This window comes from Leifsonia sp. NCR5, from assembly GCF_002105485.1.
Classification (GTDB): domain Bacteria; phylum Actinomycetota; class Actinomycetes; order Actinomycetales; family Microbacteriaceae; genus Leifsonia.
Genome location: NZ_NCSR01000028.1, coordinates 1 through 43,644, shown reverse-complemented (window position 1 = coordinate 43,644; position 43,644 = coordinate 1). Strand labels below are relative to the sequence as shown.

Below are 43,644 nucleotides of genomic sequence, written 5' to 3'. Positions count from 1 at the left end.
GAGGGAGCCGGCGCTGCGGGAGCAGGATCGGCGGCGAGCGGCGCCGCCGGGGCGGGGACGGGCGGCGCGGTCGCTGCGCCGGTGTCCGGCTGCTGCTGGCTGGCCGTGACCGACGCGGGCCGCTGCGGGAACAGCTGGGGGCCGAAGACGAACCCGGCGGCGACAGCCGCGGCGACGAGCAGGCCGCCGATGGTCAGGCCGATGCCGACGGTGCTTCCGGTGCCGGCCGCCGCGGTGGCGGTTGCGGGAGCCGCAGTCGCGGCGCCCGAGCCCGAGCCGCCCGCGCTTCCAGCGCCCGCCCCGCCAGAGCCTGCGCCGCCAGCACCGGGCGCCGCAGAGCCCGGCATCACCGCGCCCGACTCTCCGATGGCGTAGCTGACCGCGTTCGCCCCCGACTGCATCCACGCCGCGTACGCGGAGGCGCCGCCGATGCCGAGTGTGAGCGGCAGCAGCACCAGGGAGAGGCGCGACCCGACCTCGGACGCCTCGGAGGCGACGATGCTGCAGCGCGCGCACTCGGCGAGGTGCGCATCCACTGCTGCCGTGTCGCGCTTACCGAGGCCGTGGCGGGCGTATGCGCCGAGGCGTTCGGTGGTCCAGCGGCACTCGGAGCCCTCGGCCGTCGAGGCGAGGTGCGCCTGCACCCAGGCCTGACGCAGCCCCTCGCGTGCGCGGTAAGCGAGGGCGGCGACCGCGTTGGGCGTCATCCCGAACAGCGGCGCGACCTGCTGCGGCGTCATGCTCTCGACCTCGCAGTACCAGAGCACCTCCTGCCAGCGGCTCGGCAGCGTGTGGAACGCCTTCGCGGTGAGGGACCGGTCGAGTGCCTCCATCGTCGCAGCCTCGCTGAAGGCGGGGTCTTCGACGGACTCCATCTCGTCGATGGCCGTCTCGTGCTTGGCCCGCCCCCACGACGCGGCGATGTTGCGGACGGTGCTGAAGAGGTACGCGCGGAACGCCGTGGTGGGGCCGCCGCCCGCCGCGATGGCGCGGTAGATCTTGGCATACGCTTCCGAGACCAGGTCGTCGGCGTCGAAGGTGGACGTCTGAGAGCGTGCGACCGTCATGGCCGCGCGGGCGTGCCGTCTCCACAGTTCGGCGAATGCTTCCCGGTTGCCGCCCCTGGTCAGCTCGACGAGGTCGGAGTCCGACTGTTCGGTGACGGGGGGCATCCCGCCATTCTGGCGGAAACAGCTGAAAAAAGTCTGATATTTCGGTCCTGTTACCGCTCGCTGAACCGGCGGAAAAAAGTTGCCGGAAGTGGCGTCATAACCGCGACAGCGGTGCGTCTCTCCCACTGAAGCCGTCGGCGATGGACGGCGATCCGGCGCGGAGTGCTCTTATTCGGCCCACTCCGCCGTGCGTTTGATGGACGACCCGAACGTCCGTCAAACGAGGGGGATCCGCGCGAGCGGACCGTCGGCGGGTCGGGCGCGAGCCCGACCCGCCGCCACAGTCAGCGCGGCAGCACGCCCGCACGCGCTCAGCGCGGCAGCGGCGCTCCCGCCGTGAACACCTGCAGCACGCGGAAGTCGTCGTCGAGGAGCACGGCGTCCGCCGCGTATCCGGCCGCGAGCCTGCCGAGATCGCCACCGCGACCGACGGCGGCCGCAGGGGTCTCCGTGAGCGCGAGCACCGCATCCTCGACCGGGATGCCCACCTCCGTGACCGCCCGGCGCAGCGCGTCGTCGAGGGTGAGGGTCGACCCGGCGATCGAGCCGCCCTCGGCCAGGCGGGCGACGCCGTCGCGCACCTGCACGGCCAGCGAGCCGAGGATGTAGTCACCGTCGCTCGATCCGGCCGCCGCCATCGCGTCGGTGATCAGCGCCATGCGTCCGGGAGCGGAGGCGAACGTCATCCGCACGACCTCCGGGTGGATGTGCACCCCGTCGTTCACGATCTCCAGCGTCACCCCTGCGGTGTGCGTCGCCGCTGCCACGGGACCCGGCGCGCGGTGGTGGATGCCGTCCATCCCGTTGAACGCGTGCGTCAGGATGCTCGCCCCTGCGTCGAACGCCGCGAGCGTCTGCGCATAGTCCGCCGCGGTGTGCCCGACTGCGACGGCGACACCGGCGTCGGAGAAGGCGCGAACAGCATCCAGTCCGCCCGGCTGTTCCGGGGCCAGGGTGATCTGCCGCAGGGTCCCGGTCGCCGCCCCGAGGAGGAGCTCGATGTCGGACGGCGTCGCCTGGCGGAGGAGGGAGGGATCGTGGGCGCCCTTGTGCCCGACGTCGAGGAACGGTCCTTCGAGGTGCGAGCCCAGGATGCGCCGGTCGTCCTGCATCATCGCCGCGATGCCCGCCACCCGCACAGCGAGGTCGTCGACGGGCGCTGTGACGAGGGAGAGGACGAAGCGGGTGGTCCCGTGCTTCTGGTGCAGCGCCATCCCGGTGCGGATCGCGTCCTCGCCGTCGTCGAACGACGCTCCGCCTCCACCGTGGGTGTGGATGTCCACGAACCCGGGGGTGACCCAGGCGCCGTCGGCGTCCGTCACAGCATCCGGCTGGTCGCCGGCGACGGAGATGCGCCAGTCGTCGCCGGTGCCGACCTCTGCGATGGTCTCGTCCTCGAAACGGACCCAGCCGTTGTGCAGGATGCGGCCCTCGCTGACGAGGCGGGCGGAGTGGATGACGTGAGCGGTCATTTGATCGACCATAACCTAAGCACCGATGGCCTACGCGACGATGACCTCGAACCCGGCGTCGGCGAAGGCGGCACGCTGCTCCGCCGTGATGCCGTCGTCGGTGATGAGCGTGTTCAGCACCTTCGGTCCTCCGAGCGTCGCGAACGCCTTGCGCCCGATCTTGCTGGAGTCCGCGACCACCACGGCGCGGGTGGCGCGCCTGGCCATGAGGGAGTTCACGCTCGCCTCGCCTTCGTCGTGCACGGTCGCGCCGATGGCGGGGTCGATGCCGTTGACGCCGATGAACGCGATGTCCATCGTGATCTTCTCCAGCACGACATCGCTGTACGGTCCGACCAGTTCGTAGGAGCGGGCGTGCACGACGCCTCCGGTGACGACGGTCTTGATCTGGGGCCGCATCACCAGCTGAGCGGCGATGTTGATGGCGTTGGTGACCACGGTGAGGTTGGGGTGAGGCGACGGCTCCATCAGGTCGGGCCGGGAGCCGAGCACGGTCGCGACGGCGGTGCTCGTCGTTCCCCCGCAGAGCCCGACGACGGCGCCGCGCGGGACGAGAGCGCTCGCCGCCTGCGCGATCCGCAGCTTCTCCGGAGCGTGCTGCTCGCGCTTGTACCGGATGGGGAGGTCGTATGCCACGGACTGGCCGACAGCTCCTCCGCGGGTGCGGGTGAGCAGCTGCTGGGAGGCGAGCGCGTCGAGGTCGCGACGGGCCGTCGCCGCGGAGATGTCGAGACGCGTCACGAGGTCGTCGACCTCGAGCTGTCCCGTCTCCGCGAGCAGGTCGAGCACGGTGTTCAGCCGCTCAGCTCTGTTCATCGCCGTTGTGTCTCCGTTCGGGTTGACGCCTGCTCCACAGCGAACAGCGCGAGAAGGCGCGCCGCCTCGCCAGCCACCGCGGTGCGTCCTTCGCGCAGGTATTTGCGCGAGTCCACCACCTCGGGATGCGCGGACAGGTAGCCGCGCACCGCCTCCGTGAAGAAGCGGTTGAGGTGGGTGGAGACGTTGACCTTGGTGATGCCGGAGCGGATCGCTGAGACGATCGTCTCATCCGACACGCCGGACGAGCCGTGCAACACGAGGGGAACGGGCACGGCGGCGTGCAGCCGTCCGATCAGGTCGAGGTCGAGCGAGGCCGTCCGCTCCGTCATCGCGTGCGAGCTTCCGACCGCAACGGCGAGGGCGTCGACGCCCGTCTCAGAGACGAACCGGCGTGCTTCTTCCGGGTCGGTGCGCACACCGGGGGCGTGTGCGCCGTCTTTGCCACCGATCTCGCCGAGCTCGGCCTCCACGAAGACGTCGTTGGCGTGTGCGTAGTCGACCACCCGGATGGTCGCCTCCACGTTGCGGTCGTAGTCGAGCTTCGCACCGTCGAACATCACCGAGCCGAAGCCGAGGTCGATCGCCTGGCGGGTCAGCTCCTCGTCCTCCGCGTGGTCGAGGTGGACGGCGACGTGGGCCTGTGACGCCGCCGCGACGGCGATGGTCGCGCGGGCGATCGGCTCGAGGCCGCCGTGGTAGGTGACGCAGTTCTGCGAGATCTGCAGGATGACGGGCAGCTGCGTCTCCTCTGCGGCGGCGACGAGGGCTTCCGCCGTCTCCAGATGGATGACGTTGAAGGCGCCGATCCCGGTCTGCCGGGAGGCGGCGGAGTGCATCAGGTCGGCGGTGGAGACGAGCGGCATGGCTTCCTTACTGGGACGGATGGTGCGGGATGGACGGTGTCAGGGACCGGCGGCGGTTCAGCCGGTGACGATCAGGCGGGTCTCGATCTCGGGGTACGACGGGTCGAGCTCCCCGGCCAGCGGGGCGAGCACGGCGGCGGCCGACCAGGCCGTCGCCCTGCGCAGGATGCGCTCGGGATCGGTGACGCCCGCCGCCAGGCAGGCGGCGACCGCTGCGACCCCGGCGTCCCCTGCCCCGGTGGCGTTGCCGTGCAGCGGCTCGGCCAGCCGGGCGCGGACGGGGGAGGAGGACGGGCCGATCGCGAGCATCCCGTCGGCCCCGAGCGAGACGAGCAGCAGACCGGCGCCGCGGTCGAGGAGGATGCGCGCACCGGCGACGGGGTCGCTCTCTCCCGTGCTCTCCGCCAGCTCTCTGCGGTTCGGTTTGAGGACGGAGGCGCCGGCTTCCGCGGCGCGCAGGAGGCCCGGACCCGTCGCATCCACGATGCTCGGGATGCCCCTGGCCGCCGCGAGCGCGACCAGCTCCGCGTAGAAGTCCTCCGGCGCTCCGGGCGGGAGACTGCCCGAGCCGACGATGCAGGTGGCCGGCACGGACAGCCGGGTGACCGCATCCCACAGCGCGGACCATTCCGCGGAGGAGAGCTGGTCGCCGGTCTCGTTGAAGATGGTGGTGAGCCCGCTGCCTCTGTCGACGATGGCGACGCTGCTGCGGGTCTGCGCGGCGACCGGGACGACCTCGTGCGGAACCCCGCTCGCGCCGAGGTCGTCGGCCAGGCGCAGCCCGGCGACCCCACCGGCGGTGGTCAGCGCGAACGCGCTCCCGCCGGTCTGCGCGATCACGCGGGCCACGTTGATGCCCTTGCCTCCCGCGCGCGCCGCAGGGGCGGCGACGCGATGGCTCTCGCCCACGTCGAGCTCGTCGACCGCGTATGTGAGGTCGACGGCCGGGTTGGGGGTGACGGTCAGGATCATGCTGTCTGCTCCTCAGCTTGCTGCTCGGCGGGCGTCGCGGCGTCGAGCAGGTCGCGGGCGCGCAGGGCGGCTCCGATCACCCCGGCGTTCTCGCCGATGCTCGCCGGGAGCAGCACGGGACGTCGCTGGAAGGTGAGGATCGCATCCAGCCGCGCGGCCAGCGGCTCGAACAGGGCGGGGCCGGCCTGGGCGAGACCCCCGCCGATGACGATGGCCTCCGGCGCGAGCAGCGCGACGGTGTGCGAGAGGTCGAGGGCGAGCGCATCCAGTGCAGAGTCCCAGACGGACTGCGCCACGGCGTCGCCGGCCGCAGCGAACTCGAGCACCTCCTTGGCGCCGGGGACGGCGACGCCGGAGAGCGCGGTGTACCGGCGGGCGATGGCCGCCGCGGAGGCGATGGCCTCCAGGCAGCCGCGACCGCCGCAGGCGCACTCCGGACCGTCAGCGACGCGGGAGTGGCCCATCTCGCCCGCCATGCCGCCGCCCGTGTGCAGGCGGCCGTCCACGAAGATCGCGCCGGCGATCCCTGTGCCGATGGCCATCACGACCACGTCGCGGTACGGCGCAGCGGCTCCGATCCTGTGCTCGGCCTCTCCCGCTCCTCGCACGTCGTGGCTGAACGTGACCGGCAGTCCGACGGTCTCCTCGACGCGGGCGCGGAACGGGAAGTCGTGCCAACGCAGATTCTCCGAGAAGACGCCGATGCCGGCCTCGTCGTCGACGTGGCCGGGCACGAGCAGCCCGATGGCGAGCGGACGGACCTCCGGATGCTCGGCCCTGAACCGCGAGGACAGCTCGGCGACGGCGGAGACGACGGCCTCGGCCGTCTGGTCGCCGTCGTGCGGTGTCGCCCGGCGTTCGAGCGCGACGATCCTGCCGTCCGCGTCGATCAGCGCGGCCTTCATGTCCGTGCCCCCGACGTCGAAGGCGAGCACGGCGTGGCCGGCGCCGAGCGGAGCCGACCGGGACGGGGAAGTGGCGTGCTCTGTCACGGCGCGAGGATGACGGAGCGGGTCAGGTTGCGGGGGTGGTCGGGATCGAGCTCGAAGCGGCGAGCGCGGGCGAGCGCGACCCGCTGGGCGCGGATCAGGTCGGCCATGCCGTCGAGGTCGCTGTTCTCGAAGTGCGCGCCCGTCACCGCGACATCGGCGGCGAGCCCGGACGGCGCAGAGCCGAACATCCAGGTGACGCGGCCGGGAGCAGCGATGGCGATCGGTCCGTGGCGGTACTCCTTGGCCGGGTACGACTCCGTCCAGGACTGCGAGGCCTCGCGCATCTTCAGCGCGGCCTCGTGGGCGAGGCCCACGGTCCAGTAGGCGCCGAGGAAGGAGTACTGGTCGGCGGAGACCAAGGTGTCGTCGAGCTCCTCGTCGACCGCGGTCTGCGCATCCCGGATCGCGGTGTCGATGTTCTCTCCGAGCGACGCACGGATCAGCGCGAGGGAGGTGGTGGCGAAGCGCGTCTGCACCACGGACTTCTCGTCGGCGAACGGCAGAGCGACGACGTCGTCGACCAGGTCGACGAGCGGGGTGTTCGGGTCGCCGACGACGCCGACGGTCCTGGCCGTGCTCCCGGATGCGCGGAGCTGTTCGAGCAGTTCGAGCACCTCGGTCGTCGTCCCCGACCTCGTGAGCGCGACGACCGCGTCGTACTCACGGTCGACGAACGCCTCGGAGGCGGCGAACGCGTCGGTGACGCCCAGCCCGGCGGTCTCCCGGAGGGTGGCGTACGACTGCGCCATGAACCAGGAGGTGCCGCAGCCGACGACGGCGATGCGCTGTCCGGTCGACGGCAGGAGCGACTGCTCTGCACGCAGATCGGCCGCGCGCGCCCAGGTCTCCGGCTGCGAACGGAGTTCGGCCTCCATGTCGGCACCGAGCGTGGATGCTTGCGTCACTACTACGTCTCCTGTCTGTCGCCAACCACTTCCAGGACAATGATCGCTTATGAGCGATAAGTCTGTCTAGTGATCATCTTCAATCGCTCATTGGCGCCTTTTGCCGGATCTGTTGCGACGGAATTAACGCCGTGTAACGATCTGGGCGGAATTCCTTGACGAGCGCCCCAGTAGGCGCAATGATTCGAGCATCCAGTGAATACATGTGATTGTTTCGTGCAGGAACAAATCACAAAGGATCAATACTGACGCACCGTCGCGCAGCACTTCGTACCTTGCACCTGACGGTTCGTTCCCTTCGAGAGTGAGGAAGTCCATGAAGAAATCCCTGCGGTGGGGCGCAGCCGTCGCGATGGCGACAGCGGCGACCATGACACTCGCATCCTGTGGATTCGGCGGCGGCTCCGGCGGCGGATCGTCCAGCGGTGCGCAAAGCCTGGACCTCATGGTCGCGAGCTATTCGGACAACACCAAGGCCGAGTGGCAGTAGATCATCAAAGACTTCGAGGCGAAGAACAGCGGCATCACCGTCAACCTCGACGTCGAGTCGTGGACGGACATCAACAACGTCATCAAGACGCGCATCCAGGCCGGCAAGCAGCCGGACATCCTGAACATCGACGCCTTCGCCGGTTTCGCGGCGGACGACCTGCTCTACCCGGCCAAGGACATCGTCTCGTCGAAGACGCTCGACGACTTCCAGTCGGCGTTCGCCAAGAACGCGTCGATCGACGGCACCCAGTACGGCCTGCCGTTCATCGCCTCCGCCCGCGCGCTGTTCTACAACAAGGACCTGTTTGCCAAGGCGGGCATCACCGACCCGCCCAAGACCTGGGCGGAGTTCGAGACGGACGCCGGCAAGCTCAAGGCGGCGGGCGTCACCGGATACGGGATGCCCCTCGGCAGCGAGGAAGCCCAGGCCGAGACCGCCATCTGGTTCTACGGAGCAGGCGGAGGGTACGGCGACGCGAAGAAGCTGACCATCGACAGCTCGGAGAACGTCGACGGCGCCACCGAGATGCAGAAGATCATCAACTCCGGCGTGACGGAGGCGAACCCTGGTTCGACCAACCGCACCCCGCTGATGAACGTCTTCATCCAGGGCCAGATCGGGATGCAGATCGGCCTCCCGCCGATCGTCGGCCAGATCAAGGACAAGAACCCGAGTCTCAAGTACGGCATCGCGCCCATCCCCACCAAGGACGGCTCAGCGTTCACGCTCGGCGTCGCTGACCACCTGATGGCCTTCAAGGGCAAGACGGACAAGACGGCCTCGATCAAGAAGTTCCTCGACTACTTCTACTCGGCGGACGTCTACACCAAGTGGGTCGGCGCGGAGGGCTTCCTGCCCACCACCAAGTCCGGCGCGGACGCGATGGCCTCCGACGAGACCATCAAGCCGTTCCTCGACCTGCTGCCGAACGCCAAGTTCTACCCGTCCACCAACCCCAACTGGGCAGCAGCGCAGGGGGCGATCCAGAGCCAGATCGGTCAGCTCGGTCAGGGTGCCAACCCGGCAGACCTGCTGAAGTCGATCCAGGCGAAGGCCGACGGGCAGTAGTCAGCGCGGCATGAGTCACACCATCGAAACGACCGAGACGGGGACGGCCACCGGCCGTCCCCGTCGCGGGGCGTCGCAGAAACCGCAGGGCACGGGCGCCCGTGACCTGGCGAACGCGGTCCCCTGGACGCTGCCCGCCCTCATCCTGATCTTCGGCGTGGTGCTGTTCCCCGCCGGCTACATGATCTTCAACTCCACCAGGAAGATCTCGGTCGCCGGAGTCGACCACGGCTCCGTCGGTTTCCAGAACTACCTCACGGTGCTCAACCGGCCCGAGCTGCCTGGCATCCTGTTCAACACGCTGCTCTGGGTCGCGTCCGTGGTGGTGCTGACCGTCGTGATCTCGCTCGCGCTCTCGCAGTTCCTGAACAAGAACTTCCCCGGCAGGCAGTGGGTGCGGATGGCCATCCTCATCCCGTGGGCGGCCAGCGTGGTGATGACCACGACCGTCTTCGTCTACGGCCTCGACCCGTTCTACGGCATCATCAACAAGTTCCTGGTGGATGTGCACCTGCTCGCCGAGCCGTTCGGCTTCACCAAGGAGCCGGTGCCGGCGTTCCTCTCTTCCATCGCGATCGCGGTGTTCGTCTCCCTGCCGTTCACCACGTACACGCTGCTCGCGGGTCTCGCGGGCATCCCGGGCGACATGCTCGAGGCGGCGAAGATGGACGGCGCCGGCGCTGCTCGCACGTACTTCGGCGTCACGCTCCCGAACCTCCGCAACGCCATCGCCCTCGCCAGCCTCATCAACATCATCAACGTCTTCAACAACCTGCCCATCCTGAAACTGATGACAGGGGCGATCCCCGGCTACAAGGCGGACACGACGACGACATACATGTTCAAACTGCTGCAGAACGAGCAGAGGATCGACCTGTCGAGCGCGCTCAGCGTGATCAACTTCCTGATCGTGCTCGTGGTCGTGGCGCTCTACCTGTGGATCGTCAAACCCATGAAGGAGGTCTCGTGAGCGTCCAGGCCCCCAGCATCGCCGCCCCGGTGACGCCGCCGCGCCGTCGCCGTCCCGCCGAGAACCGGTTCACCGGCAGGGTCGCAGGCCGGATGGTCGCCGGTCTCGTGATCGCGCTGATCTTCATCGCGCCGTACCTGATCATGCTGGTCGGCTCGTTCAAGAGCCGCAACAACATCCTGACGGTGCCTCCGACCTACCTGCCGACTACCTGGCATCCGGAGAACTACCTCACGATGTGGTCGACGCCGGAGACGCCGCTGCCCGAGAACCTCATCTCGACCATCGTGATCTCGGTGTTCGCGACGGCGCTCGTGCTGCTGGTCTGCGTGCCGGCGGCCTATTACACGGCGCGGTTCCGGTTCCCGGGGCGCGGGGTGTTCCTCTTCCTCGTGATCGTCACCCAGATGCTGCAGCCGACGGTGCTCGCGACCGGCCTCTTCAAAGAGATGGTCGCCCTCGGCATCAACGACACCTGGCTGGCGATGATCCTCGTCAACGCGGCCTTCAACCTGGCGTTCGCGATCTGGATCATGCACAACTTCTTCGCGGGAGTGCCCAAAGAAGTGGACGAGGCCGCCCAGCTCGACGGCGCAGGCAAATGGACCGTGCTCTTCCGGGTGCAGCTGCCCCTGGTCTGGCCGGGAATCGTGACGGCGATCATCTACACGTTCGTCGCATCCTGGAACGAGTTCGCGGCGAGCCTGGTCATCCTGTCGACGGACGCCAACCAGCCGCTCTCTGTGGCCCTCACCAAATTCGTCGGCCAGTACGACGCCGCCTGGCAGTACGTCTTCGCGGTGTCGATCGTGGCGGTCATCCCGGTGGTGGTGCTGTTCATGCTCATCGAGAAACGACTCGTGGGCGGACTCACGCAGGGCAGCGTGAAGTAGACCGGTGGGGGTGCCCGCGCGTGTGGCGCGATGCGGGCGCCTCCCACCTGGGGTGTGAGGGTGGTTCGGAGCCGGCCATGCTATTTCTGGGTGCTATGGCAGCTGTGGATGATGGGCTCCGTCGCATCCGGATGTGGAACGAGGGGGGACACCCGTGGCCGCTCTGGGAGGACGGACCGGTCTCGCCGGACGACCTCGATATTGGCAAACCGCTTGCCGCGCGACTTCATGCGTGGCGCGCTCGATGGGAACACCTGCAGGATCCCGCCATCGGATGGACTGAGCCCACCGCGCAGGACGAGTGGGAGGCGCAGGGGGACGCATTGTTCGACGAACTCCAGCGCGAGACGCGGGGCGTGGCCGTGATCGTGCCCTGCTACCTGGCAGCGGAGGGGTGGTAAGCCAGCACGAGCTCGCCACCCCTCCTCCGGAGCGGCTTGCTGGTTAGCAGCTGGCCTTCGGGGTGGGGTAAGCGGTGATGAGCCGGTCGCTGTTGGTGGCCCAGACCGCGGCAACCCGAATGATCATCAGAACCACCTGTGGTCGGTCCCGATCCACGAGATAGAGGTCGGTGACCCCGCACTTGGTCTGCGAAGTCGGATTACCGCCGACGTACTCCGGCCAGCTGACCACCGAACCTACAGCCCCGGCCATGAGGTCATCCCAGGAATCGACGCCCTGCCACGCCGGATTCCATCCCTTGGCACGAGCTTGATCCAGCTTGGACTGCCAATCTTCCTTGTGTCGGTCTTCGATATGGCGATACCCCCAACCGCTTGTACCCCCGTCACCGCACTTCAATCGCACATCGTGACCGAAGCCGTCCCAGAAATGGGTGTATTCGGCGAAGACCTCATCTTTGATGCTGAACGTATAGCAGCTCACCCATTGGCTCAGATTGATGAGCCGAGCCTTCCGGTCGCCCTCGGAGGCCGGGGTGCTGTGAAGGTCGATCTCGTGCGTGCGGATGGTGTCTTCGAGGTCGACGAGATTGTCACCGACTTTGACGTACATACGCGCGCCGTCCGCCGACGGAGCATCGGAAGCGCGGGCAGGCGCCCCGGAGATCGCAGTCATCGCGAGAGCGACGACGGCTACGCCTGCACCGAATCGTGCGCGCCTGGCCGGGGTTTTCATCTGGACGATCGATTTCCACTGCATTGAAGCCTCCATTGTCTTTCGTTACAGTCTGAACATGTTCACATAAAAATCCAGTCGACATAAACCCACAACGTTAAATATCTATTGAAGACCAACCTGACCCCACGTGCGCACTCGCCCCGCGGAGAGTACGATCGCGGCGAACACACAGACCGGGGTCGGCAGACTGGGACTATGAGCGTGAGAGAGCGGCTCGGCGTGCTCGCCGAGAGGGGTACCGCATCGCCGTCGCGGATTCGCGTGGCCGGGCGCGAGTATCGCTGGTGGGTGGTCGTCCTGGCCGTGTTCGTCGCATCCCGGGTGTTCACCACGACGCTGATGGTGACCCTGTACGTTGCGGCGACCGTCGGTGAGTGGCATTTCGCCAGCTCGCGCACCGAGCCCAGCTTCTGGACGTTCTCCGGGTCGTGGGATGCGTCCTATTACCGGAAGATCGCCGAAGGCGGGTACCCGACGACGCTCCCGACCGACGGCAGTGGGCATGTGCAGCAGAACTCGTGGGCGTTCCTGCCGCTGTTCCCCGCCATCGCGCGCGGGCTCATGTTCGTCACCGGGCTCGGGTTCTATCCGGCCGCTGTCATCGTCGCCACGGTGTTCGGCGCTGCGGCGACGCTCGTGCTGTACCGGCTGGTCGCATCCAGGGTCGGCGCGTCGAACGCGCTGTGGGCGGCCGTGCTGTTCTGTTTCGGGCCGCTCTCGTTCGTGCTGCAGATCGCGTACGCGGAGAGCCTGTTCTTCTTCCTGATGTTCGCGGCGCTGTGGGCGATGATGGCGAGGCGGTACTGGCTGATCATCCCCTTCGGGGTGGCGGCCGCGTTCACCAAACCGGGGGAGCTGGCGCTGCCGCTCGCGCTCGGGATCGTGTTCCTGGTGCGCCTGGTCGTCGCCCGGCGCGGACAGGATGCGTTCGGCTGGCGGGAGCGGATCGCGATGATCGTGGCCGGGGGAGTGACGGCGGTGGCCGGGCTCGCGTGGCCGCTGATCGCATCCGTCGTCACCGGATACGCGGACGCGTACGTCGAGACCGAGCTGTCGTGGTGGACCGGGTTCATCGGGCGGGTCGCCTTCGTGCCGCTGACGCCGTGGTTCCTGTTCACCTGGAAGTACGCGAACGTGATCGGGGCACTCCTGGTGGTGGCCGCGATCGGCGGGTTCGCCTGGCTGCTCAGCAGGCCGAGCGTCCGCGCGCTCGGCACGGAGATGGTGGCGTTCGCGGCGAGCTACGGGCTCTACCTGTTCGCGGTGTTCCTGCCGCAGCAGAGCCTGTTCCGGCTGCTGATGCCGCTGGCGCCGCTCGCAGGTGCGCCGGCGCTCGCCGCCAACAGACGGGTCAGGATGATCGTGCTGATCTGCGGGATCGCCCTGCAGCCGGTCGCGCTGCTGCTGCTCTGGTTCCTCGGCTACCCCTGATCGAGGTCAGGAACTGACGCGTTCCCGCCAGCGCACCTCCGGCACACGGCGGAAGTTGGTCCCCGCCGCCTCCCAGTGCTCCGCGAGGTCGGCGACGCGCTCGGCGAAGTCGTCGAAGTCGCGGGCCGTCTCCACCGCATCCGTGTCGGACGGTGCAGGCGACCAGCCGATCTCCGCCACCGCGGCGAGGCGGGGGAACACCATCTCCTCGATGTCGGACACGGTCTCCACCGTCTCCGTCCAGAGCGGAGCCTCCACGCCCAGGATGTGCGCCTCGGTGAGCCCGGGGACCACCCGCGCCGGATCCCACTCGTACGACTGTCGCAGCGTGGTCGGGCCGTCCGCCCAGTCCTGGCCGAGGCGGTCGCCCTCCTCGTAGACGATGTCGAGGTATGCGACGTCGGCCGGGGACATGATCACCGAGCCGCCCTGGCGCACGAACGACAGGGTCTCGTCGGCGGCGCTGCCGCGCGGGGTGAGGAAGTCCCAGTACTGGCCGACCGTGCCATCCGGCAGGTCGCCGCTCTTCCCCATCTCGTGCCAGCCGGCCGGGATCTTGCCGTGGCGGGCGACCGTCGCCGCTGCGTCCGCGATGAAGGCGAGGAAGTCGGCCGGGTCCGTGCTCTGGCACTCGTCTCCGCCGATGTGCAGGTACGGCCCCGGCGTGAGCGCGGCGACCTCGCGCACGACGTCGTCGACGAAGCGCGCCGTCGTCTCGTCGCCGGAGAGGAGGGTGCTGAAGCCGACCTTCGACCCGGTGTAGAGGGCGGGGGAGACGCCGTCGGCGTTCAGCTCCGGATACGAGGCGAGTGCCGCGTTGGTGTGGCCGGGCATGTCCAGTTCGGGGACCACCGTGACGTGCCGCTCCGCCGCGTACGCCACCAGATCGCGGAACTCGTCCTGCGTGTAGAAGCCGCCGTCGCTGCCGTCGCTCCCGGTCGACCCGCCGTGCGCTGTGAGGTTCGGCCAGCTGTCGATGTGGATGCGCCACCCCTGGTCGTCGGTCAGGTGCAGGTGCAGGTGGTTGACCTTGAGGAGCACGATCGCGTCGATGAAGCGCTTGACCGCATCCGGGGTGAAGAAGTGCCTCGCGACGTCGAGCATCGCTCCGCGGTACGCGTAGCGGGGGTGGTCGACGATCCGGACGGCGTCGATGGTGAGCGGATCGGACCCGCACTCGGCGGGGACCAGCTGCCGCAGGGTCTGGACGCCCCAGAACGCGCCGGCGGTGGTCGCCGCTCCGATGCGCACGCCCTCCGCCGCGACCTCGAGCGCGTAGCCCTCCGCTTCGTGGCCGTCCGGAGCCTCGTCGTCCGCGATGACGATGGCGATGTCGCCGAACGCCGGAGGCTCGTGCACGACGGTGAGGCTGCGGCTGCAGTCGGAGGCGAGCTCAGCGCGGAGCAACTCGGCGACGGAGGAGGCTCCCGGGCCTGCGACGCTGATCCGCGCATCCGGTGCGAGGGTGAACGGCGCGGAATCGATGGACTCGAGCATCGCCGGGCGGGGGATGACCACGCGTTCTCCTTCAACTGAGTATGCGTTGGGTGCTTGGTGTGCTGACGGCCGTCGTTGCCCGCCCCTCCGGTCGGCCACCTGCGAGTATTGCAGCCCTCCTAACAAACGGCAAGGGTTCGCCTCCCAGCCGCCCTTTGCTATGCTTGCTCGCGTCGCGACTGGCGCTCAAATGGTCACCATTGGGGAGCGACGAATGCCCAGCGAAACGGGCGGATCGGCCGCGCGCCTGGGTCGATACGGGAACCATCCCACCCGTCTGCGTTCACTGCTGAGTTGCATTTATAAGGAGCCGGTTTTGACTGACACACTCCCATCCACGTTCACGGCCCCGCTCGCGGAGGTCGACCCGGAGATCGCAGAGGTCCTGGCGCTCGAGCTCGGCCGCCAGCGCGACTACCTCGAGATGATCGCGTCCGAGAACTTCGTGCCGCGCGCGGTGCTCGAATCCGTCGGCTCCGTGCTCACCAACAAGTACGCCGAGGGCTACCCCGGCCGTCGGTACTACGGCGGCTGCGAGTACGTCGACATCGCCGAGCAGCTCGCGATCGACCGCGCGAAGAGCCTGTTCAAGGCCGAGTACGCCAACGTCCAGCCGCACTCCGGCGCGAGTGCCAACGCGGCCGTGCTGTCCGCCATCGCGACGCCGGGCGACACCATCCTCGGTCTGGAGCTCGCCCACGGCGGTCACCTGACCCACGGCATGAAGCTCAACTTCTCCGGCAAGCTCTACAACGCCGTCTCCTACGGCGTCGACCCGGAGACCTTCCTCGTCGACATGAACGTCGTGCGCGACAAGGCGCTCGAGCACAAGCCGCAGGTCATCATCGCCGGCTGGTCCGCATACCCGCGTCACCTCGACTTCGCCGCGTTCCGCGCGATCGCCGACGAGGTCGGCGCGAAGCTCTGGGTGGACATGGCGCACTTCGCCGGTCTCGTCGCCGCGGGCATCCACCCGTCGCCCGTCCCGTTCGCCGATGTCGTGTCGTCGACCGTGCACAAGACCATCGGCGGCCCGCGCTCGGGCTTCATCGTCTCCCGCGACATGGAGCTCGCCAAGAAGCTCAACTCCAACGTCTTCCCCGGCCAGCAGGGCGGCCCGCTGATGCACGTGATCGCCGCCAAGGCGACCGCGTTCAAGCTCGCGGCGACCGACGAGTTCCGCGACCGGCAGGAGCGCACCGTCCGCGGCGCGCAGATCCTGGCCGACCGCCTGACGGCGGAGGACTCCCGTGCCGGTGGCGTGGATGTGCTCACCGGAGGCACCGACGTGCACCTCGTGCTCGCCGACCTGCGCAATTCGCAGCTCGACGGCCAGCAGGCGGAGGACGTGCTGCACGAGGTCGGCATCACGGTCAACCGCAACGCCGTCCCGTTCGACCCGCGCCCGCCGATGGTGACCTCCGGTCTCCGCATCGGCACCCCGGCGCTCGCGACCCGCGGCTTCGGCGACGTGCAGTTCACCGAGGTGGCCGAGATCATCGCAGCAGCGCTGCAGCCCGGCGCGGACACCGCATCCCTCCGCAGCCGTGTCGACGCGCTCACCGCCGCGTTCCCGCTCTACCCCGGCCTGACCCCGTCCGGCCAGGACGCGTTCCCGGTCGAGCTCCCCTCCTCCATCTAGCCCGGCCCCCTCACCTCCCGCAGCAATCGAGTCGGGACTTCTGTACGCGGCACGCCGTCGGCGGGCGTGCACAGGTCCCGGCTCGACGGCGTCACAACGTTAGGAGCGCGGATGAGCGCACAGATTCTGGACGGCAAGAAGACAGCGGCCGCGATCAAGGCGGAGCTGAAGGAGCGCGTCAGCGTGCTGCGCGAGCAGGGCGTCGTGCCCGGGCTCGGCACGATCCTGGTCGGCGACGACCCCGGATCGCAGTGGTACGTCGCCGGCAAGCACCGCGACTGCGCGGAGGTGGGCATCTCGTCCATCCGCCGCGATCTGCCCGCCGACATCTCGCAGGCCGAGCTCGAGGCCGTGATCGAGGACCTCAATAGCGACCCGGACTGCACCGGCTTCATCGTGCAGCTCCCTCTGCCGCCGCACATCGACACCGACGCGATCCTCGAACTGGTCGACCCGGCGAAGGACGCCGACGGGCTGCACCCGACCAACCTCGGCAGGCTCGTCCTCAACGTCAACCGCCCGATCACCACGCCTCTGCCGTGCACGCCCCGCGGCGTCATCGAGCTGATGCTGCGTCACGGCATCGAGCTCGCGGGCAAGGACGTGGTCGTCGTCGGTCGCGGCGTGACCGTCGGCCGTGCGATCGGCTCGCTGCTGACCCGCCGCGAGATCAACGCCACCGTCACGCTCACCCACACCGGAACGGTCGACCTGGATGCGCACCTCAAGCGCGCAGACGTGATCGTCGCCGCCGCAGGCGTGGCCGGCCTGGTCACCGCGGACAACGTGAAGCCGGGCGCGATCGTCCTGGATGTCGGCGTGAGCCGCATCGACGACCCGGAGACCGGCAAGAGCCGCGTGGCCGGGGACGTGGCCCCCGAGGTGGCGGAGGTCGCCGCCTGGGTGTCCCCGAACCCTGGAGGCGTCGGCCCGATGACGCGCGCTCTGTTGCTGCAGAACGTGGTGGAGTCGGCGGAGCGCTCCCTGCGATGAGCGACAGGACGCATCCGGCTGTCGAAGCGGTCGAGGCTGCCCTGCTCGCGGCGGGTGTCGAGCCGCGCGTGCGCTGGTTCGAGTCCGCGACGCCGACGGCGGTCTCCGCCGCGTCCGAGCTGGGCGTCGAGGTCGGCGCCATCGCCAACTCGCTCGTCTTCACCATCGACGACGAGCCGCTGCTCGTGATGACCTCGGGCGCGCACCGGGTCGACACCGCGTTCCTGGGGGAGCGGCTCGGCGGGCGCATCCGGCGTGCCGACGCCGACACGGTGAAGGCCGCGACCGGCCAGACCATCGGCGGTGTCGCGCCGGTCGGGCACCCGGCTCCGCTGCGCACGGTGGTGGATGTGGCGCTCGCCGGATACCCGGAGGTGTGGGCCGCCGCCGGTCACGCGCACACGGTGTTCTCGACCACGTTCGAGGAACTGGTGCGTATCACCGGCGGAACTCCCGGCCCGGTCGCGGAGTAGCCTGCACCCTCCACCGCGCGATGATTCCTTCGAATCATAAATCGTATACGGTATGGTATCTTGGCTGCGAGCATGTCAGCTCGTACAGACAACGACGTCGAACCAAGGAGAACCTTTCCATGACAAGGCCGCATCCCAGCGCCCCCGACGGCGCGACCGCATCCGGTCGGCACTTCACCCCGACCGGCAGCTTCGCCGCCCAGACCGACCGGCGCCGCGTGGTCTTCGCCACCGTCGTCGGCACGACGGTCGAGTGGTACGACTTTTTCATCTACGCCTCGGCCGCCGGGCTCGTCTTCGGTCAGCTGTTCTTCGAACCGGCCGGACCGCAGATCGCCACGGTGCTGTCGTTCCTCACCGTGGGCATCAGCTTCCTGTTCCGCCCGCTCGGGGCGTTCATCGCCGGGCACCTCGGCGACAAGTACGGGCGACGGCTCGTGCTGATGATCACGCTCATCCTGATGGGCGTCTCGACGGCCTTGGTCGGTCTGCTGCCGACCTACGCCGCCATCGGGATCGCCGCGCCGATCCTGCTGATCGTCCTGCGCATCCTGCAGGGCATCTCGGCGGGCGGCGAGTGGGGCGGCGCTGTGCTGATGGCCGTCGAGCACGCGCCGACCGCGCGCCGCGGGCTGTTCGGTGCATCGCCACAGATCGGCGTCCCGCTCGGCCTGCTGCTGGCGTCGGGGACGATGGCCCTCATGGCGCTGATCGCGCCGGGCGACGCCTTCCTGGTCTGGGGCTGGCGCGTGCCGTTCCTGCTGTCGGTGGTGCTCATCGTGATCGGCTACTACATCCGGAAGCGGGTGGATGAGAGCCCCGTGTTCCAGGAGATCGCGGCCCGCAAGGAGCAGACCCGCACTCCCATCGTCGCGCTGTTCAAGCGGCACGCGCTCCTGGTCGTCATCGCCGCGCTGATCTTCGCGGGGAACAACGCGGTCGGCTACATGACCACCGGCGGGTACATCCAGAACTACGCGACCAACCCGGATGGGCCGATCGGCCTCGACCGCGGACCTGTGCTGTGGGCGGTCACCGGCTCGGCGGTGACCTGGCTGCTGTCGACCTGGTACGCGGGCTGGCTGAGCGACAGGATCACCAGGCGCACGACGTACATCGCGGGCTGGGTGCTGCAGCTCGCCGGGGTGTTCGCGTTGTTCCCGCTCGTGAACACCGGCGACGTGTGGCTGCTGTTCCTCGGTGTCGCGCTCCTGACGATCGGGCTCGGCTTCACCTACGGGCCGCAGGCGGCGTACTACGCCGAGCTGTTCCCCGCATCCGTGCGGTTCTCCGGCGTCTCGATCTCGTACGCGATCGGCGCGATCCTGGGCGGTGCGTTCGCGCCCACCATCGCGACGGCGCTGGTGCAGGCGACGGGGTCGACGTTCGCCGTCACCCTCTACCTGGCGGGCATGACCGTGATCGGCCTGCTGGCGACACTGCTGCTGCGCGACCGCAGCGGCATCCCGCTCGGCCCCGACCACGAGCGCGAGCAGGCCGCCTCCCCGATCTACGGAGTGCGCTGAGCTGTCTAGCGGTGGGCGGCGACGAGGCCGAGGTAAACCTCGGCGTTGCGGAGGAGGCCGGCGCGCTCGTCGTCGGTGAGGGGGCGGCGGACCTTCCCGGGAAGGCCGGCGACGAGGGAGCCGGGCGGGATGACGGCTCCCTCCAGGACCAGCGTGCCGGCGGCCAGGAGGGAGCCGGCGCCGACGACGGCTCCGTTGAGCACAGTGGCGTGCATCCCGACCAGCACGCCGTCCTCGATGGTGCAGCCGTGCAGCACGGCATTGTGGCCGACGGACACGTCGGAGCCGACGGTGAGTGGGAACCCGGCGTCGACGTGGCAGGAGACGTTGTCCTGAAGGTTGCTGCGCTCGCCGATCCGGATGTCCTCCGCCTCGGCCCGCAGCACGGCGTTGTACCAGACGCTGGAGTCCGCGGCGAGGTGCACCCGCCCGGCGAGCACGGCGCCGTGGGCGACGAAAGCGGTGTCGTGGACCTCGGGGGCCGAGCCGTCGGCGAGGGTGATTCGAGTCATGCCGTCAGCATAACCAGCCGGGTCAGCCGTCGGCGGGGTCAGCGCTGGTCGTCGACCAGGATGAAGCGGTCGCGCACCACCCGCTTCTTCGGCGCGCCGTGCTTCCCGGTCACGTCGAGGGCTGCCCGCACCTCGTCCAGGATGCTCGGCGGAAGCGCGAGCGGCGCCTCGTCCGGCTGGTCGACGGTGCCGGGCGGGTAGTCGACGCCCGGGGTGGTGGACATCTCCACGTGTGCGCCGAGCACCGTCTTGATGCGCGGCTTCGCCGCATCCCGGAACCGGATGAGCCTGTCGATCGTCTGCACGAATTGGGCGCGGTCGCGCACGTACAGGTTGCCTGGGCAGACCGTGTCCCCCGTGAACAGGATGCGCGTCGCCCTGTCGTAATAGACCACCGCGGACGGCTCGTGGCCGGGTGCGCCGATCACGTCGATGACGCGGCCGCCGAGGTCGAACGGGACGATGGCATCCGGCCAGGACGGGAAGCCGAAGAAGGCGATCACCTCGGCGGGGGTGGTGCCGACCACCGTCGTCCCCGGCCGTGCGGCGAGCAGGGCGTCGCCCGCGATGTGGTCGCCGTGCGCGTGGGTGTGCGCCACCACCAGTTCGTACGGCCGGGCGAACCGGGCGGGATGCTTGCGCAGCCAGGTCTCGATCGCGCCGTCGACGGCTCCGCGCAGCGCGAAGACGCGCTCGTCGCCGGTCGCTCCGGTGTCGAAGAGGATCGCCCGGTCGCGGCCGAAGAGGAGGAACAGGAACGGCGCCTCCCAGTGGGAGGCCTTCGGCTGGCGGAGCTGGACGGTGTCGGGGTCGAGCCAGGTGACGTCGGCAGCGGTCATACCGTCAATTCTCGCGCTTCGCGCCCTCCGATGCGCTGACGGTGAACAGATCGGGCTGCCCGAATCCGTGCTCGGCGAATGCACCGTCGAGGGCGACGAGCACGCGGCTCATCGCGTCGGACGGGACGAGCGCGATGGCGGAGCCGCCGAAGCCGCCGCCGGTCATGCGCGCGCCGATGGCGCCGTTGGCCTGCGCGGTCTCCACGGCGAGGTCGAGCTCTGGCACCGAGATCTCGAAGTCGTCGCGCATGGACCGGTGCGAGGCGTCGAGGAGTTCGCCGATGGCGGCAGGGCCGTGCTCGCGCAGCGTGCGCACGGTGTCGAGGACGCGCTGGTCCTCCGTCACGACGTGGCGGACACGGCGGAAGGTCACGTCGTCGAGGAGTTCGCGGGCGCGGTCGAGGTCGGCCACGCTCACGTCGCGCAGCGATTCGACGCCGAGCGCTGCGGCCCCGGCCTCACAGGATGCGCGGCGGTCGGCATACCCGCCAGTGGCGTGCGAGTGCTCGACGCCCGTGTCGATGATCAGCATCTCCAGACCGGCGGCCTCGAGACCGAGCGGCACGACCTGCGCGTCCAGCGTGCGGCAGTCGAGGAAGACGACGGAGTCGCGTTCGCCGAGCAGGGAGGCGGACTGGTCCATGATCCCGGTCGGCGCACCGACGGCGACGTTCTCCGCCCGCTGGCCGACCTTCGCCAGCGTCTGCCTGTCCAGGCCGAGCTGCCAGACCTCGTTGAGGGCCACAGCGACCGCACTCTCGATGGCCGCTGACGACGAGAGTCCGGCGCCGACGGGAACGTTCGAGTCGATGAGCACGTCGAAGCCGGGGACGGCATCCAGGTCGGCGCCGAACTCGCCGAGCGCCCAGGCGACGCCGAGCGGGTACGCCGACCAGCCGGAGAGCACCTCCGGACCGAGGTCGGCGAGGTCGATCTCGACCAGTTCGTCGGCGAACGAGCTGCCCACCCGCACGGTGCGGTCGTCGCGGAGCCCGAGGGCGGCGACGGTGCGGCGGTTGATCGCCAGCGGAAGCACGAAGCCCTCGTTGTAGTCTGTGTGCTCGCCGATCAGGTTGACGCGGCCGGGGGCGGACCAGACGCCGTCGGCATCCCTGCCGAAGATCTCGGCGAAGCTGTCGCGGGTGTCCTGGCGGAGGTCGGTCATCGGTCGGCCTTTCTGGGGGTGAGTCCGGTGATTCCCGCGGGCAGCTCGCCGGCGGGATCGTCCCTGTCGGCGCGGGCGACGGCATCCCGGAGTCGTTCGGCTGCCTGCTCCGGCGGGATGTCGCCGATCCAGGCGCCCATCGCCGACTCGGATCCCGCGAGGAACTTCAGCTTATCCGCGGCTCTCCTCGGCGAGGTGATCTGCAGCATCAGCCGGATCTCGTCGCGTCGCACGCCGACCGGCGCCTGGTGCCACGCCGCGATGTACGGCGTCGGGCTGTCGTAGAGCGCATCCACGCCCCGCAGCACGCGGAGGTAGAGGGTGGCGAGCTCGTCGCGCTCGTCCGCGGACGTCTCGGTGAAGTCGGCGACGTGGCGGTGCGGCAGCACGTGGATCTCGATGGGCCAGCGGGCGGCGAACGGCACGAACGCCGTCCAGTGCTTCCCGGACAGGATGACGCGCTCGGAGGCGCGCTCGCGTTCCAGGATGTCGGCGAACAGGGTGGGCCCGTATGCGTCCAGTGACCGGATGAGCGCCGTGGTGCGCGGCGTGATGTACGGGTACGAGTAGATCTGCCCGTGCGGGTGGTGCAGGGTGACGCCGATCGCCTCCCCGCGGTTCTCGAACGGGAACACCTGGCGCACGCCGGGCAGGGCGGACAGCGCGGCGGTGCGGTCGGCCCACGCCTCGATGACCGTGCGGGCGCGCGACGGGGTGAGGCTGCCGAAGGATCCGGTGGAGGACGGGCTGAAGCAGACGACCTCGCAGCGACCGACGGAGGTGCGGGTGCGGCCGAGGCCGATCGCGGACAGGTCGTCGAGGCCCTCCGGCGCGTTCTCGTCTTCGAGCAGCGGGCCGAACGACGGCGACTTGTTCTCGAAGACGGCGACGTCGTAGTTGCTCGGCACCTCGGAGAGGTTGGTGGGGGTGGCGGGGGCGAGCGGGTCGAGCTCGGCCGGGGGGAGGAAGACGCGGTTCTGGCGCGCGGCCGCGATCGAGATCCACTCGCCGGTGAGCGGGTCCTGACGCATGGTCGCGGTGGCCGGTCTGGGGGTCGGCTCGCGTAGGTCGGGGCCGCGTTCGGGGGAGAGCGTCGTGTCCGCGTCGTCGTAGTAGATGAGGTCGCGGCCGTCGGCGAGACGGTGGACCTGTTTGGTGATTTCTGGCACGAAGCGTCCCTTTCGGTTTCGAAAGCAAATCTAGTCAGTTGCTTTCGTATTGACAAGTAAACGCAACCACCGGACGATAGCAGCATGGCCGAACCGCTGCCCGCCGCCCTCCGCCGCGAACGGATGCTCGAACTCATCGGGCGGACAGGCTTCGTCCGCGTCGGCGACCTCAGCGAAGCGTTCCAGGTCTCCGACGTCACCGTGCGCAGCGACCTCGACCAGCTCGACGAGCAGCAGAGCATCCGCCGCGTGCACGGGGGCGCCGTCCTCCGCACCCCCGGGATGCGCGAGGCCAGCTTCGAGGAGGCCCTCGAGACCTCGGCGGACGAGAAGCGCCGCATCGCCGCAGCAGCCGCGGCGATGGTGGTCTCCGGCAGCAGCGTCCTCCTCGACGTCGGGACGACCACGGCGGCCATCGCCGCAGCCCTCGCCGCGCGCGACGACCTCGACGACGTGACGGTCATCACCAACGGTCTCACCATCGCGCTCTCGCTGGAGTCCGCCATCCCGCGCTTTCAGGTGGTCGTCACCGGAGGGACGCTGCGGCCGTTGCAGCACTCCCTGGTCGAACCGCTCGCCTCCACCCTCCTCGACCGGATGCACGCCGACCTGGCCTTCATCGGCTGCACGGGCGTGCATCCCCAGGGCGGCATCACCAACGTCAACCTGCCGGAGGCCGACCTGAAACGCGTGATGGTCGGAGCGGCGGGCCGGGCGGTCGTCGTCGCGGACGGCTCGAAGCTCGGCCGCACCCACCTCGGCCGCATCGCAGACCTCGGGGAGGTGAGCGAGCTGATCACCGGCGAGAGCGCACCGGAGGCGGAGGTCGCAGCCCTGCGGGTGGCGGGGCTCGCGGTGGTGGTGGCGTGACAATACGCTGACCGTATGCACCCGCCGACAGGAACCCAGTACGACATCGTCTCCGGCGACCTCGCCGCCACCGTCACGCAGGTGGCGGCGGGGCTCCGGTCGCTGCGCTTCGGCGGCGCCGACCTGACGGAGCCGTTCCCGGTGGAGGCGACGCCGCCGTCCGGATGCGGGATCGTGCTGGTGCCGTGGCCCAACCGGGTGAAAGATGCGGCCTGGGAGTTCGACGGCACGACGCAGCGGCTCGCCGTGACGGAGCCGGCGCGCGGGAACGCCATCCACGGGCTGCTGCGCTACCGGCCGTACGACCTGGTCGAGCGCACGGCGTCGTCGGTCACCCAGTCGGCCACGATCTTCCCGGAGCTGGGCTACCCGTTCCAGCTCGCCACGACCGTGCGGCACGAGGTCGGGCCGGGCGGCCTCACTGTCACGCACACCATCGAAAACCTCGGGAGCGGGCGCGCCCCCGTGGCGATCGGCGCGCATCCGTATCTTCGGATCGGCGACGTGCCGACCGCAGACCTCACGCTGACCGTCGGCGCGCGCACCCACCTCGATGTGGACGACCGGCTCAACCTGGTGGGGGAGTCGCCCGTGGCCGGCACGCCGTTCGACCTGAGCGATGGGCGCCTGGTCGGGGAGCTCGACCTCGACGACGGCTTCGCCGACCTGCCGGTGATCGACGGCGAGGTCGCCCACACGGTCTCCGCGCCGGACGGACGCAGGGTCGTGCTCTGGGCGGACCCGTCGTTCGGCTACCTGCAGCTCTACACGTCGCGCACGCTGGCGACCAAGCCGACGGGCGACGTCGCTCTCGCCGTCGAACCGATGACGGCCCCGGCGAACGCCCTGAACACCGGCCGCGGGCTGCGCTGGCTGGAACCGGGCGAGAGCTGGTCGGCCGTGTGGGGCATCCGACACGACGGCTTCTGACGGCGGCTGACGCTGATCTTTTGCGTTCGCGCGCGATAGTTTTGTGCAATGCGTGCATCCGGGGGGAGTGAGGGACGCATCCGTGCGTTCTGGGTGCAGCGTTCGCGCGCGCAGGCCGGGGTGCTGGCCGCCACCGCCCTCACCGTGCTGGTGGTCACCCTGCTGGCGAGCACGATGGTCGGTCTGGCCGTGCGGTCGCCGACGGTCGCGGTGCGGCAGAGCATCGAGGCCGGTCCGGCCGTGTCGGTGGCGCAGGCGGAGCAGGGGACGCTGAGTTCCGACGCCGACGAGCAGGATGCGACCGTGCGGTCCATCGTCGCCACGCACTTCTCCGGGGCATCGGTCACGGTCGACCGTTCGGCGTACGTGGCCGCGGTGCCGCTCACCGGCGACAGGTCGATGCTCGCGCTCGCCGCAGACGACGCCCTCCTCGCACGAGCCAGGCTCACCGCCGGCGCCTGGCCCACCGGGCCGAAGCAGATCGCCGTCGACGCCGAGCTGGCGAAGACCATCGGCGTCCACGCCGGGTCGACGCTCAGCACCACGGGCGACACCGGCACGCGCACCTTCACCGTCTCCGGCGTCTGGCGCCCCATCTCTCCGTCCGCGCCCGCGTGGCTCGGCCTCACCCCAGGGTCGGGCGGCACGGACGGCCGGGCCATCCTCACCCCCGAGGCCCTCCGCACCCTCTCCGATTCCGAATCCGTGCAGTGGGTGGTGGCACCGGATGCGCGCGCCACGACCGCGGCGCAGCTCCAGCGCCTGCAGTCCGGTTTCCGCACGGTCACGGATGCCCTCACCGAGAGCTCGACGGCGTCCTCCTCTCCGTTCTCCACGCAGGGCGACGCGCTCGCCACCGTGACGGCGATGCGGCAGTCGGTGGGCGCGCTCGCCGCGGTCGTCCCCGTTCCGCTGTCCGTGCTGGCGGTGTGCTCCGTCGTCGCGCTCATCCTGCTCGCCCAGTTGCTCGCCCGGTCGCGGCTGGCGGAGACGCGCGTGCTGCGGGCGAGGGGCGCGACCGTCGGCGAGCTCGTCGGTGCGGGCTCTGTCGAGGCCGTGCTGGTGGGACTCCTGGGCGCCGTGCTCGGCTTCGGGGCGGCGCAGGCGGTGCTGCTCGGGATGGTCGGAGGCGCGGTCGGCGGCGTCGGCGGGGTGCTCGAACTGGTCGCGCCCCCGCTGCTGGTGCTGGCGGCGGCCGTCGCCTGCTCGGCCGTGGTGACCGCGGGGTCCGCGCGCGCGGCGAGCGGGACGCCGGGAGCCGTGGAGGCAGGACGGGCGAGGACGACAGCATCCATCGGGGTCGGCGTGCTCGCGTTCGCCGCCGCCGGACTCACGCTGTGGCGGTTCGTGGCGTTCGGCTCCCCGGTGTCTGCGGACGGCAGAGTGGACCCGATCGGCGTCATCGCTCCCGCCGCCGTGCTGTGCGCGATCGCGGTGCTCGGCCTGGTGCTGTTCGGCCCGTCGGCCGCGGCCGTCGAGGGCGTCGCGGCGCGTGGCCGCGGGCTCTCCGGCGTGCTGCCCGCCCGGCAGGTGGGGCGGGGGCTCGCGCTGTTCGCCGCCCCGGTCGCGCTCATCGTGCTGACGGTCGGCGCTGCCACGTTCTCCGCGGGATACGTCGGCACCTGGTCCGGTTTCCTGCGCGACTCGTCCCGGCTCGTCACCGGCGCCGACGTGCGCGTCGACTCCGGGCTCGCCGGTGTCGTCCGCGGTCCGGAAGACCTGCCGCACGTGGATGCGCTGGCGGGCGTCCCGTCCGTGACGGCCGCGTCGCCGGGGCTGGTCACCGACGCGGGACTCGGTCAGGGCACCGTCACGCTGGTCGCGCTCGATGCCGGACGGCTGCCGCAGCTGACCAGGGTCGGCGGGTACATGCTCGACACGGGCGACGTGAGCAGGAAGCTGACCGACGCGGCCCGCCTTGCAGGGCCGGAGCTCCCGGCGGGGGCGAAGACGCTCACCGCGCAGACCGCATCCACCGCCGCCGTCACGTTCTGGGTGGTGGATGCGCGGGGAGCGCTCGCGCCGCTCGTCGCCGCGCCCGGCGCATCCGGCCGGTTCAGCGCCACCGTGCCGGACGGTGGACGGTGGACGCTCGCCGCGGTGGACGCGCGACCGGCCGCGGCCCAGGGCGCAGCCGGTTCCACGGGCGCGGCGACCGCAACACCGCGCATCCGCTCGGTCGCTGCCGGCTCGGACACCATCGACATCGCCTCCTGGAAGCGCGCAGACGGTGTGCGCGGCGCGGACGGCCTGGTGCGCGTCATGCCGCCGACGACAGGGAAGCTGCCGGTCGCGGTCACGGCCAGCGCCGCCCAGCAGGATTCGCTCGCGGTCGGCGACACGATCGACCTCGACGCGGCCTGGGTGTCTGCGCGAGGCACGATCGCCGCCGTCGTCGCCGCCGTTCCCGGCACGAGCGATCCAGTGGCGGTGCTGGTCGACCAGCGCGCGCTCAGCGACGCCGCCCTCCGCGCCCAGCCTGCTCCACCACGACTCGGCACGGTCTGGCTGGCCACGGACTCCCCGGGCGCCGTTGCCGCCGCCGCCCAGCGCCTGGCGGGTCCGGATGCCGTCGTGGCCGACGCCTCCGGCGACTTCGTCTCCCGCTTCATGTCGAGCGCCATCGTGAGCCTCTGGCTCGGGACGGCCGGATGCGCGCTGCTGGCCATCGTGGCCATCGGCGCCACCATCGCCGCGCTGCTCCGCGGGCGCCGCGCAGAGGTCGCCGTGCTGCGCGCGGTCGGGATGAGCTCACGGCAGCAGGCCCGCAGCCGCCGGATCGAGCTGGCCGGGATCGTGGCGGCCGCAGCCGTGTTCGGGCTGGCGGGCGGCGTCGCGGTGTTCCTGCTCGCCGGGAACGCGCTCGCCAGGCTCTCCGTCGTCACCGCCCCGCCCACCCTGTCGGTGCGCGGAGCCGTCGACCTTCCCGCGCTTCTCGGCGCGCTCGTGCTGCTCGGCGCCGCGGTCGCGGTGGTGCTGTGGGCATACGGCCGAGCGGTGCGCAGGCAGGTACTGGACACGACGTACCGGGAGGAGACGCGATGACTTCCTCCCTCGGCAGCGTGGGCCTGGCGGTGCGTGCCGCCTCCGCCTTCCGGGGCGGGCTGATCATGCTCGGCGTCGTCGTGCTCGTCGCGACCACGGCGCTGACCGCCTGGCCGCGCTTCGCCGACACCCTCCTCACCAGCGACCTGCAGTACGGGCTCGACCAGGCGCAGCCGGTCAACCGCGACCTGGTGACCGTCGTCAAGTCGGGCATGGGCCAGCCGGGCGGCATCATCGTCGACGATCCGGGAGCGGCCTGGAAGGCCATGCCGGGAGCACTCGACGCCGTGCGCAGGGGCATGACGGCCCCGCTGCGCCAGGTGACCGAGAAGGGCCAGTACTCGGCGGCGTCCGAGGAGTTGCCGACCAGCCCGCCGGCCGGAGCCTCCTCCGACGGCCACTACTTCACGACCGTCGCGGCCTACCAGCAGCTGCGCGGCGTCGCGACCCTGGATGCCGGCGCCTGGCCGGACAGGGCGACGGTCGCCACCCTGTCCACCGCGCCCATGCAACCGGTGCCGGACCCGGCCGCCCAGCAGACGGGGATCGTCGTCACGGAGACGGGCCCTCCTGTCAACGCGCAGGTGGTGATGACCACCGCAGCGGCGAAGCTCGTCGGCTGGACCATCGGCCAGTCCCGCATCCTCGGCGAATCCCGGCTGACCCTGGTCGGCACCGTCACCCCGCGCGACCCCGCAGCCGACTTCTGGAATCTCGACACCGTCCGGGCGTCCGGCAGCTTCGCCGACCTGGGCGATGCCGGCAAGAAGTACAGCGGCGTCGTCTGGGTGGCCGCAGACTCCTGGCCGACCGTCGCGCGTTCCCTTCCCGGCACGGTCACAGAGGGCTGGTTCCCCGTCGAGCCATCGGCCTTCAGCGTCGACAGGCTGGATGCGGTCAGCGGTGCCCTCGGCCGGTTCCTCGCCACCACGCCCACCGCAACCATCGGCGGCGTGCCCACGGCGCTCCGGTTCAGCACCCAGCTCGACCGCTCGCTCGCCGAGTACACGGTGAGGGCGCAACCGGCGGCGACCCTGTTCGCCATCCTCGCCGCCGGACCTCTCGGCGTCGCGCTGGCCGTGCTCGTCCTCGGTGTGCGGCTCGTGCTCGGGAGGCGCAGGGACGCGCTCGCGCTGATGGCCGCCCGGGGCGCATCCCCGTCCCGGCTGCGCTGGGGGCTGGCGGCGGAGGGGGCCGCCGTGTCGATCCCCGCCGCTGCGCTCGGGCTCGTGGCCGCGCTGCTGCTGACGCCGCGCGGCGGGCCGGCAGGACTCTCGGTGGCTCTGGCCGTGTGCTGCGCGGTCGCGCCCCCGCTCATCCTGGCGGTGGCGGCCGGGGCGCTCGGCCCGCGCGACGACCTCCGCGGCGAGCGATCGGCACGGCGGCGCTGGGGCTGGGTGCTCGAAGTGCTCGCGGTCGGGCTGGCTGTGGCAGGCGTCGTCACGCTGTTCCAGCGCGGCACGGCTGCTCCGTCGCAGGATGCCGGGCTCGGCATCGACCCGCTCCTCGCGGTCACGCCCATCCTGATCGCTCTGGCCGCCTGCGTGCTCGTGCTGCGGCTCTACCCGCTTCCGCTCGGCTGGCTGGCCGCTCTGCTGCGCAGGCGCAGGGGAGCCGTCGCGGCGATCGGCTCGACGACCGCTGTCCGGTCGCGCGCCGGCGGCCTGTGGCCGGTGTTCGCGCTGGTGGCCGGCGTGAGCATCACCGTGTTCTCCGCCGCCGTGCTGAGCACGGAGCGCGCCGGGATCGAGGGCGGGGCGCACGCGGCGGTCGGTGCGGACCTCAGCGTGTCCACTCCTGTGGCCTTCACCGACGACCAGCTCGACCGCCTGCGCTCGGTGCCCGGCGTCGCCCACTCCGCCATCGTCTACTCGGCGGGCGGCCTCGACGTGCGGGCGGGCACGCAGGGCGGCGACCTGAGCGGCTACCTCGTCGACCCGAAAGAGCTGGCGGCCGTCGAGGGCAACGTGCCGGAGAGCGCGCGCGTCTCCACGGCGCTGCGGGCGAGCGTCCCCGGGCGCACGGCGGCGGTGATCGGCGGCTGGAGCCCGAAGATCCCGGTGACGAGCGCCATCCTGTACACGGACACGACGGTGCACCTGGGCGTCACGGCGTTCTCGTTCACACCGGGCGTCTACATCCGGGATGCGGAGTGGACGATCATCGACAAGACCGGCCTGCCGTCCGCGATCACGCTGACGCAGCGGCCGTCGACGGTGCTCGTCGCGCTCCGCCCCGGTGCGGACGCCTCGGCGGTCCACACCGCGCTCGCCTCCGTCGCCGGCCCAGGGGCGATCATCGGGGATGCAGTGGAGCAGCAGTCCGTGCTGCGGAAGGCGCCGCTCGTCTCCGGGCTCGAGACGGTCGCACTGGTCTCGATCGCGCTCTCCGCCCTGATGTGCATCGGCGCGCTGCTGCTGACGCTGGTGATGAACACCGCATCCAGGACCAGGCTGGTCGCCACGCTGCGCACCATCGGCTTCACCGGCAGGCAGACGGCCGGCCTGCTCGGCTGGGAGCTCGGACCGGTGCTCGCGGTCGGGCTGATCGCGGGCATCCTGGTCGGCCTTGCGCTGCCGGCAGTGGTGCTGACCCCGATCGACCTCACCGGCTTCACCGGAGGGCCGGTGCGGCCGGCCGTGGTGATCGATCCCGTGCTCATCGCCGGAGCGGCGGTCGGCTTCGCCGTCGTCACCGCGGCGGCAACACTCATCGCACTCGCGGGTGCGCGACGCCGGTCACCGGCCACCGTGCTCCGGGCAGGAGGGGAAGAATGACCGACATGACCACCACGCGCCAGGATGCGGAGCTGCGGGATGCAAAGCTGCAGGATGCGGTGCACCAGGACGCCAGCATCGTCTGCTCCGACCTCGTGCGCATCTTCAGTGCGGACGGTGTGGAGGTGCAGGCGCTGCAGGGTCTCAACCTGCGCGTCGGCAGCGGCGACCTGGTCGCCATCGTCGGCGCATCCGGGTCGGGGAAGTCGACGCTGCTCGGCATCCTCTCCGGGCTCGACAAGCCGACGGCGGGCAGCGCGTCCGTGGCGGGCCGCGACCTGCTCGGCCTGACCTCCGCCCAGCGCGTCGACTACCGCAGGCGCACGGTCGGCTTCGTCTGGCAGCAGACCTCCCGCAACCTGCTGCCGTATCTGACCGCCCGCGAGAACATCGCGCTCACCATGTCGCTGGCGAAGACGCCCGGCCGCAGGGAGCGGTCGCAGGAACTCCTCGACCTGCTCGAAGTGTCGCACTGCGCGGACAGGCGCCCCACTGAGATGTCCGGAGGCGAACAGCAGCGGGTGGCCATCGCGGTCGGCCTCGCCAACGACCCGCGCGTCCTCCTCGCCGACGAGCCGACGGGCGAGCTGGACGAGGCGACCTCCGCCGAAGTGCTCGAAGCGATGCGCGGCGTCAACAGGGAGCTGGGGGTGACGACGCTCATCGTCACCCACGACCCCGCCGTCTCCGAGCACGTCGCCCGCACGGTGCAAATCCGGGATGGCCGCACCTCCACCGAGGTACTGCGCCGCACCGGCATCAGCGAGAGCGGCGACGAGCACACCGTGGCAGAGGAGTTCGCCGTGCTCGACCGCGTCGGACGTCTCCAGCTGCCGCCGGAGTACCTCACCACCCTCGGGATGCGCGACCGCGTCCGCCTCGCGCTCGAGACCGACCACGTCGGCGTCTGGCCGCACGACACGGAGACGGCCGAAACCACCGGAGGAGACTCATGACGCTCGCCGACGAACAGGCCACCAGCCCCACCAGCGCGTCCACCACCGCGCCCACCACCCCGCAACCCATCCTGCGCGCCGAGGGCGTCGGCCGCGTGTTCGAGACGGAGGCGGGCACGGTGACCGCGCTCGCCGAGGTGTCGCTCGATGTGCATCCCGGTGAGCTGCTGGTGGTGAGGGGCCGCTCCGGCTCCGGCAAGACCACGCTGCTCAACGTGCTCGGGGGCCTCGACACCCCCACCTCCGGGCAGGTCTGGATCGGCGACACCGAGCTGACCACCGCGTCGGAGGCCGAGCTGGTGCAGCTGCGAAGGGAGAGCATCGGCTTCGTCTTCCAGGCGTTCGGCCTCGTGCCCGTGCTCTCGGCCGCCGAGAACGTGGAGGTCCCGCTCCGGCTGCTCGGCACAGCGCCCGCCGACCGGGATGCGCGCGTCGCCGAACTGCTCGACCTGGTCGGACTCTCCGGTCATGCCAAACAGCGCCCCACCGAACTGTCGGGAGGCCAGCAGCAGCGCGTCGGCATCGCCCGCGCGCTCGCAGCACGCCCGCGCATCCTGTTCGCGGACGAGCCGACCGGCCAGCTCGACAGCGTCACCGGCGCAGCGATGATGGACCTGCTCGTCGACCTCGTGCACAGCAGCGGCGTGGCCGCCGTCGTCACCACGCACGACCCGCTGCTGATGGCCCGCGCCGACCGCGTCCTGGAACTCCACGACGGCCGCACGCTCCCGCCGCAGCGCCGCCGCGGCCGCCACGCAGCCCCCGAACCGGACGCCGCTGCGCGTCCGGATGCCGCCCCCGGCACCTGACCACTACCGATCCGAATCTCCGTTCGAGCGGAGTCGAGCGCGGCTCGCCGCCGAATCTCCGTCCGAGCGGAGTCTGCCGCGGCGTGTCGCCAGGAACTCCGCTGGAGCGGTCGCCGCCACGGCGGCTCGCTCACGGAGGACTTTCGGTCCGCCACGCCGAGCGCGACTCCGCTCGGGCGGAGTTTCCAGCCGGATGGGCCCCCGATCTCCGCCGCGGCGTCACACGTCCGGGCCGCCGCCCGGCTCGTCGTCCTCCTCGTCGGTGTCGGCGAACGCCGCCAGCCCGTCGAGCGACGGCGCATCGTCCGTCCCGGCCGCCGCATCCGGATGCGCGGTGCCCTCGTCGAGGAAGCCTTCGCCGTCCGGGTATCCGGCCTCGTCGGGGTACTCGATCGGTTCTCGTTCAGCGGTCATCGCATCCACCTCGTCTCGCGTCGTGGCCGCGCGGGGAGCGCCGCCCTACGACCCAGCTTGCCCCCGTGCCACGATGCTGCGCCAGCCTCCCGCGCGATTGTCCGCGACGATCGCACGCAGGAACGCCAGCAGCGGCTCCCGCCGGATGGGCTGCCCCTCGGTGAATCCGATGGTGCGCGCCGTCGTGTTGCCGTTTCCTGCGGTGATGAGTCCGTGCGGGTCCGGCACGATGCCCCCGTCGTAGACGAACAGGTTCACGTGGTCTTTCGCCGCGAGGAACGCGCAGACGGTGCCGTCGAGCACGAAGTACGGCCGCACCGTGCGTTTGATCGTCTCCTCGATGGCGGGGTCCGCCTCGTGGATAATGTCGCGCAGCTGGGCGAAGATGTCACGCTGCCAGGCGGGCAGCCCGTCGAGGTACGCGTCGACGCGCGGGTCTTTCCGATACACCGGGGCCATGCCTCAGGCTAGCCCCGGCACCGGTCACGGCGCGATGGACAGGAAGATGAACGCCGCGAACAGCACCAGGTGGATGCCGCCCTGCAGCCGCACAGCACGCCCGGGCATGATCGTCAGGATGCTCACCCCGACCGTCAGGGCGAGCAGCACGATCTGGCTGGCGCCGAGCCCGAGATGCAGCGGTCCGGTGAGCCAGATGGATGCGACGGCGATCGACGGGATCGTCAGCCCGATGCTGGCGATGGCCGAGCCGAGCGCCAGGTTCATGCTGGTCTGCATCCGGTTGCGTGTCGCGGCCTTCGCGGCGGCGATGCCCTCGGGGAGCAGCACGAGCAGGGCGATGACGACGCCGACGAACGACTGCGGGAGGCCGACGGCTTCGACGCCGCGCTCGATCGACGGCGATTCCAGCTTGGCGAGACCCACCACCGCGACCAGCGCGAGGAACAGCAGCCCGAGGCTGATCATCGCGGTCCGGGTGGACGGTCGCTCGGCGTGGGTGTCCTCGTCGAGCGGTTTGCCTTTGGCGGTCACCGGGAGGAAGTAGTCGCGGTGCGCGACCGTCTGGGTGAAGACGAACATCGCGTACACGACCACGGACGCGATCGCAGCGAAGACGAGCTGGCTGGGCGAGAACTGCGGGCCCGGCGTCTCGGTGAAGGTGGGGAGCACCATCGTCAGCGTCGCGAGCGTGACCACCGTGGCGAGCGCGGCTCCGCTGCCCTGGGCGTTGAATTTGCTGCTGGTGTTCCTGGTGGAGCTGAGCAGCAGCGACAGGCCGACGATGCCGTTCATGGTGATCATCACCGCCGAGAACACCGTGTCCCTGGCCAACGTGGATGCGTCCTTGCCGCTCGACATCAGCGTCACGATCAGCCCGACCTCGATCACCGTGACGGCGACGGCGAGCACCAGGGAACCGAACGGCTCACCGACCTTGTGCGCCACGACCTCGGCGTGCTGCACGGCCGCGAGCACCGTCGCGGCGAGCACGAGGGCGACCAGCGTGACCAGCACGGGGCCGAGCTCGGCGTTCCAGCAGAGGACGAGCAGGATCACCCCGAGGATCGGTACGACGACCGGCCAGAACCGGATGATCCACGTGGTGAAGCCTTTCATGCCTCCCATCATGGCAGCCGACCCCCGCCCAGCCCGCCGCGACGACGAAAAGAGCGGCCCGCCGGATGAACCGGTGGGCCGCTCTCGATGCTGCCGGCGACGGAGGGGATCAGTTGGCCGGCGGCATCAGCACGGTGTCGATGAGGTACACCGTGGCGTTGGCGGTGTGGACTCCACCGCAGATGACCTTGGCCCCGTTGACCATGATGTCGTCGCCGCTACCGGTGACGGTGACGTCGCCGCCCTCGACGGTCTTGTGGGTGCCGTCGATCTTGTCAGGGGCGATCTGGCCGGGCACGACGTGGTAGGTCAGGATCTTCTTGAGCGTGTCGGCTCCTGCCGGCGTCTTCAGGGTGTCGATGGTGGCGGCGTCGATCTTCTTGAACGCGTCGTCGACCGGTGCGAACACCGTGAACTCGCTACCGTTGAGGGTGTCGACCAGGTTCACGTCCGGGTTGAGCTTGCCGGAGACCGAGGCGACCAAGGTGGTGAGCAGCGGGTTGTTGCTTGCCGCGACCGCCACCGGGTCCTGCGCCATGCCGGTGACCGAGCCTGCGCCGGACGGGACGGCCTTGGCGTATGCCGCGCATCCGCTGCCGACGAGGTCGGCTGCCGGGTCCATCGCCGTCGCGCTGGGCGACTCCGAGGTCATCGACGACGACGAGCTGGACGAGCCGGAGCCCGAGCTTCCGGAGGAACACGCCGAGAGACCGAGGGCGGCCACTGCGGCGAGTCCGAGGGCGGCGATCATGTGACGCTTCTGAACTCGCATGGGAACTACTCCTTCTATGTGGGCTGTGGTGAGCCGCAGCAGCGGCTTCGAAGGGGGTTCGGGGCATCCACGGAATCGGATTGCGGATTCTTCGGATCTCTTCCGGATCAATCCGTGGGGCCTTCCGTTCCGAACGCCAGGCATGTACCTCACCCTCGCTCTCATCGGCTTCCTCGGCGGCCTCATCACCGGCATCTCGCCGTGCATCCTGCCGGTCCTGCCGGTGATCTTCTTCTCCGGCGGCGCGCAGAGTGCGCGCCAGAAGACGGAGGAGACCCAGACCGCGCAGACCGGATCTTCGTCCGGCACGGCGCAGGCCGTGCTCACCGAGGAGAAGGTGAAGGTGAAGGAGAAGGTGCAGACCGTCTCCCGCTGGCGGCCGTACCAGGTCATCCTTGGCCTCGTCGTCAGCTTCAGTGTCTTCACGCTGGCAGGGTCGCTCATCCTGGCCCTGCTGCACCTGCCCCAGGATGTGCTGCGGTACGCGGGCATCGTCGTGCTGGTGCTGATCGGCGTCGGCCTGATCGTGCCGAAGTTCGAGGAGTACCTCGAGAAGCCGTTCTCCTGGATCCCGCAGCGCAACGTGGGCACCGAGCGTGGCGGCTTCGTCCTCGGCATCGCCCTCGGCGCCGTCTACGTGCCGTGCGCCGGCCCCGTGCTCGCCGCCATCACGGTGGCAGGATCGACGGGCCGGATCGGGCCGGAGACCATCGTCCTCACCCTCACGTTCGCCATCGGCGCCGCCATCCCGCTGCTCATCTTCGCGCTCGCCGGCCGCAGGGTCGCCGAGCGGGTGAAGTCGTTCAGGAAGCACCAGAAGGGCATCCGGCTCACCGGTGGCGTCCTGATGCTGGCGCTCGCCGTCGGACTGCTGTTCAACCTTCCCCAGGCGCTGCAGCGGCTCATCCCCGACTACACCAGCGCCCTGCAGGACCAGTTCTCGAACTCCGACCAGGTGTCGCAGGCGCTCAACCTCGGCGGCATCGTCAACGATCAGAACAAGAACCTCTCCAAGTGCACGAACAACTCCGACCAGCTGCAGAGCTGCGGCATCGCGCCGGACATCACGGGCATCCAGCAGTGGTTCAACACCCCGGGCGACAAGCCGATCGCGCTCTCGCAGCTGAAGGGCAAGGTCGTGCTCGTCGACTTCTGGGCGTACTCCTGCATCAACTGCCAGCGCAGCGTGCCTCACGTGGTGGCGTGGGACAAGGCGTACCGGGATGCGGGACTCGACGTCATCGGCATCCACTCGCCCGAGTACGCGTTCGAGAAGGTGCCCGCCAACGTCGAGTCCGGCGCGCAGAGCTTCGGCATCACGTATCCGGTGGCCATCGACAACAACCTGAGCACCTGGACCAACTACCGCAACCGCTACTGGCCGGCCCATTACCTGATCGACGCCAAGGGCGTCGTGCGCAACGTGCAGTTCGGCGAGGGCAACTACGCCTCCACCGAGAAGCTCATCCGCCAGCTGCTCCAGGATGCGAAGCCCGGCGAGACCCTGCCGGCCGCCACCGAGCTGAAGGACACCACGCCGGTCGCGGGAAGCACGACGCCGGAGACCTACCTCGGCACCACCAAGGTCGTGAACTTCGGCGGAGACGAGAAGTACTCGTCCGGCACCCCGTCGTTCTCGTTCCCGGCGAAGCAGCGCTCCAACTCGTTCGCCCTCGACGGCGCGTGGTCGCTGAACACCCAGTTCGTCGAGCCGACGGGTCAGGATGCGCGCATCCGGCTGAACTACAAGGCCTCCGAGGTGCGCATGGTCCTCTCCGGCAGCGGAACGGTCAGTTACACGGCGGACGGCGTCACCAAGACCATCGACGTCAGCGGCACCCCGGACTCGTACCGGCTGCTGAAATCGGCGACGGCGAAATCCGGAAATGTGATCGTGACCATCCCGAAAGGTGTTTCGGCATACTCGTTCACCTTCGGATGATGATCAGATAGGGGCATGACTTCTTCCAGGATCGTCACAGCCTCCCTGATCGTCGCCGGCGTCGCGCTCGCGCTGACCGCATGCTCGGCCTCCACGCCGAGCGGGTCGCCGAGTTCGACGCCGGCGTCGTCGTCCACCACGTCGTCCTCGTCGCCGCGGCCGAGCGCATCCAGCACCACGGTCCCGGTGGACGGCCAGTGCGACACGGCGAAGCTGACCGGCTCGATCGGACAGGGCGGCGGGGGAGCGGCGGGCAGCGTCGAGGTGACGCTGGTGCTGACGAACACCGGCACGACGGCGTGCGCGCTGCAGGGCTGGCCGGGGGTCTCCTTCGTCGGGGACGGCAACGGCACCCAGCTCGGCAAGGCGGCGGACTTCGACAGGTCAACGCCGCACCCGACGGTCACCCTGGCTCCCGGCGGCACGGCGACGGCGCCGCTGAAGATCGCGCAGGCGCTCAACTACTCGACCTCCGACTGCCAGCCGAAGCCGGCCGACGGCTTCCGCGTCTACCCGCCCGGGTCGAAGGAGTCGCTGTTCATCAAGGACGCCGACGTCACCGCGTGCACGTCCGACACGATCTCGCTGCTGACGGTCGGCGCGCTCGTTCAGGGCTGAGCATCCCGGATGTCGGTGGTCCCCTGCACACTGGGGACATGCCGACGCCGCGCGAGAGACTCCTGCTCCTGTTCGAAGCCGAGCATCCGGAGACGGCGGATCGCTCGGCGAAAGACGAGGCGATCCGCCGTACCTTCGGCATCGACCCCGCGCAGTACCGCGCGCTCGTGGCCGAGCTGCTGCGCGACGCCCATCGGGATGCCGCCTGAGCAGAACATCCACGTTCCGTCAAGGCGGTTCACGGATGTCGTCGATGCGCCTACCGTTCGTGTTCCAGCCAATCGACACGAGAGATGGGATGCTCATGGCCAAGACCACGACCACGACCAGCGCGAAGACCACCACCAGGACCGCAGGATCGCGGGCGCCGGGCAGCGCCTCCGCCGGTGCACACACCACTCGGCGGGAGCACGCGGAGAAGGGGTTCGTTGCGTCGCCCGAGCTCGTCGCCGACCTTCAGCGCGTGCACGTCGACCTGATCGAGCTGCACCTGCAGGGCAAGCAGGCGCACTGGAACGTCGTCGGCAAGAACTTCCGCGACCTGCACCTGCAGCTCGACGAGATCATCGAGGCGGCTCGCGAGTTCAGCGACGAGGTCGCCGAACGCCTGCGCGCTCTGCACGCCACCCCGGACGGCCGCAGCGCCATCGTCGCCAAGACGACCAGCCTGCCCGAGTTCCCGAACGGGGAGGTCGACACGGCGGAGACCGTCGACCTGATCACCGAGCGGCTCGAAGCCACCGTCGCGACGATGCGCGAGGTGCACGACGAGGTGGACGAGGCCGACCCGACCTCCGCCGACCTGCTGCACGCGATCATCGCGGCACTGGAGCAGTACGCGTGGATGGTGAGCGCGGAGAACCGCACCCCCGCCACGCGGTGAGGCCCGCGCAACAGAGCTACCTCGAGGCGGCCGCATCCTGCTCGGGCAGGGTGGGGCCGTTGCTCGCTGCGCTGGAGGGCGGTGGGGGAGCCGGTGGTGAACTCGCGCCGTTCCCCGGCGAGGGCAGGACGGCCGAGCGGTTCGCGTTCCTGCAGCGCGTCGCCGCGGAGGACGTGACCGCCGCCCGCGTGCTCGAACCACACCTGGATGCTCTCGCGATCCTGCACGAGGCCGGTGTGGAGCCCCCACGGCCGGGCTCGACGTTCGGGGTGTTCGCGGCGGAGGCGCCCGGGTCCGTGCTGCGTGCGGCTCCTGCCGCGGGAGCTGCCGGTGACGCCGACGCCTGGGTGCTTTACGGTGTGAAGCCCTGGTGCTCGCTGGGCGCCCGGCTGACGGATGCGCTGGTGACAGCCACCACGGAGGGCGGCGACCGGCGCATGTTCCTGGTCTCGCTCCGTCAGCCGGGCGTGACGGCGGAGGACACCGCGTGGGTCGCCCGCGGCCTCGCCGAGGTGCAGAGCGGTCGGCTGCGCTTCGACGGCGCCACCGCCCGCCCGGTCGGCGACGCCGGCTGGTATCTCGACCGCCCAGGATTCCGCTGGGGTGCTATCGGCGTCGCCGCCGCCTGGTGGGGCGGCTGCCTGCCGTTCGCGGACGCGCTGATCGCGAAGGCGAAGCGTGCCGGCGCGAACCAGCTGGCCGCATCCCGTGCCGGCCGGGTGTACCGGATGCTCGACGCCGCCCGGGCGCACCTCGCGTCCGCAGCGGCCGTCATCGACGGACCGGGACCCGGCGGCGACGATGCGGCCGCCATCGCCCACGCGGTGCGGGGCACGGTCGCCGATGCCGTCGTCGAGACCCTCGCCGCCGTGCGGGACGTGCTCGGGCCGGCCGCGCTCGCCTTCGACGAGTCGCTGGCCCGCCGCTACGCCGACCTCGACCTGTACGTGTCCCAGTACCATCGCGGACCGGACGACGTCTCCCTGGCCACGCACCTGCCGGACGGCGGCCCCCGATGGTAGCGTTCGACGCCCTCCGCACCGTGACGCCCGCCGCCGAGTGGGAGGCGCGCCCGGAGTGGTCGGAGGTCGAGACGATGGATGCGCAGGCCCTGGATGCGCTGGACGAGCTGGTGGTGTTCTCCGCGCATCCCGACGACGAGACCATCGCCGTCGGCGGCCTGCTGACGCTCGCCGCAGAGAGGGGGATCCCGGTGCGGGTGATCGTCGCGACCGGAAACGACGAGCACACAGCCGAGGAGCCCAGGGCCGCCGAGCTCCGCGCCGCCCTCGACCGACTGGGAGTGGATGCACGCCCGCAGTTCCTCGGCCTGCCGGACGGCGCGCTCAAACACCACGCAGACCGGCTGCGTGTGGAGGTCGAGCGCGCGATCGGCGCGCCCAGCGCATCCACTGCCGAATCCACGGGCGCGCCCGCCGCATCCACCGGCCGTCGCTGGCTGCTCGCGCCGTGGCCGGGCGACCGCCACGGCGACCACCGCACGCTCGGCAGGGAGCTGCGCGAAGCCGGGGCGCAGACCGGAGACGCCGTCTACTTCTACCCGGTCTGGCTCTGGCAGTGGGGAGAACCGGCCGACATGCCGTGGGATCGCGTCGTCGGCCTTCCGCTCGACGACCGCAGCCGCGCGCGCAAGTCGGCCGCGCTCGACGCCTTCGCCTCCCAGCACCACACGCCCGAGAACGAGGACGGCGTGCTCACGGCCGAATTCCTCGCCCGCGCCACGGAGGGCCGCGAGATCCTGATCCGGCCCGAGCGCCACCGCTCCGACGACCTGGCCGCGCATTTCGAGGCGCTGCACCGCGAGAGCGACGACCCGTGGTCGGTGCACTCCCGCTGGTACGAGCGGAGGAAGAGGGCGGTGACCGTCGCGAGCCTGCCGCGGGAGCGGTACGGCAGCATCCTGGAACTCGGTGCCTCGGTCGGCGCCCTGACCGGCGAGCTGGCCGGCCGCGCGGACACGGTGCTCGCCGTCGACGGTTCCCCTGCGGCGGTCGAGACGGCCCGCAGCCGCCTGGCCGGACGCGAGGGCGTCGCCGTCGCACGGATGCGCGTGCCCGGCCAGTGGCCGGACGGCGCCTTCGACCTCGTGGTCGTCTCCGAGCTCGCCTACTACCTCGCCGACGACGAGTGGCGTGCACTGACCGCCAGGATCGTCGGCTCGCTGGCGCCGGGCGGCGAGGTGCTGCTCTGCCACTGGCTCGGCTCGGCCGACGACTTCGCGCAGAGCGGTGAGCAGGCGCACGCGACGTTCCGGGCAGAGTCCGGGCTCAGCGCGACCGTCGTGCACCGGGATGCGTCATTCCTTCTGGAGGTGTTCTCGTGACCGCCGCCATCGAGTGCGCCCCCATTGAGCGCGTGGTGGTCGTCGTCCCTGCCAGAGACGAGGCGGAGACGCTGGCGGCCTGCCTCGATTCGATCATCCGGTCGGGCCGCGCTCTCGAACGGCACGGGATGCGCGCCCCCGTCATCGTGCTCGTCCTCGACTCCTGCACAGACGGGTCGGCCGGGATCGCGGCGGGGTTCCCGTCGGTGATCGTGGCCGAGACGAACGCGGGAAGCGTCGGCCGCAGCCGGGCGCTCGGTGCGGCCATCGGCCTCGAAGAGGCGGGCGCCGACCCCGCGGCCGTCTGGATCACGACCACGGACGCCGACGGCTCGGTGCCCGAGGAGTGGCTGGCGCAGCACCTCGACTGCGCGCTGGCGGGCGCCGACGCGTTCGTCGGCGCCGTCGTTCCCCCGCTCGACGACTTGGACCCGCTCCGCCGTCACGCCTGGCTGTCGAAGCACCATCCCGGTGCGACGCTCGGCCACGTGCACGGCGCGAACCTCGGCGTGCGGGCAGACGTGTACCTCGCGGTCGGCGGCTTCGCCCCCGTCGCCCTCGACGAGGACGTCGCCCTGGTCGAACGCCTCCGGGCACGGGATGCGCGCATCGCGGAGACGGAACTGCATCCGGTCACCACCTCGGCCAGGCTCACCGGCAGGGTCGACGGCGGGTACGCCGGATATCTGCGCGGGCTGATCGACGAGGCGGGCTGACCCAGTAGCGTTGGAGCGTGCGCATCGCCCTGCCCAGCACCCCGAAGTGGATCATCCGCCTGGTGGTCGTGACCGCTCTGGTCGGCATTGGAGCCGGGATCGGCGGCGGGCTCGTCTACCTCGCGCTGCACGCGATCCAGCACCTCGCCTTCGGGTACTCGGAGGGGACGTTCATCGACGGCCTGCTGCAGGCGCCGCCGGTCAACCGGGTGGTGGCGCTCGCCGTGGCCGGTGTGCTCGGCGGCGTCGGCTGGTGGGCGCTCCGCCGCTGGGGGCGCCTCCAGCCGAAGCACGCGATCGTCTCGGTGGAGTCCGCGGTCGGCGGGCGCAGGATGCCGTGGTTCGTCACCATCGCGAACGCCGGGCTGCAGGTCGTGATCGTGGGTCTCGGCGCATCCATCGGCCGTGAGGTCGCCCCGCGCGAGCTGGGAGCGCTGGCTGCCGACTGGCTGAGCGACAGGGCCGGAGTGAGCGCACGCGAGCGCCGGATCCTGGTCGCCTGCGGGGCGGGTGCCGGCCTGGCCGCCGTCTACAACGTGCCGTTCGGCGGCGCGGTGTTCGCCGTGGAGATCCTGCTGGCGGAGATCAGTTTCGCGACCGTGCTGCCCGCCCTGGCGTCGTCGGCCATCGCGACGCTGGTCGCCCGCCTCGTCGTCCCCGCCAACCCGCTCTACCCGATCGAGCAGTTCCCGCTGTCCCCGTCGGTGGTGGTTTGGGCGGTGCTCGCCGGTCCGGTGATCGGCCTCGCGGCGATCGGCTTCGTGCGCCTGATGCAGTACGCGCAGGCCATCCGCCCGAAATCCTGGGGCATCCTGATCGTGATGCCGCTCGTGTTCACGGCGGTCGGCGTCGTCTCGCTCTGGTTCCCCGCGATCCTCGGGAACGGCCGCTCGCTCGGCCAGCTGGCGATGACCGCCTCCCTCCCCGTGCTGCTGATCCTGGCGATCACCCTGCTGAAGGTGTTCGCGACGGCGGGCACCATCGGCGCCGGAGCTGCGGGAGGCACGCTCACCCCGTCTCTGGCGGTCGGGGCGGGTCTCGGCCTCACCATCGGCGCCGCCTGGAATCTCGTCTGGCCCGGCGGTGCCCCCATCGCCGTGTTCGCCCTGGTCGGCGCCGCCGCCTTCCTCGCGGTGACGATGCGCGCCCCGCTGACCGCGCTGCTGCTGGTGATGGAGTTCACTGCCCAGGGACCGGACATGTTCGCCCCCGTCATGCTCTGCGTGGCCGGTGCGGTGGCGGTCGGCTATCTGTTCGAGCGGGGCCGCGTCACCGGAGTGGCGTGACGCGGTGAGAACGGGATGGAACCGTTCGGGCGCGACCGGACAGTAGAGGGTATGAGCACGGATGATTTCGACGAGGCGGCGTCCTGGTCGGCAGCGCGCGGAGGGGACAGCGCCGCGTTCGCGGCGTTGTTCGACCGGCACCGCGACCGCGTCTACGGCCACGCCCTGAGACTCCTCGGGCAGCGGCACGACGCCGAGGACGTGACAGCGGTGGTCTTCCTCGAGGCCTGGCGCAAACGGGATGCGGTGCGCGTCGTCGACGGGTCGATCATCGGCTGGCTGCTGGTGACCACCACGTACACGGTCCGCAACCACACCCGCAGCCTGCGCCGTTACCGGTCCGCGCTCGGCAAGCTCCCCGCACCGCGTCCGCAGGACGACCACGCCGACCACGTGGATGACGCGCTCGACGGCTTCGAGCGCGACAGGAAGGTACGGGACGCCTTCGCCAAGCTCAGCAGGCAGGACCAGGACGTGATCACGCTCTGCGTCCTGGAAGAACTGACCACCTCGCAGGCCGCGCAAGCGCTCGGCGTGCCCGACGGAACCGTGAAGTCACGGCTGTCCAGGGCACGAAAGCGCCTCGCAGAGCTCGCTTCCCCTCTCGCCGACGATCGACCCCTGTTCGAAGGAGGTGCCCGATGAGCGCCACAGAGTTCACCCAGGAACGCAGCGACGCCATCCGGAGGCTGCTGATC

41 protein-coding genes and 1 riboswitch are annotated in these 43,644 nt (G+C 70.5%); of the genes, 24 read left to right on the top strand and 17 right to left on the bottom strand.

Annotation, left to right across the window (positions count from 1 at the left end):
- The 7 genes from B7438_RS17945 to B7438_RS17915 all read right to left on the bottom strand — a co-directional run.
- A partial coding sequence (locus B7438_RS17945; RefSeq protein WP_143466043.1) for a sigma-70 family RNA polymerase sigma factor occupies positions 1 to 1,172 on the bottom strand: 1,172 nt, incomplete at its 3' end.
- Between the two features lie 311 nt (positions 1,173 to 1,483).
- Positions 1,484 to 2,644 (bottom strand): N-acetylglucosamine-6-phosphate deacetylase, encoded by a 1,161-nt coding sequence (gene nagA / locus B7438_RS17940; protein ID WP_085371049.1) that lies wholly within the window; start codon positions 2,642 to 2,644, stop codon positions 1,484 to 1,486.
- Between the two features lie 30 nt (positions 2,645 to 2,674).
- The gene (locus tag B7438_RS17935) at positions 2,675 to 3,460 is read right to left on the bottom strand and encodes a DeoR/GlpR family DNA-binding transcription regulator (RefSeq protein ID WP_085371048.1); all 786 of its coding nucleotides are present in this window, start codon (positions 3,458 to 3,460) and stop codon (positions 2,675 to 2,677) included.
- The gene (locus tag B7438_RS17930) at positions 3,457 to 4,326 is read right to left on the bottom strand and encodes a class II fructose-bisphosphate aldolase (protein ID WP_085371047.1); all 870 of its coding nucleotides are present in this window, start codon (positions 4,324 to 4,326) and stop codon (positions 3,457 to 3,459) included. The genes B7438_RS17935 and B7438_RS17930 overlap by 4 nt, the downstream gene beginning before the upstream one ends.
- 57 nt (positions 4,327 to 4,383) lie before the next feature.
- Positions 4,384 to 5,298, bottom strand: a complete 915-nt coding sequence (locus B7438_RS17925; protein WP_085371046.1) for a 1-phosphofructokinase family hexose kinase — start codon at positions 5,296 to 5,298, stop codon at positions 4,384 to 4,386.
- Complete coding sequence (locus B7438_RS17920) at positions 5,295 to 6,290, bottom strand: ROK family protein (protein WP_256922115.1); 996 nt, start codon at positions 6,288 to 6,290, stop codon at positions 5,295 to 5,297. Before B7438_RS17920 ends, B7438_RS17925 begins: the two co-directional genes overlap by 4 nt.
- The gene (locus tag B7438_RS17915) at positions 6,287 to 7,165 is read right to left on the bottom strand and encodes an SIS domain-containing protein (RefSeq protein WP_085371054.1); all 879 of its coding nucleotides are present in this window, start codon (positions 7,163 to 7,165) and stop codon (positions 6,287 to 6,289) included. The genes B7438_RS17920 and B7438_RS17915 overlap by 4 nt, the downstream gene beginning before the upstream one ends.
- Before the next feature lie 346 nt (positions 7,166 to 7,511).
- Here B7438_RS17915 and B7438_RS20920 point away from each other — a divergent pair, with 346 nt between their 5' ends.
- The 4 genes from B7438_RS20920 to B7438_RS17900 are packed head-to-tail and all read left to right on the top strand — an operon-like array spanning position 7,512 to position 10,619.
- Complete coding sequence (locus tag B7438_RS20920) at positions 7,512 to 7,685, top strand: hypothetical protein (protein WP_256922114.1); 174 nt, start codon at positions 7,512 to 7,514, stop codon at positions 7,683 to 7,685.
- Positions 7,686 to 8,756, top strand: coding sequence for an extracellular solute-binding protein (locus B7438_RS17910; protein ID WP_306293910.1), 1,071 nt, complete (start codon positions 7,686 to 7,688; stop codon positions 8,754 to 8,756).
- Between the two features lie 10 nt (positions 8,757 to 8,766).
- Positions 8,767 to 9,726 carry a carbohydrate ABC transporter permease gene (locus B7438_RS17905; RefSeq protein ID WP_085371045.1) on the top strand — a complete coding sequence of 320 codons (960 nt, stop codon included), beginning with the start codon at positions 8,767 to 8,769 and terminating at the stop codon, positions 9,724 to 9,726.
- On the top strand, positions 9,723 to 10,619 hold the full coding sequence (locus B7438_RS17900; protein WP_085371044.1) for a carbohydrate ABC transporter permease: 897 nt from the start codon (positions 9,723 to 9,725) through the stop codon (positions 10,617 to 10,619). Before B7438_RS17905 ends, B7438_RS17900 begins: the two co-directional genes overlap by 4 nt.
- Before the next feature lie 444 nt (positions 10,620 to 11,063).
- Here B7438_RS17900 and B7438_RS17890 read toward each other — a convergent pair whose 3' ends face one another.
- A complete protein-coding gene (locus B7438_RS17890) occupies positions 11,064 to 11,780 on the bottom strand; it encodes a hypothetical protein (RefSeq protein ID WP_143466041.1) in 717 nt (238 codons plus the stop codon).
- Between the two features lie 174 nt (positions 11,781 to 11,954).
- Here B7438_RS17890 and B7438_RS17885 point away from each other — a divergent pair, with 174 nt between their 5' ends.
- Positions 11,955 to 13,190 (top strand): mannosyltransferase family protein, encoded by a 1,236-nt coding sequence (locus B7438_RS17885; protein WP_085371041.1) that lies wholly within the window; start codon positions 11,955 to 11,957, stop codon positions 13,188 to 13,190.
- Positions 13,191 to 13,196: 6 nt separating this feature from the next.
- Here the strand turns inward: B7438_RS17885 and B7438_RS17880 are convergent, their stop codons facing one another.
- On the bottom strand, positions 13,197 to 14,708 hold the full coding sequence (locus B7438_RS17880) for a beta-N-acetylhexosaminidase (RefSeq protein ID WP_085371040.1): 1,512 nt from the start codon (positions 14,706 to 14,708) through the stop codon (positions 13,197 to 13,199).
- Between the two features lie 144 nt (positions 14,709 to 14,852).
- A riboswitch (ZMP/ZTP riboswitch) is annotated at positions 14,853 to 14,947 on the top strand.
- A gap of 56 nt (positions 14,948 to 15,003) precedes the next feature.
- Between B7438_RS17880 and glyA the strand changes: the two genes are divergently transcribed.
- From glyA to B7438_RS17860, 4 genes are all read left to right on the top strand, one after another.
- Positions 15,004 to 16,329 carry a serine hydroxymethyltransferase gene (gene glyA, locus B7438_RS17875; protein WP_085371039.1) on the top strand — a complete coding sequence of 442 codons (1,326 nt, stop codon included), beginning with the start codon at positions 15,004 to 15,006 and terminating at the stop codon, positions 16,327 to 16,329.
- A 111-nt stretch (positions 16,330 to 16,440) separates the two neighbouring features.
- Entirely contained in the window at positions 16,441 to 17,322 is an 882-nt protein-coding gene (locus B7438_RS17870) for a bifunctional methylenetetrahydrofolate dehydrogenase/methenyltetrahydrofolate cyclohydrolase (RefSeq protein WP_085371038.1), read from the top strand.
- Positions 17,319 to 17,795: a YbaK/EbsC family protein gene (locus B7438_RS17865; RefSeq protein ID WP_085371037.1), complete on the top strand. Its 477-nt coding sequence runs from the start codon at positions 17,319 to 17,321 to the stop codon at positions 17,793 to 17,795. The genes B7438_RS17870 and B7438_RS17865 overlap by 4 nt, the downstream gene beginning before the upstream one ends.
- 119 nt (positions 17,796 to 17,914) lie before the next feature.
- The gene (locus tag B7438_RS17860) at positions 17,915 to 19,321 is read left to right on the top strand and encodes an MFS transporter (protein WP_085371036.1); all 1,407 of its coding nucleotides are present in this window, start codon (positions 17,915 to 17,917) and stop codon (positions 19,319 to 19,321) included.
- A 5-nt stretch (positions 19,322 to 19,326) separates the two neighbouring features.
- Here B7438_RS17860 and B7438_RS17855 read toward each other — a convergent pair whose 3' ends face one another.
- The 4 genes from B7438_RS17855 to galT are packed head-to-tail and all read right to left on the bottom strand — an operon-like array spanning position 19,327 to position 23,006.
- The gene (locus B7438_RS17855) at positions 19,327 to 19,833 is read right to left on the bottom strand and encodes a gamma carbonic anhydrase family protein (RefSeq protein WP_085371035.1); all 507 of its coding nucleotides are present in this window, start codon (positions 19,831 to 19,833) and stop codon (positions 19,327 to 19,329) included.
- A 38-nt stretch (positions 19,834 to 19,871) separates the two neighbouring features.
- On the bottom strand, positions 19,872 to 20,672 hold the full coding sequence (locus B7438_RS17850; RefSeq protein WP_085371034.1) for an MBL fold metallo-hydrolase: 801 nt from the start codon (positions 20,670 to 20,672) through the stop codon (positions 19,872 to 19,874).
- A 4-nt stretch (positions 20,673 to 20,676) separates the two neighbouring features.
- Positions 20,677 to 21,837, bottom strand: a complete 1,161-nt coding sequence (gene galK, locus B7438_RS17845; protein WP_085371033.1) for a galactokinase — start codon at positions 21,835 to 21,837, stop codon at positions 20,677 to 20,679.
- Positions 21,834 to 23,006 (bottom strand): galactose-1-phosphate uridylyltransferase, encoded by a 1,173-nt coding sequence (galT, locus tag B7438_RS17840; protein ID WP_085371032.1) that lies wholly within the window; start codon positions 23,004 to 23,006, stop codon positions 21,834 to 21,836. The genes galK and galT overlap by 4 nt, the downstream gene beginning before the upstream one ends.
- An 84-nt stretch (positions 23,007 to 23,090) precedes the next feature.
- On the opposite strand from galT, the gene B7438_RS17835 reads away from it, so the two are divergent.
- From B7438_RS17835 to B7438_RS17810, 6 genes are read left to right on the top strand one after another with little or no spacing between them, the layout of a single operon-like run.
- The gene (locus tag B7438_RS17835; RefSeq protein WP_085371031.1) at positions 23,091 to 23,876 is read left to right on the top strand and encodes a DeoR/GlpR family DNA-binding transcription regulator; all 786 of its coding nucleotides are present in this window, start codon (positions 23,091 to 23,093) and stop codon (positions 23,874 to 23,876) included.
- A gap of 15 nt (positions 23,877 to 23,891) precedes the next feature.
- The gene (locus B7438_RS17830) at positions 23,892 to 24,806 is read left to right on the top strand and encodes an aldose 1-epimerase family protein (protein ID WP_085371030.1); all 915 of its coding nucleotides are present in this window, start codon (positions 23,892 to 23,894) and stop codon (positions 24,804 to 24,806) included.
- A gap of 48 nt (positions 24,807 to 24,854) precedes the next feature.
- A complete protein-coding gene (locus tag B7438_RS17825; protein ID WP_085371029.1) occupies positions 24,855 to 27,851 on the top strand; it encodes an FtsX-like permease family protein in 2,997 nt (998 codons plus the stop codon).
- Positions 27,848 to 30,628 (top strand): FtsX-like permease family protein, encoded by a 2,781-nt coding sequence (locus B7438_RS17820; RefSeq protein ID WP_085371028.1) that lies wholly within the window; start codon positions 27,848 to 27,850, stop codon positions 30,626 to 30,628. The genes B7438_RS17825 and B7438_RS17820 overlap by 4 nt, the downstream gene beginning before the upstream one ends.
- A gap of 5 nt (positions 30,629 to 30,633) precedes the next feature.
- Complete coding sequence (locus tag B7438_RS17815) at positions 30,634 to 31,584, top strand: ABC transporter ATP-binding protein (RefSeq protein ID WP_085371053.1); 951 nt, start codon at positions 30,634 to 30,636, stop codon at positions 31,582 to 31,584.
- On the top strand, positions 31,581 to 32,393 hold the full coding sequence (locus tag B7438_RS17810; protein WP_085371027.1) for an ABC transporter ATP-binding protein: 813 nt from the start codon (positions 31,581 to 31,583) through the stop codon (positions 32,391 to 32,393). The genes B7438_RS17815 and B7438_RS17810 overlap by 4 nt, the downstream gene beginning before the upstream one ends.
- Positions 32,394 to 32,612: 219 nt before the next feature.
- Here B7438_RS17810 and B7438_RS17805 read toward each other — a convergent pair whose 3' ends face one another.
- The 4 genes from B7438_RS17805 to B7438_RS17790 form a co-directional block, all read right to left on the bottom strand.
- Positions 32,613 to 32,807 carry a hypothetical protein gene (locus tag B7438_RS17805; protein WP_085371026.1) on the bottom strand — a complete coding sequence of 65 codons (195 nt, stop codon included), beginning with the start codon at positions 32,805 to 32,807 and terminating at the stop codon, positions 32,613 to 32,615.
- 45 nt (positions 32,808 to 32,852) lie between these two features.
- Complete coding sequence (locus tag B7438_RS17800; RefSeq protein WP_085371025.1) at positions 32,853 to 33,266, bottom strand: DUF1801 domain-containing protein; 414 nt, start codon at positions 33,264 to 33,266, stop codon at positions 32,853 to 32,855.
- A gap of 24 nt (positions 33,267 to 33,290) precedes the next feature.
- The gene (locus tag B7438_RS17795) at positions 33,291 to 34,385 is read right to left on the bottom strand and encodes a calcium:proton antiporter (RefSeq protein WP_085371024.1); all 1,095 of its coding nucleotides are present in this window, start codon (positions 34,383 to 34,385) and stop codon (positions 33,291 to 33,293) included.
- Positions 34,386 to 34,494: 109 nt separating this feature from the next.
- A complete protein-coding gene (locus B7438_RS17790; RefSeq protein WP_085371023.1) occupies positions 34,495 to 35,157 on the bottom strand; it encodes a fasciclin domain-containing protein in 663 nt (220 codons plus the stop codon).
- 142 nt (positions 35,158 to 35,299) lie between these two features.
- Between B7438_RS17790 and B7438_RS17785 the strand changes: the two genes are divergently transcribed.
- From B7438_RS17785 to B7438_RS17750, 9 genes are all read left to right on the top strand, one after another.
- Complete coding sequence (locus tag B7438_RS17785; protein ID WP_085371022.1) at positions 35,300 to 37,099, top strand: cytochrome c biogenesis protein DipZ; 1,800 nt, start codon at positions 35,300 to 35,302, stop codon at positions 37,097 to 37,099.
- 15 nt (positions 37,100 to 37,114) lie between these two features.
- Positions 37,115 to 37,717, top strand: coding sequence for a DUF4232 domain-containing protein (locus tag B7438_RS17780; RefSeq protein ID WP_085371021.1), 603 nt, complete (start codon positions 37,115 to 37,117; stop codon positions 37,715 to 37,717).
- A gap of 38 nt (positions 37,718 to 37,755) precedes the next feature.
- Complete coding sequence (locus tag B7438_RS20400) at positions 37,756 to 37,926, top strand: DUF3263 domain-containing protein (protein ID WP_143466040.1); 171 nt, start codon at positions 37,756 to 37,758, stop codon at positions 37,924 to 37,926.
- 95 nt (positions 37,927 to 38,021) lie between these two features.
- Positions 38,022 to 38,600 carry a Dps family protein gene (locus B7438_RS17775; RefSeq protein ID WP_085371052.1) on the top strand — a complete coding sequence of 193 codons (579 nt, stop codon included), beginning with the start codon at positions 38,022 to 38,024 and terminating at the stop codon, positions 38,598 to 38,600.
- Positions 38,597 to 39,622: an acyl-CoA dehydrogenase gene (locus tag B7438_RS17770; protein ID WP_085371020.1), complete on the top strand. Its 1,026-nt coding sequence runs from the start codon at positions 38,597 to 38,599 to the stop codon at positions 39,620 to 39,622. The genes B7438_RS17775 and B7438_RS17770 overlap by 4 nt, the downstream gene beginning before the upstream one ends.
- On the top strand, positions 39,616 to 40,944 hold the full coding sequence (locus tag B7438_RS17765) for a bifunctional PIG-L family deacetylase/class I SAM-dependent methyltransferase (protein ID WP_085371019.1): 1,329 nt from the start codon (positions 39,616 to 39,618) through the stop codon (positions 40,942 to 40,944). Before B7438_RS17770 ends, B7438_RS17765 begins: the two co-directional genes overlap by 7 nt.
- On the top strand, positions 40,941 to 41,660 hold the full coding sequence (locus tag B7438_RS17760; protein WP_256922113.1) for a glycosyltransferase family 2 protein: 720 nt from the start codon (positions 40,941 to 40,943) through the stop codon (positions 41,658 to 41,660). The genes B7438_RS17765 and B7438_RS17760 overlap by 4 nt, the downstream gene beginning before the upstream one ends.
- Positions 41,661 to 41,677: 17 nt before the next feature.
- Positions 41,678 to 42,946: a chloride channel protein gene (locus tag B7438_RS17755; RefSeq protein WP_256922112.1), complete on the top strand. Its 1,269-nt coding sequence runs from the start codon at positions 41,678 to 41,680 to the stop codon at positions 42,944 to 42,946.
- A 51-nt stretch (positions 42,947 to 42,997) separates the two neighbouring features.
- Positions 42,998 to 43,591 (top strand): RNA polymerase sigma factor, encoded by a 594-nt coding sequence (locus tag B7438_RS17750; RefSeq protein ID WP_085371018.1) that lies wholly within the window; start codon positions 42,998 to 43,000, stop codon positions 43,589 to 43,591.
- Positions 43,592 to 43,644 lie beyond the last annotated feature (53 nt).

Coding starts and splice junctions, on each gene's coding strand:
- nagA (WP_085371049.1), bottom strand. CDS start 2,644: ATGACCGCTCACGTCATCCACTCCGCCCGCCTCGTCAGCGAGGGCCGC.
- B7438_RS17935 (WP_085371048.1), bottom strand. CDS start 3,460: ATGAACAGAGCTGAGCGGCTGAACACCGTGCTCGACCTGCTCGCGGAG.
- B7438_RS17930 (WP_085371047.1), bottom strand. CDS start 4,326: ATGCCGCTCGTCTCCACCGCCGACCTGATGCACTCCGCCGCCTCCCGG.
- B7438_RS17925 (WP_085371046.1), bottom strand. CDS start 5,298: ATGATCCTGACCGTCACCCCCAACCCGGCCGTCGACCTCACATACGCG.
- B7438_RS17915 (WP_085371054.1), bottom strand. CDS start 7,165: ATGGAGGCCGAACTCCGTTCGCAGCCGGAGACCTGGGCGCGCGCGGCC.
- B7438_RS20920 (WP_256922114.1), top strand. CDS start 7,512: ATGAAGAAATCCCTGCGGTGGGGCGCAGCCGTCGCGATGGCGACAGCG.
- B7438_RS17905 (WP_085371045.1), top strand. CDS start 8,767: ATGAGTCACACCATCGAAACGACCGAGACGGGGACGGCCACCGGCCGT.
- B7438_RS17890 (WP_143466041.1), bottom strand. CDS start 11,780: ATGCAGTGGAAATCGATCGTCCAGATGAAAACCCCGGCCAGGCGCGCA.
- B7438_RS17885 (WP_085371041.1), top strand. CDS start 11,955: ATGAGCGTGAGAGAGCGGCTCGGCGTGCTCGCCGAGAGGGGTACCGCA.
- B7438_RS17870 (WP_085371038.1), top strand. CDS start 16,441: ATGAGCGCACAGATTCTGGACGGCAAGAAGACAGCGGCCGCGATCAAG.
- B7438_RS17865 (WP_085371037.1), top strand. CDS start 17,319: ATGAGCGACAGGACGCATCCGGCTGTCGAAGCGGTCGAGGCTGCCCTG.
- B7438_RS17860 (WP_085371036.1), top strand. CDS start 17,915: ATGACAAGGCCGCATCCCAGCGCCCCCGACGGCGCGACCGCATCCGGT.
- B7438_RS17855 (WP_085371035.1), bottom strand. CDS start 19,833: ATGACTCGAATCACCCTCGCCGACGGCTCGGCCCCCGAGGTCCACGAC.
- B7438_RS17850 (WP_085371034.1), bottom strand. CDS start 20,672: ATGACCGCTGCCGACGTCACCTGGCTCGACCCCGACACCGTCCAGCTC.
- galK (WP_085371033.1), bottom strand. CDS start 21,837: ATGACCGACCTCCGCCAGGACACCCGCGACAGCTTCGCCGAGATCTTC.
- B7438_RS17835 (WP_085371031.1), top strand. CDS start 23,091: ATGGCCGAACCGCTGCCCGCCGCCCTCCGCCGCGAACGGATGCTCGAA.
- B7438_RS17830 (WP_085371030.1), top strand. CDS start 23,892: ATGCACCCGCCGACAGGAACCCAGTACGACATCGTCTCCGGCGACCTC.
- B7438_RS17825 (WP_085371029.1), top strand. CDS start 24,855: ATGCGTGCATCCGGGGGGAGTGAGGGACGCATCCGTGCGTTCTGGGTG.
- B7438_RS17820 (WP_085371028.1), top strand. CDS start 27,848: ATGACTTCCTCCCTCGGCAGCGTGGGCCTGGCGGTGCGTGCCGCCTCC.
- B7438_RS17815 (WP_085371053.1), top strand. CDS start 30,634: ATGACCACCACGCGCCAGGATGCGGAGCTGCGGGATGCAAAGCTGCAG.
- B7438_RS17810 (WP_085371027.1), top strand. CDS start 31,581: ATGACGCTCGCCGACGAACAGGCCACCAGCCCCACCAGCGCGTCCACC.
- B7438_RS17805 (WP_085371026.1), bottom strand. CDS start 32,807: ATGACCGCTGAACGAGAACCGATCGAGTACCCCGACGAGGCCGGATAC.
- B7438_RS17800 (WP_085371025.1), bottom strand. CDS start 33,266: ATGGCCCCGGTGTATCGGAAAGACCCGCGCGTCGACGCGTACCTCGAC.
- B7438_RS17795 (WP_085371024.1), bottom strand. CDS start 34,385: ATGAAAGGCTTCACCACGTGGATCATCCGGTTCTGGCCGGTCGTCGTA.
- B7438_RS17790 (WP_085371023.1), bottom strand. CDS start 35,157: ATGCGAGTTCAGAAGCGTCACATGATCGCCGCCCTCGGACTCGCCGCA.
- B7438_RS17785 (WP_085371022.1), top strand. CDS start 35,300: ATGTACCTCACCCTCGCTCTCATCGGCTTCCTCGGCGGCCTCATCACC.
- B7438_RS17780 (WP_085371021.1), top strand. CDS start 37,115: ATGACTTCTTCCAGGATCGTCACAGCCTCCCTGATCGTCGCCGGCGTC.
- B7438_RS20400 (WP_143466040.1), top strand. CDS start 37,756: ATGCCGACGCCGCGCGAGAGACTCCTGCTCCTGTTCGAAGCCGAGCAT.
- B7438_RS17775 (WP_085371052.1), top strand. CDS start 38,022: ATGGCCAAGACCACGACCACGACCAGCGCGAAGACCACCACCAGGACC.
- B7438_RS17765 (WP_085371019.1), top strand. CDS start 39,616: ATGGTAGCGTTCGACGCCCTCCGCACCGTGACGCCCGCCGCCGAGTGG.
- B7438_RS17750 (WP_085371018.1), top strand. CDS start 42,998: ATGAGCACGGATGATTTCGACGAGGCGGCGTCCTGGTCGGCAGCGCGC.